Source organism: Microtetraspora niveoalba, from assembly GCF_001570405.1.
GTDB lineage: Bacteria > Actinomycetota > Actinomycetes > Streptosporangiales > Streptosporangiaceae > Microtetraspora > Microtetraspora niveoalba.
In genome coordinates this window covers 170,187-225,085 of record NZ_BBYM01000017.1, presented here as the reverse complement: position 1 = coordinate 225,085, position 54,899 = coordinate 170,187, and the positions used below count along the sequence as shown (strand labels likewise).

The following is a 54,899-nucleotide window of genomic DNA, read 5'->3' as shown; positions in this document are numbered from 1 at the left end:
TGGCACGCCTCCACAACCATGAGGACCACCTCAAATGCTCGTTCTGCCGTAAGGCCCAGCGGCAGGTAAAAAGACTCATAGCGGGCCCCGGGGTATACATATGTCAAGAGTGCATCGACATCTGTAACGAGATCATCGGGGAAGAAGCCGAGGCGTCCTCAGAAGTCCGGCCCGAGAGCCTGCCCAAGCCACACGAGATCTACGAGTTCCTCGACGCGCACGTCGTCGGCCAGGAGAAGGCCAAGAAGACGTTCGCGGTCACGGTCTACAACCACTACAAGCGAATCGTCTCCGGCAACATCGACTCAGGGGGCGACGACGTCGAGATCGCGAAGTCGAACATCCTGCTGATCGGGCCGTCCGGTTCAGGCAAGACGCTGCTGGCACAGACCCTCGCCAAGATGCTGGACCTGCCGTTCGCGATCGCCGACGCGACAGCGCTGACCGAGGCGGGCTACGTCGGTGAGGATGTTGAGAACATCCTGCTCAAGCTGATCCAGGCCGCCGACTACGATGTGCGCAAAGCTGAAACCGGCATCATCTACATCGATGAGATCGACAAGATCACCCGCAAGAGTGAAAATCCTTCCCTCACGAGGGACGTGTCAGGAGAAGGCGTCCAGCAGGCGCTGCTGAAGATCCTCGATGGCACCACGGCATCGGTGCCGCCGCAGGGCGGACGCAAGCACCCGCAGCAGGAATTCCTCCAGATCGACACCACCAACGTCCTGTTCATCTGCGGGGGCGCTTTCGCGGGCTTGGACAAGCTGGTCGAACAGCGCGTCGGGCACCGCAGGATGGGATTCAACTCGGTGCTGCGCCTGGCGGACGAGGCGGACGGCGAGGCCGACTCGTTGTCCGCACTCATGCCGGAAGACCTGGTCAAATATGGATTGATTCCTGAGTTCGTCGGGCGATTGCCGGTCATCACGACGGTGCACGACCTCGATCGCGAGGCTCTGATCCAGATTCTGACCGAACCGCGCAGCGCACTCGTCAAGCAGTATGCGCGGCTGTTCGAGCTGGATGGTGTCGACCTTCGGTTCACCCAGGACGCGCTGGACGCGATCGCGGATCTGGCCTTGCTGCAAGGCACCGGGGCACGCGGCCTGCGGGCCATCATGGAGGACGTGCTGCTGCCGCTGATGTACGAAATCCCCAGCCGCACCGACGTGCAACAACTGGTGATCAGTGAAGAGACGGTGCTGGAAAGCGTCAACCCGGCTTTGATCCCGCTCCGGCGCGCCGCCACAGCCAGGAAGCACGGCCCTCGCGAGCAGTCGGCGTAGTCGGCCCGCGACCGGCTGCCGGGCGACAGCTGACAGGAAGCTTCGAGCTACCAGATGACAGGGAGTCCTTCGAGGCCGCCCGACAGCTTGCTCGTCCTGATCCGAAGCTCGCCGGGCGGCACCGCCAACCGGAGCCCGGGCAGCGTGGTGATCAGCTCGGCGAGAGCGGCTCGCAGTTCGACCCGCGCCAGCGGGGCGCCGATGCAGTACCTCCTGCCGTGGCCGAACGCGACATGAACCCCGGTGCGCGGGCAGCCGATGTCGAACCGGTCGCCTCCGGGAAACTCCGCCGGGTCCCGGTTGGCGGCCACCAGACTCAGCAAGACCGCGTCGCCTTCCCGTATCCGTACCCCACCCAGCTCGATGTCGCTGCGTGCGTAGCGGACGAGACCACCGATCGAGACGATGGGCGCCGCGCGCACTATCTCCTCCACCGCGGCATCGATCAGTTCCGGCTCCGCGACCAGCCTGCTCCACTGGCCCTCGTGGCCGAGCAGCATCGTCACGCCCATGTCGATCCGGCCCGTGGTCGTCTCATGAGCCGCGAAGAGCAGCCCGGCGCAGCGCATCGCGACCGTGTCGTCGTCCTGCGTCCTGCACAGTTCCGACATCACGTCGTCGGCGGGCCGAGCCCGCTTCCGCTTGGCCAGATCAGCCATGTAAGCGATCAGCTCCATGAGCGCCGCCATCGAGGCGTCCCTGTCCCGGAGATCGGCGATCGTGTACGAGAGGGCACGGAATCGCTCACGGTCCTCGTAGGGCACGCCGAGCAACTCGCAGATCACCAGCACCGGAAACGGCCAGGAAAACTGGGTGTGCAAGTCCACCGGAGGAGTGGCCTTGACCATCTCTCGCACCAGTTCGGCGGCCAGCCGTTCGACCCTCGGCTGCAGCTTCCGAATCTGTTTCGCCGCGAAAAACGGCGAGAGCATCCGGCGCATCTCGGCATGCTTCGCGAACTCTTCGTCAAAGGTGTACTCGGGCGACGGGCCGCTGAAAAGACTCGAGTTCGAAATTCTGGCGGCACGTTCGGGATCGCGGTGTGACATTCCCAGCCGGTCGTCGTTGAGCAGTCGCTTCACATACTCATAACGGGATACCAGCCAGGCTTCGTCACCGGCCTGCGTGCGGACGCGAGCGACCGGTTCGTGTTCCGCCAGTTCGAGCAGTTGCGGGGGCGGCGCCATCGGATCGGGCTGGGGGAAGGGCAGGGCCGGCATACCGTCCTGGGCTGGCATGGACGTCCTCTCACATCGACGGTCGTTGCTCGCTGATGCTGTTATACAAGGGCGCCCGAACGATAGGAAGCATTCGGTTTTCGCCGGAATATTTTTATCGATTCCGACGGATTCCGGCGTATCTTGACAGGCCGTATGCGGTGGCTGAAGATGACAACCGGTATGCCTGGTCCAGTGGCACGTAAAAACCAAGAAAGGCGAGCCCATGACACAGCAGGCCACCGCCGGGACGACGGCCGCGTCCCGATTCAAGGCTATATACGAGCAGCAGGGATGGTGTCGGCTGAGTCATCGGCTGACCAATGATGAAATCGAAAAATTACGGGCCAGTGTCGAGCGCCACATAAGTGAACGCCCTCCCGGGGTGACATATGAGGAAGGCTCTGGAGCGGTACGGGGAATTCATGGCTGCCACCGTTTCGACCAGGTGTGCTCGGACCTGACCCGACTTCCCCAGCTGGTCGACGTGGCGGAAGAGGTTCTCGGCAGCCGAGCCTACGTCTATCAGTTCAAGGTGAACCTCAAGCAGGCGAAACAGGGCGCGGAATGGCCCTGGCACCAGGACTTCCCGTTCTGGCAGGTGGAGGACGGCATGCCGGCGCCGATCAGCACCAGGCTCAGCCCGAGCGCGGCGGTGCTGAACTGCCAGCCGCGCAGGAACATCGCGGCCACCAGAGCGAACGGGACCCCTCCGAGAAGGAACGTCGACAGTGGGCTGCGGCTGACTCCGAGCATGGCGACGTCGGTCGCTGCCCACCCCAGGGCCCACCCAACGGTTCCCCCGCCCATGACCAGCAGCGCCCAGAGCACTCGGCGACCGCCGGTCGCACCGAGAACCGACACTTTACGGGTGACCGCAATCACCACGATCAGGTAGACCAGGACGGCCAAGACCGCCAGGGCGATGACGCCCAACAGGCCCTTTCCACCGGCAAACGCCCCGATCAACAGGGCCTGCCATGTCATCGGCAGTGCGACCGCCCCCACCGCCCAGGCTGCGCCGAGTTGGGCCGCGACAATCACCGGCTTCGACGTGTTCAATTCGAGCACCCTGCAAGAATGCCAAGCCGACCGGGATCACACAGCTCGCCGCCTACCCAATCCCGGCTAGTGAGCAGGTAGGGCGCGCAAAATCATGCGGGTGTCGCTCAACCGACTCGTCATTTCCCAACTCGGCCGGCGGAGGAGCGAGTCACCGGCTATGGGATTGGATGGGCAGGGGACTCCGAGTTCGACGCGGGTCGACGGCGTAGTCCTCGATCGTTGACATGGCCACCAGGAATCGGTTCTTGCCGCGGATCTTGAGCCAGTCAGCGAGCCACGGCTTCCCCTCGACGACCCAGTGATAAGGGCCGTCGATGCCGGACTCGGGATCCATGATGATGGCGCCCGGCTTCAGTGTTTCCAGATCCCGCCGGGATGTCGCGGAGGTGACGAATTCAATCTCCACGGCGCTGCACTCCAAACCCGGCAGGTCGCCGGCGTCAAAGGTGCGTGCAGGGTCTACCGGGGCCGGTTTCCCGTGCATCCTTCGCCATTCGTCCCTGTTCATAGGGGTGGAGTCGCACTTGGGGAACCGGTCGAGGAAGCCGTTCACATCTCCATCCCAGACATACGCCCGTTGCTGGATGAGGCTGCAGATCGACAGGAAGTCCTCGGTGTTCTTCGCGTCGTCGTTGCCTCGCCTGCATCGGTCGATGGTGAGGCGGCTTATCTCCTTGGTCACGCCAGCGGTGCGTCTGGCTTGGTCGAGCCGGACCGTGACAGTACGCCGGACGGCATCCCTGCGCTTGGCCACGTCTCCATCGGACGGATCGACAGTGCGGGGCTGTAAGTAGCTGCAGGCCGCGAGTCCCCCGATGGCCAACGTTGCTGCCATGAGCACTATGACGAGACGCCTGTATCTTCGGGACAGGAGCCGGGCCATCGAGGTCCCTTCGGCCGGAGGTTTCGGATAGATCATTGAACAGCAACAACTGTGTTGTCCTTGCGCAGGAAAGACGACAGGGATCAACGCCGACGAGCTCGTTGACAACGAGCGTGAGGCAGGTAGAACGGCATTTCGCTCATCCCACTTGCCATGTTGTCGCCGGAGCCGGCGCATGATGGGTCCCCGAGCGTTGGCGGGACGGACAGGGCTCGCCAAGCCGTCGCCCGATCTCATCGAAGTCAGCGGCGAAGTCTTCGCGGAGCAGCCGGTCAGGCTGGCGTGTGGCGATGAAATTCGCCAGGAGGAGGACTTCTGTTACACCACGCGGGGGGACGTCACAGAAAGCCGTGATCACATTCCTTGTGATCGCGGCTCCGAGCTCACAGGCTCCCAGTCGGGACCGTCGGAGCCGGGCCCCTTCGCCCGGTACGCGCCGGAACCGACGGTGGGGTCACGGCAGCTGCCAGATTCCCGCGAGGGCGACGACCAGCACGGACACGACGCCCACCGCCGACCACAACAGTCGGCGGGATGAGTCGGCCAGGATCGCCAGCGCGCCGGCCCCCAGGCACAGGCCGAACAGGTAGACCGCGTGCCAGCCGGTCGAGCCGGGGTTGAACCCCGCGGCGGCCAGGGAGGGCGCGGGCCCCCAGACCGCGAAGTCGGCGTAGAAGCCCAGCAGGTAGAACGGGCCGACCCCGTGACCGTACCCGGCCCCCGTGGTGTTCACGATGAGGTTGAAGCTCACCAGCACGACCATCGCCAGCACCGGCGCTCCCGGCCAGGGCGTCCAGCGGGCCATCGCGATCCCGAGCAGGCATGCGCCGAGCAGGTTGAGCGGTCCGCACGCGAGTTCCGCGATCGTCGGGAACCGCTCCAACTGGTTTTCCGTGGCCACATAGAGAAAGGAGAGGAGGGCCTGCGCGCCGACGCCCACGAGGAACGGGCCGAACGCGGCCAGGCACAGCGCCCCCGTGCGCTCCGCCCGCCCGCGGGGCAGAACCCCCAGCATCTCTTCCGCACCGGCCCGGCGGGCGGCGGAGGCGACCAGGTTGGCCGCGAAGAAGACCGGGACCCCCCAGAACATCGTCATCGGCTCGGTCAGATCGCTGAACGCGGGCCGCGGACCGTCCCACGCGTTCTTGGCGATCGCCAGGCTCCACAGCGCCGCGCCCAGCAGATGGAGCGGATGGCGCAGCAGCCTCCACATCTCGTTGATCGCCATCGCCGGCAGGACATCGGAGCGCGACCCGCCGTGGACGACCCGCGCGACGCCGGTCATCCGGCCGCCGCCAGAGCGCCCTCACCGAGCAGCAGCAGGTAGGCGTCTTCGATGGTCGGCTCGACCAGCCGGGCGCCCTCGGGCGGGTCGCCGATACTCCTGAAGACCCCCTCGCCGGTACGCCAGGAGAGCAGACCCGCCTTCTTCTCCCAGAGCCACGTACGGCCCTTGGCGAGGGCTCGCAGCTCCTTCGGTGTTCCCTCGAACGCGCTTCTGCCGTCCTTGAGCACGACCACTCTGGCGCACAGCGCGGCGACGTCCTCGATCTGGTGGGTGGAGAGGATCACCGTGCGGTTCTCGCCGATTCGGGAGATCAGTTCCCGGAACCTCAGGCGCTCCTCGGGGTCGAGCCCGGCCGTCGGTTCGTCGAGGAGCACCAGCTCCGGCTCGCCGAGCAGCGCCTGTGCGATGCCCACCCGACGCCGCATACCTCCGGACAAGGCCCGGATCTTCTTGCCGCTCACGTCCGCGAGCCCGACCGCGTCGATCACCCTGCGTACCTCGTCGTGTCTGGCACGCCGGTCCGCCATCTCCTTCAGGATCGCCACGTAGTCGACGAACTCGAACACGGTGAAGCCACGGTGATAACCCGGCTCCTGCGGCAGGTAACCAAGCCTGCGGCGGATCGCCGACCGCTCGGTGGCCGGATCCCTGCCCAGCAACCGCATCGTTCCGCCGTCAGGCGTGAGCACGGTCGCCAGCAGGCGGATCAGCGTGGTCTTGCCCGCGCCGTTGGGGCCGAGCAGGCCGTTCACGCCGACCCCGGCGGTGAACGAGAGCCCGTCCAGGGCATGGCCGCGCCGGCCATAGGCCTTCGTCAGACCTTCGACGACCACGCTCATGAGAACTCCTTGCGGCGCGCTACCAGAAGCACGCCGGAAACGACCGTTATGGTCAGGTAGCCGAGCTGCCCGACGGTGCTGAACATCGCCAGGCTCGGCTCGCGCAGGTTCGTTCCGGCGATCCCGGCGAGCCAGAGTATCGACACCGCGAGCGCGCAATGCGCGGGCTCGAACCACCGGGACAGCACAAGGGACAGGGATGTGAGCGCCAGCGCGGGCAGCAGCCAAGCGGCGACGGTCCAGCTCTGACCGAGCAGGGCGAAGCCGATGACGAGCGCGGGCAGCGCCGAGGTGACCAGCACCGCGGCCGCGCGCATCAGCACCACCTTGAAGGCCGAGTACGGTGCGGCCAGTCCGATCTCGTATGCCGGGTCCGCCCCACGGCCGTAGGCCAAGCCCACTCCGGCGACCGGCACGATCGGCGCCAGGGCGAGGAAGCCGACCAGGCCCCATCCGGTCGTCTCCCTGGCGGCCAGCACCGCGAACAGCAGGGCGAGCGCGCCGGCCGAGATCCACGACAGGTGGAGCGAGTAGGCCGCGCCCAGCAGCCGCGCTGTGTGATCACGCACGCCGACCAGACGCAGCAGCCGCTCGAACGGCCCGGGAACGGGACTGTCCACGGCCTCGGCGATCTCATCCCACAGCCGGTCGAGCCGCGCTCGTGGCGCCTGGGGGGCCAGCAGCCCCCTGCACCGCGCACATGCCAGCAGATGGGCCTCCACCGAGGCGGCCAGTGTCGCGTCGAGATCCCCGTCGGCGTACCTGGTCGCCAGGCCGCCGTCCATGTGCCAGGTCATGCCAGCGCCTCCCTCAGCAGGGCCTTCGCACGCATCATCCGCGTCTTGACGGTCCCCGTGGGGATGCCCAGCAGCTTCCCCGCCTCCCGCGTGGTCAGCCCGTCAAGCACAGTCGCCTGGACGACCGCCCGTAGTTCCGGCGACAACCCGTCCAGCGCCCGGCCCAGATCGCCGTACTCGACTCCGAGCAGGACCTGCTCCTCGGCCGACACCATGATCTGCTCATAGGCCGGCGACACCACGAGGGGCCGCCTGCGCAGCAGATCCAGCAACCGGCGTATGCCGATCCCCCAGATCCACGCGGCCGCATCCCCCTTGCCGTTCCACTTGCCCGCGGTGCGCCACACCGCCACGAAGGTGTCCTGCACGGCCTCGTCCACGACCGCCTGGTCGGCGCACCGTCGGCTCAGCCGGAGCAGGAGCCACGGCGCGTGCCTCTCGTACACGACCTCCAGCGCACGCCGGTCCCCATCCGCGACCGCGCCCAGTAATCGAGCGTCGCTCCACTCCGCCTTATCGTTCATCGCCTCTGCCTGTCGGTCCGTGCCTCGATGGCTCCTCGGTCCTCTGTCGCACCGCGGCTTCCATACGGTTCACGACAGGCTCACCCAAGAGAAGACGGCCCCTCTGTCGCCGCGGAGGGTGTGACCGGTTCATCGAACCCAATTCGCCCTTTTTCCCGACAGGTCAGCGTGAGAACGTTCATCATCCTGCTCGCGGTCGCGCTGGCGGCGTGCTCGGCTCCCACCACGCTGCACCGGCCCCCCGGCGCGGGAAAGATCATCATTGACGAGGACCCCGGTGAGCTCAACGACGACGCTCTGGCCACGGCCATGCTGCTCGATTCCTCCCAGGTCGAGGTGCTCGGGATCACCACGGTCGGTGGCAACACCTGGCCGGAGGAGGGGGCCGCCTACGCCCTGCGGCTCCTGGAACTGCTGGGCCGCACCGACATACCGGTCATCCGGGGAGCCACCGCGGACCCACGGATCCGCCCCGATGGGAAGGACTACCGTTCCCTCCCCTACGCCGGCGCGCTGGCCCGCCCCCGCCCCCTCGGCTACCGGAACCTGAGCGAGACACCACGTCTCGGATACCCGACCACCGAACCGAGTGACGCCACGGCTTCGGAGTTCATCGCCGACCAGGTGAAGAGTCATCCACACCAGGTAACGATCCTGGCCCTGGGCCCGGCCACCAACCTGGCCCGCGCCATCGAGGACCATCCCGAGATCGTGGCCCTCGTCAAAGGCGTCGTGTTCATGGGCGGGGCGTTCGACGTACCGGGCAGCGTCACCAAGGACGCCGAGTTCAACTGGTGGTGGGACCCCCGAGCCGCCGAGATCGCGCTCGACGCGCCCTTCAGGGAAAAGACCGTCATCCCCCTCGACGCCTGCCAGGAGCTCCTGTACGACAAGCAGATCTACGAAAGGGTGGTCGCGGCCCCAGCGGCGCCCCTCTCCAAGCCGCTGCGGAACCTGCACGGCTCGATCTTCGCGGGCGATCCCGCCTACAACATGCCCGTCTGGGACACGGTCGCGGCGGCCGTCTTCCTCCGGCCCGACATCGTCACCGACACGAGCGATCGCCCCGTCTCCGCCGAGCCGGCGACGGGCAAGGCGGTCCGGGGCGCCTCCCCCGCCCACGTCGTCAGCCATGTCGATCCCAGCAGATTCTGGGACATCTATGTCGACCGCCTCGCCGGAGGACACACCTCATGAACGCATCCCGTCTCGCGTTGCCCGCACGCGCCCTCGCCCTCTGCTTCGCGATCGGAGCCGCCGTCTATCCGGGGTTCGGGACGGTGGACCTCGCGGTCCCCATCGCCGCACCGTCGCCCGAGTTCGTCCAAGCGTCGATGCTGGAGGGCGGCTGGGGGCTGGTGCTCTCCTTGTTGGTGGCCGTGCCGTTCCTGGTCGTCTTCCTCAATCCCGCGGCGCGGGCCGCGGCCTTGGGGGAGGTGGTCGTCGTCGGGACGGTGATCGGTCTCGTCGGCGTACTCGCCGGCCAGCCGGCATTTCTGGCCGTCACCGCGATTCTGGGACTCTGCGCGGGAGTGCTCGCCGCGATGCTCCGCGGCTGGACGACCGCGGGCGGACCGCGGACCTGGCATCTCGTTCTCGCCGTCGCCCCGTTCGCCGGCGCGGCCGCGGCCACGGTGCTCGGCGAGGCCGCATTGGCGGCGTGGCTGGGCGTCGTGGGCGCCGTGTGGGCGCTCGCCGTCGTCCTCAGCCGATGGGGCGCCGTCCCGGCCCCCCGATCCCGGTTGCCACTCGCGCTCGCGGCGGCGGCGGCACTCCCCTGGATCTTGTACGCCGCCGACATGATCCGGGCCGCCGAGGAAGGCCGTGAACCGATGGAGATCACGATGGGGCTCGACCATTGGCCGATCCAGGCGGCCCTGGGCATCGCGCTGGTCGCGTTGACCGCCTGGGGACACCCGATTCCTGCGGTCACGTCGGGTATCGCCTCGATGAGCTTCGGCGCCATTGCCATGGGCTACCCCGACCATGCGGCGAGCCCCGGCACGAGCTGGGGCGTCGCGGCCCTCATCTGGGGTCTGACCGTCCTGCCCTGGGGCCTCCTCCGCTGTGGAGCACCGTCTCTCGCGTGCGGCCGGGATGCCACCTGACCTGCTCGAATACTCCCGTCCTGCGCGGGCAGGGTCCCTGCATGAAATGGACGATCACCGGCACGATCGCCGCCGCGGCCGCGCTCGCGGGAGTCTGCGGCATCGTACCCGCGAAGGCCGAACAGCCCGCCGTGCGGACGTCTCCGTCCGTCGGCACGCCCACCGCCACCCCGTTCACGCCATCTCCGAGCCCGGCCGGCGCGGGCGACCTGCGCCAGGCCGCCGCGGCGGCGCTGCGCGCGGTGCCCGGCTCCACGCTCATCTCCATCGAGACGGAGGAGAACGGCCGGCTCTGGGAGGCGCAGGTCGTCGACCGGGACGGCACCGAGCACCAGATGGATGTGGAGTCGGGCAGGGTGGTCGTCGGCCCCACGATCAAGCCGGAGGACGCCCACGACAAGGCCAAGCACCGGGCACGGGTCGCGGCGGCCAAGCTCGACTACGCGGCGGCGGCCGACAAGATCCTGGCGACCGTGCCGGGCGGGCGTATCACGGAGCTGAACCTGGACACCGAGCGGGGCAGGACCGTCTGGGAGTCTGACGTGATCACACCCGACGGGGTCAAGCACGAGGTGACGGTGGACGCCGCCAGCGGAGCGGTGGTGCGCAAGAGGGGCTGACCGGGGCCGGATGCTCTTGTCACGCAGCCTCGATCGGTCACGAGGAGATCACCGCGTGGAGGCGGCGGGCCTCCTGGAGGACGAGGCTCGCCCCCTTGCGAGCCGCCGGCTCCGCCGGCCCGGGGATCTCGCCATGCGCCCGCGCCAGGACGGCCGCCCGGGCGGCGACACCCAGCAGCTCGCCCAGCCCGTTCCGCGTCCTTTCGCCCTGCCCCGTAGGCAGCAGGAGCGGGACGGCCACGGCGAGGGCCTGCCAGATCTCGGCGTGCGCCCCGGACGCGACCAGATCGGCCAGTGCCTCGATCATGCGCGTGCTAGGCGGGCCAGCGGCCGGCGGTTTTGGCGGCCTCGATCGCGGCGCGGCCTGCCGGGCGCATCCGGTCGGCGGCCGTCAGCGCCTCGGCCTTCGCGACGTTGATGCTGGACCAAGGGCTTCGGCGGGTACGCGGCGAGTAGCGCTGCAGGTAGTAGTCGCCGTCGAACGCCCTGCGGTGGCTGTCGATCCAGCCGTGGCACAGCGCCTCGTCCAAGGCCTCGTCGAGGGTGACGGTCGTCGCGTTGCCGCTCTTCTTGGCGATCATCAGCCAGACGTCGCGGGCGGTCTCGTGGTGCTCGGCGAGCCATGCCCTCCAGGCGGCTGCGTCGTCCAGGATCAGGGCGTCGTCGGTCATCGTGCTCAGCCCTTCCGGCCCGCGAGGACGTCCATGTAGTGGTGGTTGACCATGACGCCGAGGATGTTGCCGAACGGGTCGCGCACCGAGGCGGTGACGAACCCGGGGCCGCGCTCGGTCGGCTTCTCGAACGGGGTGGCCCCCATCTCCAGCAGCCGCTCCCAGGTCGCCTCCAGGTCGTCGACGGCCCAGTAGACGATCGCTCCGCCGTCCTCGGTGCTCCAGCCGTCCGGAGCGAACCGCGCGTCGATGATGCCGAGCTCGTGCTGGTAGTCGCCGACGCGGAACTCCACGTAGGCCGGGTCGCCCTGCTCGGGCCGCTGGAAGTAGGCCCGCACGCCGAGGAACTCGGCGTACCAGTCACGGGCGGCGACGACGTCATGGGCGTAGAAGCTGATGGTGGTGAGTCCGCGGAGCATGTCCTTCTGCCTTCCGTTCGGCGGCTTGTGAGATCGATGCTTCCAGGCAAAGTGCTCATCGAGTGAGTACTTTTCTGCATCGTCGAAGCGGGAGAGCGGATCCCCTGGTGGCCGTCCTGCTGCTGATGCAGTACCGAGTGACGATCCGGCGTCGGCCCGCGGATAGGGTCACTCCCAGGAGGGAGCCGCGGGGCGGTCCTCCAGGGTGACGCCGGTTACGGGACCGCGTTCATACCGTCGGCGCCATGGAAAAGAGCGGAACACGGATCATGGCCGTGGCTCTGGCGGCCGTCACGGTCATGACGGCGGCGCCCGCCGCGACGGCGGCCGCGAGCGCGCGGGACGCCGCCCTGGACGGCGTGTGGCAGACCGACGGCTACGGCACGATCATCACTGTCCATGGGGACAGGCTCCGGTACTTCGACACGACGGCGATCAGCTGCCTGCCGGGCGTCATGTCGGCCGAACAGCAGGGCGCCCCGAGGTCGTTCGTCGCCGACGACGGCTCCCGCCAGATGACGATCAGGCTCCAGGGCCGGCAGCGGGCGCGGCTCCGCTACGTGGGCGCCGTCGGGGAGATCGGCCTGCGCCGGCTGCCCGCCCTTCCCACCAGCTGCTCGGTGAAGGCCTCCGCCGCGGACCCGGTCAGGGTGTTCGACGTCTTCTGGACCACGTTCGCGGAGAACTACCCGTTCTTCGCGATCAAGGGGGTCAACTGGCAGGCGGTGCGCGACCGGTACCGTCCCCGGATCGGCCCGAAAACCACCGACGCCGAGCTGTTCGGCGTGCTGCGCGACATCCTGAAGGATCTCGGCGACGCCCACACCGCGCTGCGCGCCGGAAAGGACGAGTTCGTCCGGCCGCTGCGCCCGGGCACGAGGCCACTGGACGGCCTGCCGGCCTTCATGGCCCTGAACAAGCGGGTCCTCGATCTCGTGGAGAAGCACGACGGCAAGAAGCCGCTGACGACATGGGGCCGGGGCGTGATCGGGTACGCCGACCTGCCGGGCGGGTTCGGCTACCTGCGGTCGGCCGCCTTCGACGGGTACGCCGACGGCGGCTTCGCGGCCAACGCGAAGGAGCTGGACCGGGCGCTGGACGAGATCTTCACCCCCGACCGGACCTCGCGCCTGAAGGGCCTCGTCCTCGACGTCCGCCTCAACTTCGGCGGGTACGACGCCCTCGGCATCCGGCTCGCCTCCCACCTCACCGGCCGGCCGTACGCGGCCTACGCCAAGCAGGCGCGCAACGACCCCTCCGACCCCACCCGGTTCACGCGGGCGCTGCCGATCCGGGTGCGGCCGGCCGCGGGCTCTCGCTACACCGGGCCGATCGCCCTGCTGACCAGCCCGCTGACCATCAGCGCCGGAGAGACGTTCAGCCAGGCCATGACGGCCCGCACCCCCGCCCCTCGGCGGATCGGCGACACCACCCAGGGCGCGTTCTCCGACTTCCTCTGGCGCACGCTGCCCAACGGCTGGACCTTCGCCCTGCCCAACGAGCGGTTCCTCACCCGGCAGGGGACCAGCTTCGACATCACCGGAATCCCGCCGCAGGACAGGATCGCCGGAACGCTCAGTGACGAGGAGCTCGCGGCCGGCCGCGACGCCGCCTTCGATCGGGCGCTGGCCTACCTGCGCACGGCCGGGAGATCCGGCCGGTGACTCGCGTCGCGCACTGCTTGGTACGCCACTCGGCGGCGGGCGGCCTCCCGTCACAGGTGGGCGCGAAGGTCGCCCATGAGGACGATGCGACCCGCCCGGCACGTCCATAGGCTGGGGAAATGATCCATCAGGGGCCGATCGCGAAGCCGGTGCCGCTCCTGCGGGCCGTGGCGCGAGCGCTGCTGCGGGCGGTCGTCACCGGCACGGCCGACCCGCCGCCGCCCGCGCCCCGGCGTGGGCAGGTGCGGGTGCCGTGGCCGCGCGGCGGACGGGGCGCCACCTTGGATCTCGTCCGGCTCGGCGACGCGGCGCTGGCGTTCGTGGCGTTCGCGGGCGGGGTCGCGTACATGGAGGGCCCCGCGGCCACCGCACGGTGGCCGCACGACAAGGCGTACCTCGTGATCATGTCAGCGGCCTTCTCGCTGCCGCTGGTGCTGCGCCACCGGTGGCCGCTGGCGGCCTGGCGGTACGCGCTGCTGGCACTTCCGAGCGGCGCGGCGGTCGTCGGCGAGTTCCTCAGCCCGCCGTACCCGCCGGGCGCGGCGATCGCCTGCCTGCTCGTGGCCTACTCCGTCGCGGTCCGATCCGACGGCGCGATCGCGGCGGGTGTGTGGCTGGTCTCCTGCCTCGCGGCGGTGGCCGTCGACGTCGGCACGGCGGTCCCCGCGGTGACCGGGATCACCGTCGCCGTGCTGTTCGGCCACAACGTACAGGCGCGGCGGCTGGCGACCGGGAAGCTGGCCGAGGAGGAGCGGCGGGCGGAGGACGCCCTGGCCGAACGGGCGGCGCTGGCCGAGCGGGCCAGGATCGCCCGTGAGCTGCACGACCTGGTCGCCCACCACATGTCGGTGATCGCCATCCAGGCGGAGGCGGTCCCGCTGCGGGCGGGGGGCGACGCGGGCCTGCTGGCGCAGGGGCTCGCCGAGATCCGCGCGCTGTCGCTGACGACGCTGGCTGAGATGCGCCAGGTGGTCGGCGTGCTGCGCGGCGCGGAGGACGCGGACACCGCGCCCCAGCCCGGCCTCCACCGGCTCGACGAGCTGGTCGCGACCGCGTCCCGCGCCGGGATGTCGTTGCGGGTGTCCGGCTCGGGCGAGCTGGGCGACCTGCCGGGCACCGTGGGGCTGACGGCATACCGGATCGTGCAAGAGTCACTGAGCAACGCGATGCGGCACGGGTCGGGATCGGACGTCGCCGCGGAGCTGGTCCGCGACGGCGACGAGCTGCGGATCCGCGTGGTCAACGGCCTGCCCGCCGATCCCGGAGCCGCGCCGGAGGGCCTCCCCGAAAAGCGGTCGGGCCACGGGCTGGCCGGGATGCGGGAGCGGGTGGGGATGCTCGGCGGCACGTTCCGGGCGGGCCGGGTCGGCGCGGAGTTCGTGGTGACCGCGACCCTGCCGATCCGAGGGGACGCCGGATGACGATCAGGGTGCTCGTCGCCGACGACCAGGGCATGGTGCGGACCGGGTTCACCGCGTTCCTGAGCACGCAGCCGGACATCGACGTGGTGGGCGAGGCGGCCGACGGCGAGGAGGCCGTTCGCCGCGTCGCGGAACTCTCGCCCGACGTGGTGCTCATGGACGTCAGGATGCCGGTGCTGGACGGCCTCCAGGCCACCCGGCGGATCCTGTCCTCGGGCGGCCGTCCCCCGAAGGTGCTGATCCTGACTACGTTCGACCTGGACGACTACGTGTACGAGGCGCTCCGGGCGGGCGCCAGCGGCTTCCTGCTGAAGGACGCCTCCGCCGTACAGCTCGCCGAGGCGGTCCGGGTGGTCGCGGCCGGCGAGGCCCTGCTCGCGCCCTCCGTCACCCGGCGGCTGATCTCCGAGTTCGCCCGGCTCGGCCCGCGCCGTCCCCGCGCCACGCTGGACGGGGTCACCGAACGCGAGGCGGAGGTGCTCACCCTGGTCGCCCACGGCCTGTCCAACCAGGAGATCGCCGAACGGCTCGTCCTGTCCGAGCAGACGGTGAAGACCCACGTGGGCCGCATCCTGGCGAAACTCGGCCTCCGCGACCGGGCCCAGGCGATCGTCCACGCGTACGAGACGGGCCTGGTGCGCCCGGGTGAGTGAACCCGGCGGCGTCGCCCGATTTCCGGGCTCGTGAACGGCCGGAGGTAGGCGCCGGTCGCGTGAAGTGACGACGTGCCGTCCCCGTGCCCCGACGCCGTACGAGCCGCGCTTCGTGGCCTCCTTCGCGCCCGCGAAAACGGGAGCCGGGCCGGGAACGAATCCCGCATAATGCGGCATCATGAAGATCACGAAGCGGGTCGCCGCCGCCGCGGTGCCGTTACTGGGCCTGCTGGCTGCATGCTCCGAAGAGGCCGGAAACGCCCGCGTCTCCCCCGCGCCGGGAAGCACCGCTGCTTCCACACCGCCCCAGGCCGCGGGGCGGTGGGAGGCGATCGGGACCATGCCGCTCACCCCCGCCTCCGCCCTGCTGCGCGTGGTGGCGAGCGGCCCCGGCGAGGCATGGGCCATGGGCTACGAGGAGTACACGCCTGAGGAGGATCCGGGGTTCCCCGTCCTGCAGCGCTGGGACGGCACGCGGTGGAGCGAGGTCCCCCGCGGGGACCTCTACATGGAGCCGACCGACTTCGCCGCGGACGGGGCCGGCGGCATCTGGATGGTGGGGCGGTCTTCGAAGTCCGCCCTCTGGGACGGGCGCCGCTGGAGGGCGCGGGACGTGTATGGCGGATCCGAGACCCACGATCTGAGCGGCGTCGCCGTCCGCGAGGGGCGCGCGATCCTGATCGGTCACGAGTTCACGGACGCGGGGTGGTGGGCGCGTGTACGGCCGTTCGTCGCCGACTGGGACGGCCGGCGGTTCACCTATCACACCTACGGCAAGGGCTCCGGCAAGTTCAGCGCGGTCGCCACCGGCGACGGGCACACCTGGATCGCCGGAGCCAGGACCCTCCCCGGCTGCGCGGGCATCACCCCGCTGATCCGGCACAGGATGGCCGGCGCCAAGGGCTACGACGAGGTGCTCGTGCCCGACATCCCCGGAGGGGAGCTGAACCGGATCTGGCAGATCAGCCCCACGGACGTGTGGGCCGTGGGCACGATCTGGCCGGACGGGGGCGACGCCGCCGACGTGGACAGCGCGTGCGCGAAGGATGAATCCGTGACGGACAGGGCCTCGAGATATCTCAACGCCTCGCCGCTCGTGATGCGCTGGGACGGATCCGCATGGAAGCGGGTGGACCTGCCGGCGTGGAAGGGTGAGCTCCGCGATGTCACCGCCTTCGGCGAGGACGACGTGTGGGTGAGCGGCGTCCAATGGGACGGCGAGGAGGGGGACGCCGAGGCGCGACCGAAGAACAGCGTCTTCATCCACTACGACGGGAAGAGTTGGGCGCGTGAGCACGGCCCGGTCGGCGACAGCGCGTACACCGCGCTCGCCAGGATCCCCGGGACCGACCGCCTCTGGGCCGTCGGCTCGATGGGCATCCGTGACGACGAGAGGGCCGTCATCCTGCAACGTTCGAAAATGCCGGCGGCCTCCCCCGCGGCGAGCACGCCCTGACCCTGGCGATGCACTGAGCCGGATCGAGCCGGCCGTGCCATGGCTGCGGACCGGCTCATATTTCCCGGGCTTCCTGCCGGACAAGCGACGCCGGGCGGACCGCAAGCCGCGATGACGGACAGGCCGGCCGCCGCTGCCATGACAAGTCGCACGCGCGCCACGCCCGGCACCTCGACACACCGTCCGAGCGCCCTGGCATGACCTGGCCGTTGCCGCCGGGCGAGCTCTGCCAGGTCGTCAGCGCGAGCACGGCACACCCTGCCGGGCCCACACCTCCTCAAGTCACATCGTCGTGCAAGACACAGCCATACCATATGGACGATGATGTGTGTCGCACAGTATCGTGTCAGTGTGAAGGAGTCCGAATTGCTCGATGCGCACCGGCAAGAGTTGCGCCGCGGCTCGGTGGTCCTCGCCAGTCTCCTGGCGTTGCGGACGCCGGGATACGGCTACGGCCTGCTGGAGGCGCTCGATCGTGCGGGGGTGCCGGTCGCGGCCAACACCCTCTATCCGTTGCTGCGCCGCCTGGAGAGCCAAGGTCTGCTGACCAGTGAGTGGGACACCAGTGAGGCCCGTCCGCGCAAGTTCTACCGCACCAGCCAGGACGGCGTCCGCCTCGCCCGTGCACTGCTGCGCGAGTGGCAGGCGATCGACAAGGCCCTTACGCGCCTGGACGTCGAAGGATCAGAACTGTGACGATATCGCTGACGGACCGCTATGTCGCCGCCACTGTGCGGCACGTACCCGAGAAGCACCGCCGTGAGATCGAACGCGAACTGCGCGCCGCGATCGCCGACGACATCGACGCACGCACCGTCCACGGCGAGGCGCCGGCCGACGCCGAATACGCCGCGCTGCGCGAGCTCGGTGATCCGACGATGCTGGCCGCCCGCTACACCCGCCGCGCCGTGGCCCTCATCGGACCCGACACCTACCCCGCCTACATCCACGCACTGCGGGCGTCGTGCTGGTCGGTGTTACCGATCCTCTACGTCGTCCTGGTCCTCGTCCTGCGGGCCCACGGCGAAAACGCGTGGACAGCGATCTTCCGCCCGATCGGGATAACGCTGACCGTGGCGATGTATCTCGCCGTCGGCGTGACGGGCCTGTTCGCCATCGCCGATCGCCGGCGCGGCGACCATCCCGACGCCGCCGTACTCGCCGAGCCGTGGACGCCGGACCGGTTGACCGCGGTCGACGATCCGCGACCAGCGCGCTGGAGCGACCTGATCGCCGAGATCGTTCTGGCCGCGGTCCTGATCGTCGCACTGTTCGTGCAACGGGTGCTCTCGCCGGTGACCACCACGGGGGGCGCGGCTGTGCCGATCATCAATCCCGCGCTCTGGGCCTTCTGGGTTCCCTACTTCATCGCCGTGATCGTGCTGGCCCTCGTCGTCAAAGCCGTGGATCTGCGGCTGCGGGAGTGGAATCCAATCACGGCCGCGGCCACCACGGCACTCACGCTCGCCGGCACCGTTCCGCTCAGCTGGCTGTTCTGGCAGGCGCAGGTGCTCAACCACGCACTGACCCACGACACGGGCGCCCTTCCCGCATCGGGAAGCTGGATCGCCTGGCTGGCCATCCTCGTCCTCGCCCTCATCACCGTCGCTTCCCTCCTGCGGACCTGGCGGTCGCGCAACCGGAACAGGGCCGGCGACACCGACGTGGGTTCCCCCTATGCGAAGGCGGAGCGATGAACACACCTGCGACGACAGCGAAGGAAGACGGCAAACCAACCGACCCGCGACGCGAGGCCGTCATCAATCTCATCGTCAACGTGGCGGCGCCGCTCGCGGTGTTCTACGGCCTGCGCGCGGCCGGAGCCGACCAATGGCTGGCGTTGACCCTGGGGGTGCTGCCACCGGGGGTTCGGGCGATGTGGACCGTGGCCACGCGCAGGCGGATCGACGCACTCGCCCTGTTCACCGTGAGCATCCTGGTGCTCAGCGTCGCTGTGTCGTTCCTGGCCGGCAGCCCGCGGTTCCTCCTGGCCAAGGACGGCTGGATGACCGCCGTCGGCGGCCTGTGGATTCTCGCGACGCTGCCGCGGACACCGTTCTACTTCCAGGTCATTCGTTCCTTCACCGCCGGAGCCACCCGGGAACGCGCCGAGACCGCGTGGCGTGAGTCGACCGCCTTCCGGCACATGTTGCGGGTGGCCACCGCGATCTGGGGCGTCGGGCTGGTGCTTGACGCCGGGGTACGGGTGGTGCTGGCGTACTCGCTCCCCGTGGACAGGGTGCCGTTGATCAGCGGGCTGCAGTACGTGGCGGTGTTCGCCGCCCTCGAGGTGAGCAGCCAGATCTACCTGCGTCGCGCAGGCGCCCGGATCGACACCGAGACCAGATCGGAGGCGTCCTCATGACGACAGTGGTGCTGGTCACCGGCGGGGCCGGCGGCATCGGTGCCGCGGTGGCCAGGCGCTTCGCCCGAACCGGTGCCCGGGTGTTGATCGCGGACCTGGACGAGGCGGCGGGCGGGGCCCTCGCCGCCGAGATCGACGGCCTGTTCGTGCCGATGGACGTCACCCGCGAGCGGGACAACCAGGCCGCTGTCGAGGCTGCGCTGACCACCTTCGGCGGGCTCGACATCGTGCACCTCAACGCAGGGACCGGTGGCGCGGGCGACGGCTTCGACCTCGACTCCTACCGGCGCGTCATCGCGGTCAACATCGACGGCACCATGTTCGGCATCCGCGCGGCCCTGCCGGCGCTGGCATCGACAGGCGGCGGTGCGATCGTGGTGACCTCCAGCCTCGCCGGGATCGCGCCCAACCCGTTCGACCCCGTCTACTCGGCCAGCAAGCACGCGATCATCGGGCTGGTTCGGTCACTCGCGCATACCTTGTCCGAATCCGGCGTCACCATCAACGCGGTCTGCCCGGGTTTCGTCGATACCCCGATGCTCAGGAGTATCCGCGAGCACGTCCTCATGCACCGCCTCGCCATCGCCGACCCGGACGAAGTCGCCGAGGCCGTCCAGACCATCGTCCAGCACGGCACGACCGGCGAAGCCTGGGTCGTACAGGCAGGCCAACCGGCCACACCGGTGACGTTCCCGACAATCGAGCTCAGCCAAGGTGTGTGAGAGCAAACGGACACTCACGACCACGGCGGCCACTTCATCCCGTGGCAGATCCCCGGAGAATGGGGCGACGACCTGCGGCGTACCTTCCGCGGTCGGCGACAGCGCACGGGGTCGGATCGGCGGCGGGCTACCCCGCGCCGAACTGTCCGGCCTGGACCTGGACCAGTCGGAGGCCGCACGCGCGTCACCCCCTGAGCCGCTCCTTCAGGAAGGCGATGATCTCGTCACGGGCGCGCACCGTCGGGTGACCCTGCTCGTCCACGAGATGTGCCGTAGTGACGCTGTGAGCACACCCGACGACGTCGCGGAAGAAGGGTGGAGGGTTCGTGTTCGCCACGTCGGCGGGAAGCACACGGCCGTCGAACGCTTCTCCGAGTAGCTTTCGGTAGGCCGCGAACCGCCGGCCCGTGCACCACCTGTCGTCGTCGAAGCGGTAGGCCAGCACCTTCAACCCGTCTCGTTCGACACGTTCGGCCAGGGCGGCCGCGTCTTCGTCTCCGATCTCCAGCCCCCCGGGGTCGTCGAGCGGCAGCGAGGGATGGTTGACGACCGGGGCGATGACGGCCGGTTCGAGTGCCATGGTCAGCGCGAAGTTACCGGTGAAACACAGCCCGACCGCGCCGACCCCCGGCCCACCGCACTCCGCATGCGCGATGCGCGCGAGGCCGCGCAGCCACGCCGCGACCGGGCTGGTGCCGCCCCCGGCGAACGCGCGGAACTCGGCGCTGACGCATGCGCGCCGGACGACCGCCTCGCCTGCCTCGGTGGTCGGGTAGGCGCCGTCGACGCCGAAGAGAGAGGGCAGGTACACGGAGAAGCCGGCATCGCGTACCCAGCGTGCCAACCGTGCGACGTCGGGGCTGATGCCCGGCATCTCGGGCATCAGGACGACGCCGGGTCCTGTCCCGGCGACGTACACGGTCTTGCTGACGTCATCGACGCTGACGACTCTCCGGGAGAAGTCGTCCAAGGGGTCGTCGCGCCGCGTTCGCATCGTTGTCATGATCGAGAGTGTGCTGGGACACTGTCCCCACGAGAAGTGGCGATATCGCCATATGGAGCGGCGATACCGCCACCGCCGTGGGGAGTTGGAGGAGCCATGAAACCGCTGCGCCTGGGCGTGCTGGCGTATCCCGGCTGCTTCGCCTCAGAGGTGTTCGGGATCCCCGACCTGTTGTTCATGGCCGATCACATCGCGGCGGCGCAAGGGGCGGATCGACCGCCGCACGAGGTGTCCGTCGTCTCGCCCCGGCGGCGGGTGGTCGTGTCCGGCGGCCGGGCCATCGAGGCCACGGCCTTGCGCCCCGTCGACGTCCTGATCGTGCCGGGTTTCGAGCTTTCGCCCAAGCTCGATCTCGACGCGACGCTCGCGAACCTGAGGCCCGAAGTGGCGTCGATCCGGTCGCAGGCCGCCTCCGGCATCGCCGTCGTGTCGATCTGTGTCGGCGCCTTCCTCGTCGCCGAGGCCGGCCTGCTCGACGGGCGCGAGGCGACGACGTCCTGGCTGTTCGCGGACCAGCTCGCCCGTCGCTACCCCGACGTGAAGGTGCGCCCCGAGCACCTCGTGGTCACCGATCGCGGTGTGACGACGACCGCCGCCTTCAGCGCCATGTACGACTTCGCACTCCAGTTGATCCGTGAGCACGACGGCCCCCGCGTCGCCCGCAGCACCGCACGCATCGCGCTCGTCGACGACGCACGCTCCACCCAGGCTCCCTACGTCGACCTGGCGCTGATGCCCGCCGTCGGCCGTGAGTTCTCACTCGCGGTGAAGCGGTGGCTCGACCAGAATCTCGGGGCGCGCTACGACCTGTCCATCCTCGCCGAAGCGTTTCACGTGAGCACGCGAACCATGCTCCGCCGCTTCGGTGAGGAGGCCGGCCAGACCCCGCTGGCGTACCTGCAATCCGCTCGGGTCCGCAGGGCTCGTCATCTGCTGGAGACGACCGACCGGACCGTCGCGCGCATCGCCGCCGACCTCGGATACGCGGACACGAGCACCTTCAGCGCCATCTTCGCCCGGCACACGGGCCAGCGGCCGCGGGACTACCGCGCCACGTTCCGCCGGCCTGCTCATGTTCGCGAAGCGGGCCACGCCAAGGGATAAGAACGATCTTGCCCGCCGTACGGCGGTTCTCCAGGTCGGCGTGTGCGTCACCGGCCGAACGCGAGGGGCTGCTCATCGCCGCGGGGTCGCATTCTGCGTGACATCGACGTATCGACTCGCCGTCGGTCCCGCTTTGGAAAGCAGGAAACGCTTGAAACAGGGCGGCTTGCGCGGAGGAGATGCCGGGAGGATCCATCATCCCCCCGGCGTTGCCGACTCTGCTCACAGAAGCCGGCGCATGGCACTCTCATTTCACCACCTGGGATCGCGCCTGGGCATGGGCCAAGGCGCGTACGGTCTTCACCCAGCAGCGGCGGCCGGGCCTCGAACAGCGGCTGGGAAGCGAGCTCGAGGCCGCCACCGCAGGGGAGATGCGGCTGACCGCGGAGCTCGCCGCCGAGCAGGCATGGCAGGCTGCACGGAGTCGGATGAACGCCCGGCAGACCACGGCACTACGCGCCTACCAGGACCACATCGGCAAGCTGGGTAAGGGGACCGGACGCTACGCCGGAACAGCGCGCGGCCGACCTGGACCGGGAGCGCGAACTCAAGCGGGCAGACTGGCGGTTCTGGCGGATTCGCGAGAGCGAGTTCTACTTCGACCCGGATGCTGCGCTGGAGCCTTTGTGCGCTGAGTTCGACCGGCGGGGCATTCGGCCCGGCAAGGTCATGCCCGACGGGGAAGACGTCTCGGTTTCGACGTGGAGCGCTGTGGCCCTGTCTGCATAGGACGGCTGGGACGGACTCGAAGACGGTGATCTTCGTGAGAAGGGTCCACGGGTGAATGACGAGCTGTGGGTGCGGCGGATGTTGCCCCGAGGCCGGGTAGTCAAGGCGCTCGTGAAGCTGTCAAGAATGTGAGTTCCCCAGACACGGGATCGGAGATCCAGTAGACAGGTGATCTTCCACATCCATCCGTCGAAACTGGATCTCCGCCGATTGCCGAGTCTGCTGGGGTTGCTCACAAGTGTTGTGCAGGCAGTGGGCATCCGTTCGGTGGTCGCGAATCGCCTCCTCCGGTCCGGGAGAATGCAGGCATGGTTGAACAGAGCATCTGGATGCAGAAGGTTGCCGCCGACCCTGATCACTCCAGCTGGTTCATCGAGCGATTTCGTTCCATGGCGCGCGCCGGTGACGACCTCGCCGGGGAAGCCCGCCTTGTGGACGCCATGGTGGCGCGCCGCGCCCGCATCCTCGACGCCGGCTGCGGGTCCGGCCGGGTCGGTGGCGCGTTGGCCGAGGCCGGCCACGACGTCGTGGGCGTCGATGTCGACCCGGCTCTGATCGAGGCCGCCGAGCAGGACCACCCCGGGCCACGATGGCTGGTTGGCGACCTGGCCGAACTCGACCTTCCCGCACAGGGCATCACCACGCTGTTCGATGCCATCGTCTGCGCTGGGAACGTGATGACGTTCCTCGCGCCAAGCACGCGTCGTGAAGTGCTGAGACGGTTCCGTGCGCACCTCGCACCTGGGGGCCGGGCCATTGTCGGTTTCGGCGTCGGCCGCGGTTACGAGTTCAGCGAGTTCTTTGTGGACGCGGCGGCCTGCGCGCTCGAACCCGACCTGCTGCTGTCCACCTGGGACCTGCGTCCGTTCAGGGATGACTCGAGCTTCCTGGTTGCTCTCCTCCGCCCTGCCTGACACGGCGGCTGAGGATGGGCTGAGGAGCAATGATCGAAACCTGTGGATCGCCGGGAAGGGGTGTACCTTCCCGGATCACCCGATGATGGTTTCGAGATAAGGCCGACGTTGCCGCGTCGGTCGGGAAGGCACACCCGTGCCGCTCACCGTAGTCCCTGATCTCCCCTCCGACGACAGCCACCCGGCGACCGACTCAGCCGCGCTGATCGATCAGATCGTTCGCGAGGGCGCCCGCCGTATGCTGGCCGCCGCTTTGCAGGCCGAGGTGGACGCCTATATCGCCGCCTTCGCCGACGAGCGCGACGCAGGCGGCCGTCGCCTGGTGGTGCGCAACGGCTCCCACGCCCCGCGCGAGGTTCTGACCGCGGCCGGCGCGATCGAGGTTCGCGCGCCCCGGGTCAACGACAAGCGCACTGATCCGGTCACCGGCGAGCGCAAGCGGTTCGCCTCGTCCATCCTGCCGCCGTGGTGCCGCAAGACGCCTAAGGTCAGCGAGGTGCTGCCGCTGCTGTATCTGCACGGACTGTCGTCCGGCGACTTCACCGCCGCGCTCGGGCGGTTCCTCGGCTCGACGGCCGGCCTGTCGGCATCGGTGATCACGAGGCTGACCGAGCAGTGGACAGCCGAGCAGCGCGCATCCGCCGCCCGGGACCTGTCGGGCGTGGACTACGTCTACCTGTGGGCCGACGGCATCCATGTCAATGTCCGCCTGGACGAACAGCGCCTGTGCCTGCTGGTGATGATCGGGGTGCGCTCCGACGGCCGTAAGGAGCTCGTCGCGCTGGCCGACGGCTACCGCGAATCCACCGAGTCGTGGGCGGACCTGCTGCGCGATGCCAAACGCCGCGGCATGTGCGCTCCGGTGCCGGCGGTTGCGGATGGCGCGCTGGGGTTCTGGGGCGCGCTGGGTGAGGTGTTTCCGCAGACCAGAGGCCAGAGGTGCTGGTTTCATAAGATCGCAAACGTTCTCGGGGCCATGCCGAAGTCCGCGCACCCAGGAGCGAAGAAGGCGCTGGCGGAGATCTGGAACGCCGAGGACAAGGAGCACGCGCCGGTGGCGGCGTTCCGGGCGGCTTACGGCGCCAAGTACGGCAAGGCGGTGGCCAAGGTCGTCGATGACGTCGAGGAGTTGCTGGCGTTTACGACTTCCCGGCCGAGCACTGGATCCATCTGCGCACGACGAATCCGATCGAGTCGACGTTCGCAACCGTCCGGCACCGCACCAAGGTCACCAAGGGGCCGGGCTCGCGGGCGGCCGGGTTGGCCATGGCGTTCAAGCTGATCGAGTCGGCCCAGGCCCGTTGGCGCGCGGTCAACGCACCTCACCTGATGGCTCTCGTACGTGCCGGAGCCCGCTTCGAACGCGGCGTGCTCATCGAACGTGACGAGGTCAGCGCAGCATGACCGATCATGCCGAACGCCCGCTGCTCTTCCTCGACGTCGACGGACCGCTTCTCCCCTTCGGCGAGGATCCGCAACGCGCACCGCGGGGTACTACGCCGGACTCGCGCTTGGCGCGGCTCACCTCCGAGATGGGGAGTCGGCTGGCAGCGCTGCCCTGCCAACTCGTCTGGGCGACAACCTGGGAAGAGGAGGCGAATGGCGAGATAGCGCCCCGGATCGGGCTGCCGCGACTGCCTGTCGTGAGCTGGCCGGAGCCAACCGACCACCACAAACGTGAGGACCAATGGTTCGGGCTCTGCTGGAAGACACGGACCGTGGTGAACTGGGCGGCCGGACGCCCGTTCGCCTGGGTCGACGACGAGATCACCGACGCCGATAGGGAGTGGGTCTCCGCGCACCATAGCGGTCGGGCTCTCCTTCACCACGTGGAGTCATACAGGGGACTCGCCGACGAAGACTTCGTAGCCCTCGATCAATGGCTTCGATCCTTGTGAATCACCCGCGATCCACAGAATTTGACAATTACTCCGGCCCGTGCCATCGCCAGATCGTTCCCCGACCTGGCATCGCCGGACGAGGCGGGGCACGACCGGCTGGCCATCCATGTCGCCGTCCCCGATCCCCTGCGGCCCGGCCCGGTCGAGACCCGGCTGCTGGTGAACGGCCGACCGGTGATCGCGGAAGCGTTCCGCAAGGGCCTGCCGTACCAGCCGGAGGATCTGCTCGGCGCTCCGGAGGCCACCGACCGGCCTCACGAGGTACGGCTGGCCGAGGCGTACTGCACCGAGGGCTGCTGCGGAGCCCTCTACGTCACCATCGTGCGCGACGGCGACACCGTCGTCTGGCGCGACTGGCGCGATCCCGACGGAACGGTCACGCTGCCGCCGTTCCGCTTCCACGCGGAACAGTACGCAGCGACGATCGCCCGGGCCGGACGCGACCACGGATCGGAATGGCCCGCCCGCGGCCTGGCCCGCGAGTTCGACCGGCGCCTACGGGACGAGCCGGGACTGCTCTCGGCCTGGCACTGCGATTTCTGGGGCGTGTTCGCGCATAACGGGGAGCAGGACAGGATCAGAATGTTCTTCCGGTACCCGCGCCGCCCTTCATCGCCGGATGACCACGATCCGTGGCTCCAGTTCGAATGGGTCATCCCGATCGACGACAGCGACCTCGACGCCCAGGTCGCTCATCTGGCCGACCGCCTCCAGCGCACCGACCCTAAAACCTGGGCCAGGGTCGTCGGCGGTCACCCAGACTATGCCGACCGCCTCGGCTTCCCCTGGCCACACTGACCAGTCGATCCTCCCGCCCTGCAGGCCTCAGACTGCGGGTGCAGTGCCGTGGGCCGACTGTCGCCATTCCAACGCCTCGGGCACGTCGCGGTACTCCAGCAGGTGCTGGCCGGCGATCTTCTCCAGCAGGTCGCGGACCTCCGCTGGTGTGGCGTAGAAGAACTCACGGCGGGGGTTGACCTTGTTGACGCGCCGCTCGCGCAGTTCGTCGTGGAGCCGGCCTTCGAGGGAGACGGCGTCGTCGCTGAAGATCAGTGCGTGGGTGTCGAACTTGAACGGCACCGAGGCGTCCCCCAGCTCGCGCACCCGGTCTTCGGGCTCCAGCCGCCGGGTCATGCCGATCTTCACGACGTTCTCGCCGAACGCGCCGATGTTGGAGATCACATACACATAGCCCGCCCGGATGTTGGCCTCGCGCGCCTCCACATCGGCGACCGCGGCGCCGATCTCCTCCAGCTTCGCCTTCAACTCCTCCGCGCCCGCCGTGTCGCCGTTCGCCAGCAGCTTGGCCAGCGCGGTGCGGTAGTGGGACTCCTCCTTGCGCAGGCGGGCCTTCTCGCGTTCGAACTCCCGGCGCGCGGCCTCCTCCTCCCGCTGCCGCTCCCGCTGGGCGCGGACCTGTTCCTTTTCCTCCTCGACTTTGGCCAGGTAGTCGGCGGTCAGCTGCAGCTCGTACACCCGTAAGCGGTGGTAGTCGTCGCTGACGTGGATGTGCATCGTCTTGCCGAGCTTGACGATGGCCTCGCCGGCCTTGCTCAGCCGGTCGATCGCCGACTGCAGCTTGTACGGCCGCATCGTGCGTACGCAGTTGTCGGCCTCGGCGTTGTAGGCGCGGAGCATCAGCTTGGAGAAGTCCCGCACCATCCGCCGCCCCTCGGCAGCGGAACCGTTGACCGTCCAGTTCGTCGCGCCCAGCACAGCCTGCCCGGCGCGGGCCATGCTCTTGATCTTGTCCTTGACCTCGGCCAGCTTCGCCTTGTACGCGACTGCGTCGCTGAGGGGATGCTGGTACTCATAGACGCCGGCCTCCTGCAGCAGGGCGACGTCCTCGGTCTGCACGACCTGCGCCTCGATCTTCCTCAGCCGGTGATCGGCGTCCTGGATCGCCGCCTGCAATCGGGCCTGCTCCCCGCGCAGTTGCTCGGTCGCGGCGGTGATCTGCATCGCGTCCAGGCCACCGAGCCGCTCGACCCACTCCCGCAGTTGGGCGTTCTCCGCCTCCAGCCGCTTCTTGCCGCCGAACAGCCCGCCGCCGGAACGTTCCGACACGGGAACTACGGGAGCCTCACGGACCGGCATGGCGTGACGGCCGGTCGGCCCAGCAGGAGCAGGAGCAGGCGGCGGAACGGGGGCGTGAGCGGGTGGGGCGTCGGCCACCCAGAACTGCCAGCCCGCCGGGGGCGGTGGCCAGGACGGGTCCGGCTGCCACCCAGGAGGAGGCCGCCACCCAGGAGGCGGGGCCGGCCACCCCGGCGGCGAGTTGAACCGGTACTCCGTCATCAGCACCCTCCCTCGCGTCAACCCGGCTGGTCACACCGGTCGAGAAGGAGGACGGCCGCCGGCTGATAGAGGTGCACGCACATCCGGCGGCCACAGGCAAATGTGATCGAACCGTGAGCACCGCACGCGTCCGGCACAAGCGGCACGACGCACGCCTGGGCTGCCAGGGGCTTGGCTGACAGGCAGCACGGCGGAACTGGTTGAGCGTGGCAATACGCCCGCGGTACTTCATGATCTGGGCCTGACCGTTCATCGTCAGAGCTCCGGCCAGGCGGTCGCCTTCTCGATAGAGAGCGACGAAGCGGTCCCCGCCCAGGTCTCCGTCGATCCCACGGATCTCGCCCGCGGCCGGGATTCCGACGAACTGGATTCGCGAGCCGTACCAGTCCGACCAGAAGTACGGCACGGTGGAGTAGGGCTTGGCGTTGCAGGGGTCGAGCGCACCGCGACCGCCCCCTGCTCGACCGCGCTCGTCCAGTGCTCCAACCGCATGAGCCGGTCGAACATCGGGTTGTGCCAACGTGCCACGTCCCCGGCGGCGTACACGCCGGGGACTCCGGTGAACAGGTTCTGGCCGCAGGCGACGCCATTGTCCAGGGGCAGCCCGGACCCGGCGAGCCAGTCGGTGGCGGGCACCGCTCCGATCCCGGGCACCACCAGGTCGGCCGACAGCACAGTCCCGTCGGTGAGCCGGACGTCGACGGCTTCAGAATCAACAACGGGGCCATCGTGCTGGAACTCGGCGGCATCACCGAGCAGACCTTCGCCGAGGTCGGCGCCCCGTACGACATCCGCATGCCCAAGCCCCCCATCCTCTACCGAATCGGCGGCAAGGGTGGCGCCGGCGCGAAACGCTGGTCGTCCAAGAGCTTCATGTCAAGGGGCTCCGCCCACCCGGAAGCGCGGCCGTCGACGCCGCGCCGCGGTGACCTGCCGCGTCAACCGTCGGCGCCCTGAAGCCCGAGTTGGTCCGCGAGGACGCGCCGCGCCTCGGTCAGGGAGGGCCCGTACCAGGTGAGATGGCGGCCGCTGACCAGCGCGGCGTCGACGCCCGGAAAGCTCTCCGGCCCGTCGTCCGCCGTGAAGCGGTACGGCTCGTCGGGCAACACGGCCAGTTCGGGCCGAGCGGCCAGGATCTCGGCGATCGGGATCTTCGGATACCGCTCCCCGTGGCGGCCGAAGACGTTGTCGACGCCCAGCCGCGCCAGCACGTCCCCGGTGAAGGTGTCCCGGCCGACGACCATCCAGGGGCGCCGCCACACGGGGATGACGGCCCGGCGCCGCGCCTGCGTCACGGGTACGGCCCACGCCCGTTCGGCCTCGTCCAGCCACGCGGGGCGGGGAAGCCGGCATGCGAGGGTGAGCATCCGGTCCAGCGAGGTCAGGGCCTCGCCCACGCTGCGGACGACCGTCGTCCAGACCGCGATGCCCGCGGCGCGCAGCGCGCCGAGGTCGGATTCGCGGTTCTCCTCGAAGTTGGCCAGGACGACGTCCGGCCGAAGCCGGCGGATCGTGTCGAGGTCCGGGTTCTTCGTCCCCCGGACCCGGGTGACCGCCAGGTCGGCGGGATGGGAGCACCACTCCGTGGCCCCGACGAGGACGTCCCGCCGGGTGGCGGCGACGGCCTCGGTCAGCGAGGGGACGAGGGAGACGACGCGGCGCACCCGCGCGGGAACGGCGACGAGGTGGCCGCGGTCGTCACGCTCCATCCGGCTGTCCGTCATGCCCGGTAATCCTAGAAGCCACGCCACGCCCCCGCCCGCCGGGAAACCGCGCGGCGGGGTGTGCGCGTGCCCGGTTCCGGGGCCGTGTCCGTGCGCGACGCCCGATGGCGGGCCACCGGCCGATCGCCCGGCAGCCGTGCGGGCGCGGCTCGCGTGGCGGTTTGTCGGAGGCGATCTCTACCGTCTGCCGCATGACGACTGCCTCGCAGGCGTGCTCCAACGTCTGTCCCCCCATATCCGGCGGCTCTCGCCTGGCGCCGTTCGCGTCCGGCGGCCGCGTGCCGCCCGGCCCCCACGACCGCCCGCACCACGTCGGCGACCGTACGACCACCGTCCCGGCCGGCGCCCCCATCGGCGTGGAGGCGAGCGCATGAGCGCCTGGGAGAGAGTACGCAAGATCATCGCCGACGGTGACGCCTCCCTGATGGCGGACGAGGTGCTGAGCCTCGACGAGGCCGGCCGCCGGGAGGTGGCCCGCGAGTTGCCCGGCCACATCGGCTCCGCCGGCCAGGACGCCCTGGAGCGGTACGAACGCCGCCGGGCCGAGGCCACCCTGGCCGGGGAACGGGACAGGAAGAAGTTCGTCCGCGCCGAGATGGCGCGCGGCGCCTCCAGCGACGAGGCCCATCACACTTGGTGGTTGAGAGAGCATCAGCGGCGCGAATACTGGGTCGACTGGAGCGAGCGCGAGCGCTGGGTCGAGCCCATGCGGGTCGCCGGCGCGGGCACGATCGGCGGCGCGGCGGCCGTCGCCACCTGGCTCTACCGGCGAGACTTCGCCCGCGGCCGGACGTCGCGCGACCTCCGCCCGCTGCTCCAGGTCATCGCCGCCCGCCCGTCCGAGTGGCAGGCCGATCTCGCCGTACGGCTGGCCCTGCGCCTGCGCGGCAGCCGGGCGCAGGCCAGGGACGACAGCGCCGAACTGGCGCTGGAGCTGCTGCGCCGCACCGGGGCCGTCCCGCCCGCCCACGACCCGCTCGTGGTCGCCTGGGTGTCCGCCCCGCCCGCTCTGGAACACGATCCGCTCACCGAGCACCTGCTGCCCCGGATCTTCGAGGCCGAGGGCGTGGGCCGGGCACTGCGTGAGGACCGTGCCGACCCGCCCGAATGGGCCCCGGACCAGCCCTCCTGGCTGCGTTCGCTCCGCGACCTGGCCGACGCCGGCCGCGTCGGCCGCGACGTTCTGATCGACGGCTGCGTCCGGCGGTTCCTGCTCGGCGGCAACGCCCCCGACCTGCGCTTCTTCGTCCGGCTGCACGACCTGCTCGACCCCGAGCCCCGCCAGGAGCGCTCCCGCGACTACCTGCGGCTGCTGCCTGCCGCGCCGGGGCCGGTGGCCGAGCTGGCCCTGAGGCAGCTGCGCCGTGCCGGCGGCCTGAGCGGTGACGAGGTCAACGAGGCGCTGTCGGCGCTGCTGTTCCGCGCCGAGGGAAAACTGGTGCGCGCCGGGCTGACCTGGCTCGACCGGGCCGCGCGCGACGCCGGCGACGATCTCGACCATCTCGCGCCCGCGCTCGCCTCCGCGTTCCTGTCCGAGTCGTTCGAGGTCCAGGAACGATCCGTACGGCTGGCCGTCAAACACGCGTCGCGCTTCTCGCCCGTCGGCGCCGAGGCCGTACGCGAGGCGGCGGCCGTGCTGCCCGCGGATCTGGCGGCGCGTCTGTCCGAGGCGTACGGCGAGGTGGACAGTCTCCTGGCGGAGGCCGACGATTTCCGGGCCGTCCCGCTCCCGTCGTTCGAGGCGCCCGTCCGGAAGCCGTTCCCGCCCGCGCTCGGCGACCTGGCCGGCACGTACGCCGAGCTGGACGACGTCGTCACCGTCGAGCGCTGGCTCGACGGGTTCGTGCGCGAGCCGGCGGCCAGGAAGGCGCCGCGCCCCAAGGACCCAGAGCACGGCGGGGATGGGTTGTCCGGTCGCCACTGGTCCCGGCCGGAGGAGTGGGTGGAGGCGCTGCTGCGCGAGGCCGCGGCCCCCGGCCAGGAACCGCCCGCCCCCGAGCCCGCCCGCCCCCACGCCGCCGGTGGGTCCGTCGAGGCCGACGTCGACCGGTTGCTCGGCCCGAACACCGTCTCACTGCCGCACCGGGCCATGCTCCTGCGCTGCGCCGAGATCCACGCCGCGCTGAAGGCCGGGACGCTCCCGCCGTACCTGCTGGCCACCCCGACCCTCACCTCGGGCCACATCGAGCCCGCCGAGCTGGTCGCCCGCCTGGAGGGCTACGAACGGGCGGGCGTACGGGCGCTCCCCGCCGACCTGCAGCAGGCGCTGCTGCGGCTGCCGCGCGAGGTGGATCCCGGCGTGGCGGACCGCGCGGCGAGGCTGACCTCCGAGGCGGGCGCGACGCTGGCGCGCTGGCTGAAAGAACGGCCCGAGCCCGCGATGAGGGTGGACTGGTTCCACGCCGGAGGTGACTACGCCGACGACCGCGAGCCGGCCAACCTCAACCCCAGGCTGCGCCCCCGGATCCGGCTGGAGCCGACAGGGCTCGCACTCGTCGACGCGCTCCTGGCCGACCCGCCCTCCTCCCGGTGGCACGGCCACGGTGCCTACATGGCGTACTGGCGGCTCATGCTGCCCTCCGACCGGGAGGCGGTGGCCATGCATCTCCTGCCGTTCCTGCTCGACGGCTGGGGCAGGCCCGACTATTTCCACCAGTACGTGGGCGAGCTGTTCCACCAGGACGGACCGATGGGCGAGGGGGTGGCCGTGCTGGTCGCCGTCCTGCTGGCCGAGCGCGGCTGGTACGGGTCGGTTGAGCGCGGACAGGAGCTGCTGCTGCGGGCGGCCGCCGCAGGCCACCTGCCCGCGACGGAGTGCGGCAGGCAACTCGGCCTCGTCCTCCGGAGGATGTCGGTCAGGCCGAGCGACGTGATGTCGTCGTTGGAGGACTGCGCGAGGAAGGGCGCGCACCGCGAGGTCTGGGACATCATGGCCGGACTGCTGCCCGTCTACCTGCCCGGGCCGGGCGAGCGGCCGCACTCCGGTCACACCCAGGCGCTCACCTTCGCCGTCGAGGCCGCGCGCTGGGCCGACGCGCGTGACACGCTCCCGGCCGTCGCCGAGATCGCCGGGCGCAAGGGTACGAGCGGATTCGTCCGCGCCGCCCAGCTCCTGCACCGGCGGCTCGGCGCGACCCACGAACTGGAGGCGCCGTAAGGCCGGTCTCACGGAGGCGGCCCGGCCGCCCCTCCCGCGGCGGCCGGGCGGTCGCCAGCGCGTGGCGCGGTGTGCCGCGAAGCCTGGTCGCCCGTCGGCTCGGCGAAGCGCGTGACGTGCCCGACTGGTACGGTGCCGGCCGGCGGCGCGATCATGGCCGCCGGGAACTGCCGGTAACCGCCGGGGCATCGAGGACGGCGAGGCGGCCTCCTGGTGGCGCCCGCGGGAGCCCGCGTCCGTCGCCGACGCCGGGCGACCGGGACGCGGCGTACCGGAGGCATGACGAGAACCGGAAAAGGTGGACCGCTGAATATGAGCATCGATCGTTCGCCGGTGTCCGGAAGCGCCGACGGCGGCCGGGGAATGAGATTCATGCCGGTGGTCAAGGCCGTTGTGTGCAGCGTCTCCTGGCTGCTGGCGCTCGTCTCGATGTTCTTCGGCCACCTCTTCGAGCCCGATCCGCATTCGAACGACACGGACGTGCTCGCCGCCGTACAGGTCCTGGTGTTCTTCGGCATGGTCCTGGCGGTGATCGCGACGCTGGTCTTCCCCAGGGTGAGAGCCGCCTGGATCCCCTGTCTCGTCTTCCTTCTGGCCGGAGTGTCCCGGCTGGTGTCCCTGGCCTGACCGTTCATCCGATCGAGCGCTTCTTCCTCTTCACCATTGCCGTCACCGCCCTCGGTGTCTCCTTCATGCTCGTCCATCCGGGCCTGCCGGCAAGCAGCCTGCGAACGTCACAGGACATGCCGAGCGTAGTCAGCATCAGCGGGCTCGTGGAGACGTCCCATCGAAGCCATCCGCAGCGGCCAGAGCGCCGTACAACCGTGAAGAGGACGCCTGTGACGAACTTGCCCACCGATACCCGGACCCGGCATGAGGCCGACACTGCGCAGGCGCGCCGAGCGAGGTTGTGGTCCACTCCCTGCTCGCCGCCGAGGCGAGCCGCGACGTTCACGCCATGGCGGCTCTGCCGACTGAGGACGTCTAACCCAGTCATAACGGGCAGGAGACACCGGATATGCAGGTCAGCAGGCTACCTTCCAAGCCAAGGAAGGTTACGAGTGACCACGCGGCCTCGGTATGCGGCCTCAGTGTTCGTCCCGGTCGTAGGCGAACTGCAGGCCGGCGGTGCCGCCCGTCTCGATGAACAGCCGGGTGAAGTCGCCGACGGTCTCCTTGCGGGCCCAGTCACGCTGCAGCTCACACAGCAGTTGCACCCAGGTGATCGGTCGCGCTCCGGCCTGCTCGACGCGGCGCAACGCGGTCTCATGCGCAGCCAGCGAGGTGCCGCCCACTGCATCGGTGACCGGATAGACCTGATAGCCCTCACGCAGCGCGTCGAGCGTAGGGAAGGTCAGGCATGCCTCCGTCCACAACGCCGCCATCACCAGCTTCCTGCGGCCGGTGGCCTTGACCGCCTCGACGAACTCACGATCTTCCCACGCGTTGATCGACGTGCGGTCGTAGGTGGGCAGGCCGTCCAGGGCTTGGCGCAACTGCGGGATCGGTGGTTTGTTTATCTTTCGCCTGCCGTACTCGGGCAAGGCAGTGCCCCGCGTCTCGCTGTCGTGCGGGCAGGAAGCCTTCCTGGAAGGGCACGTGCACGCCTTCAGCGTGCTTGGTGGAGTGCCGACCGGCAGGGTCCGCTACGACAACTTGAAGGCCGCGGTCGCCCAGGTCCTGGGGTTCTCCCGAGTCAGGTGGAAAACGAGCGCTGGACGGTCTTTCGTTCCCACTACGGCCTCGAGGCGTTCTACTGCCGACCCGGCATAGAGGGCGCGCACGAGAAGGGCGGAGTGGAGGGAGAGGTCGGCCGGTTCCGCCGTAACCGGCTGGTTCCCGTCCCGCAGGTCGACCCGATCGCCGAACTCAACGAGCGCATCGAGCGCATCGAGCGAGCTTGGACCAAGACGTTCACCGAGCCGCGGCTCTGCGCCGCGATCGTTGACCCCCTTACGTTCAACGCCGCCATCATCGACACCGGCACTCGCTCCTACCGGCTCCCTCAGACTGAAGCCCAGCACTCCATTCCCGGCTGAGAACGGTCACCTCCTTGTTCGGTGCGTGAGCATCGCCTGCCTTGTACAGCCCTGCTGCGCGATACTCGTGCCCTGCACCGCGCCAGCCCAGCGGCTGGCCGCCGTTCCGCGTGGTACTGCTCAGCGTGGCCTTCTACGGGCCGTCTGGTCGACGCCGAGGTGGTGAACGGGCCGTGGAAGCGCTTGGTGTTCGGCCCCCGTGCGCGAGGACGGGTCGGTGAACCGGCGCGCCTACGCCTTCTGCATGCTGGAGCGGTTCTGGCGCGGCCTCAAGCGCCGTGAGATCTACGCCGATGCCTCCACCAAGTGGCGCAGGCCCGCGCAGCGCAGGCCTTGCCCGCCTCGCTGCGCCAAAGGTGTCTCGTGCACCGCGCCAGAAATGTGCTGGCGAAGGTCGGCACCAGCGACCAGGCCGAGGTGCAGGCCGCCTACTGGAAGATCGCCGCCTCGCCCGGGGACGGGACAGTCTCCCGGGCGGCGGGCTCCAGCCGTCGTTTGCCACGCCTACCCCGCCGCGGACGCTGCGGGTATCCGTGCACGTTGGACAACCCCGGAGCAAACACCGACAATGGGGATTAATGGATCTATTTGTGTGACTGTGTTTCTGTCGGGGGCAGGCGGCAACGGCTTGGCTCTGGCCGCGAAGAACTCCGTGCGGTCATGAGGGCCGGTGATCGGTCACTGACGGTAGTGCGCTTCGGTGAGTGGCGAGCAAAGGCTCGCTCCGGCGCGGGATGCTGTCGGTTAGCCTTCCCCGCAGCTTGTTGATCATTCGCACCCCGACCGGCGAGCGGCCCACGACGGTGAGCGGTCCGCAGCCGGAAGTCGGAGACGAGTTGAGCCCGCAAAGGGAGGGAGTTGCATCCGGCCCAGCCGGTTCCGGAGCGAGGTACGCATACGGAGGTCTCCATGCAGGTTCACGCCGCTGTAGCGGAGAGCAAGGGTGCGCCGCTGGTCATCCAGGACCTGGAACTCGACGACGAGCTCAGGGAGAGGGAAATCCTGGTGCGCGTTGTTGCGTGTGCGGTGTGCCGGGCCGACATTCTGGCGCGTGATCAGGCGATTCCGTTCCCGCTGCCGGGTGTTCTCGGCCATGAGGGGACGGGGGTCGTCGAACGTGTCGGGCCTCTGGTGGCCAGGGTGAGATCCGGGGACCACGTCATCATGTCCTTTCCCAGTGACGGGACCTGTCGCAACTGTCTTCAGGGGCGGCCGCGTTGGTGCGAGTCGGGTGAGCGGCTGATGTGGTCAGGCCGCCGACTGGACGGTTCCGGGTCGGCGCTGCGGCGCGACGGTACGGAGGTGGGCGGCCACCTGTTCCAGCAGTCCGCCTTCGCCAGCCATGTCATCGCTACCGAGATGAACGTGGTCGTGGTGCCCCAACATCTTCCGTTGGACAGGTTCGTCCTGGGCTGCGGCATCATGACCGGCGCGGGTGGAGTGCTGAACGCCCTGCGTCCGGGCGCCGGCGACTCGACAGTGATCTTCGGCGCCGGCGGGGTCGGAACCTCCGCGATCATGGCCGCGAAACTGGCGAACTGCCTGCACCTCATCACCGTCGAGCCGCACCCGAGCCGACGTGAGATCGCTCGGTCACTCGGCGCGACGCACACGCTCGACCCACAGAAGGACGATGTGCCGGAACGCGTTCATCAGATCACCGGCCACGGCGCAGAATTCTCCCTCATCTGCACCAGCGACAAAGCTGTCCTCCCGACGGCGCTCGCGGTGCTGGGGGCCGGCGGAACGTGCGGGGTGATCGGCGACCCGGGCGCCGACGTCGACGTCAGTTTCGAAATAGCTTCGATCATCGGATCGGGCAAGACCATCCACGGCATCAATGGCGGAGAGGCGGTTGCCCAGACGTTTCTGCCATGGCTGATCGAGGCACACGAACGCGGGGTCTTCCCCTTCGAGAAGATCATCGCGCGCTACGACTTCAGCGACATCAACACCGCGCTGCGCGACTCTGACGCCGGAACCACCATCAAACCGGTGCTGATCATGCCCGGATGACGGAGTCCATAAATGAGTCCGGTCTCCAGCTCTGGGCGGTCGTTCCACCAGGTCCCCGAATGGTGGGCGGCAAGGAACCGGCCTCGCGTCAAGTTCCTTGGCAGGAAGGGAGGGTGAGGCAGCGACCGCATCACGAGCTCAAACCTGCTTCCGTCGCATTGTGGGAGCTTGGAGGGAAGAAGGATGGCAGGGAACCGGGATCACGTGTGGGTGCGTGAAGCGCCGTCAACGGTCGACGCGGAGTACGTGCAGGAGTCGGCCACCGTCCCGCTGAAGCCGGGCCAGAAGATCGCGCACCTGTTCAACCTCAATGAAAGCCAGGAGTACGTGCTCCAGCGAGTGACCGAGCGAACCTACTGGTTCCAGCGGGACCACTACGCCTGCACTTTCTACGTGGGCGAGGATGGTGTTCTGCTGTTCGACCCACTCCATGAACGCGGACAGTACATTCTCGAAGCGATCAAAAGGGTGACCGACCGTCCGGTCACGACGATCGTGCTCTCCCACGACCACTACGACCACATCGGCGATGCGGACGTGGTGCTACAGGCGATGGCCGAGATCGGCGTCCACCCGCGGGTCATCGCTTCCGAGGCGACGGCGCAGAAGCAGCTGTTCCGGAGGAGTTCCCAACCTCCTGCGACCGAGGTGGTGGCCTGGCCGCACAGCCGGTTCCAGTTCGAGGACCTGCACGTGGAGTTCCACGGGTTCGCCCGGGCGGCACACACCGACGACCACTCCGCGCAGCTTCTGGTCGAGGAGAAAGTGCTGCATGCGGCCGATCACACCAACCCGGACGAGCCTCCGTTCTGGAAGTTCTCCGCCAATGAGAACTTCCTCTACTTCGAACCCAACCTCAGGGAGACCGAGGAACTGGACTGGGTGTTCGAGAACGGGGGGCATGGCAACGTCGGCTCTCACGCGGACCGCGACTTCTACCACCAGTACATCGCCGACATGGTCGAAGCCGTGCGCCGCGCCATGGACACCATCGACTTCCGCGACGGCGCGAAGGGCATTGAAGGCCTCAACTCGCACACGGCGTATCACACGACCTGGACCGACCTGGTCGCACGAACGGCGGTGGACGCGCTACGGCCCAAGTACGGCCAGTACTACGGCTTCGAGTACGGGACCTGGAGCAACGCGGAGCAGGTGGTGTGGGCGCAGTTCGCCTACGCCAAGTGAAACGAGCGGGCCGGGCCCGTGGTGGCCCCAGGGGCACTACGGCGAATCCCGAGTGTGCGGCCGGAGCACCGCACGAAGCCCGTACGCGCTCGAGGGAGACGAGCGAGGGAGCTGATCATGCGAGCAGCGGTACTGCACGCACCGGGCGAGACCCCCGTGGTCGAGGAGTTCGCCGATCCTGAGGCGGCTCTGGGCCGCCCGGTCGCACGGGTACTGGCGGCGAGCTTGAACCCGGTCGACCTCGCGATCGCGGGTGGGCAGATGCCATTCCGGAGGGTGACGTTTCCGGCGGTCGCCGGCTATGAGGGGGTGGGAGAGACGGACGACGGCCGCCGATGGTACATCGCCGGTCCGGCGCTGCCCTTCGGGACCTTCGCAGAGCTGATGCCCGTCCCCATCGCGGAAGCGCTGCCTGTTCCCGAGGGGGTGGACCCTGCGCTCGCCGCGTCTCTCGGAGTCGCGGGCATGGCGGCCTGGCTGGCCCTCGAGTACCGGGCACGCCTGACCACGGGCGAGACGGTGCTCGTGCTGGGCGCTGGCGGCACCGTCGGCCAGATCGCCGTGCAGGCGGCTCTCGCGCTGGGGGCCGGTCGCGTGGTGGGCGCCGCACGTGGTGAACCGTCACTGGAACGTATTCGGTCCATCGGCGCCCACGCGGTGGCCCGCCTGCAGGAAGACGCGGCGGCGTCCCTACGGGAACTGCGCGACGCAGCCCCCGACGGCTACGACGTGATCATCGATCTCCTGTGGGGCGAGCCGGTGACGCACGCCATCGAGGCGGCAGGGCGCGGTGCCCGACTGATCCAGGTGGGAAACTCGGCAGGCCCCACCGCCTCCCTGCCGGCCCCGAACTTTCGAAACAAATTGGTGACCATTATCGGGCACACCAACTTCCTTACCCCGTTTGAAGCACGGCGCAGCGCCTACCAGCACCTGATGGAGCATGCCGCAGCGAGGCGGATCCACCTCGAACTCGAGCAGATACTCCTCACCGATGCGGCCCAGGCATGGGAACAGTTGAAAGAGGGACACGCTGGAAAGCTCGTGATCGTCCTTTGACCGCCGCAGCCATCGGGAGCGCGCCAGTGGCCCCGAAGGGGCGGATGCAGTCGCAGAACGAGCCTTTGACGTGCTGACCGGGGGCACCGGCCGGCACATCCTCGGCCGACAGCGGCGGGGTCACCAACCCGCTCGATGACGAGCATCGCTGGATAACCACTCGCCAACTGCTCCGAAACACCGGATATGCAGGTCAGCAGGCTACCTTCCAAGCCAAGGAAGGTTACGAGTGACCACGCGGCCTCGGTATGCGGCCTCAGTGTTCGTCCCGGTCGTAGGCGAACTGCAGGCCGGCGGTGCCGCCCGTCTCGATGAACAGCCGGGTGAAGTCGCCGACGGTCTCCTTGCGGGCCCAGTCACGCTGCAGCTCACACAGCAGTTGCACCCAGGTGATCGGTCGCGCTCCGGCCTGCTCGACGCGGCGCAACGCGGTCTCATGCGCAGCCAGCGAGGTGCCGCCCACTGCATCGGTGACCGGATAGACCTGATAGCCCTCACGCAGCGCGTCGAGCGTAGGGAAGGTCAGGCATGCCTCCGTCCACAACGCCGCCATCACCAGCTTCCTGCGGCCGGTGGCCTTGACCGCCTCGACGAACTCACGATCTTCCCACGCGTTGATCGACGTGCGGTCGTAGGTGGGCAGGCCGTCCAGGGCTTGGCGCAACTGCGGGATCGGTGGTTTGTTGAGTCCGGTCTGAACGTTGACCGTCGAGTGGACGATCGGCACCTCGTAGGCGCGCGCGATCTTCGCCACGCCGACGATGTTGTCGACCAGCAACTGGCGGTCCATCGAGGCGATGGAGTTCACCTGGACCGGCTGGTAGTCGATGATGACGACCGCCGCGTTTCTTGGCGTCAGCAAGTCGTCGGTCTCGGGGTCGCGGATCTGCTCGCTGGTCATCACAGCCCCCGTATATCCGTTCTGTCTTCCGTCACTCCGCACCAGCCCGCTACCCTCGCCGCCCCGGAGTAACCGCCTGGGACGAGCCGCTGCGGACCTGGGACCACCGGCGGGCCCGACATTGGCCGACGCCGCCACTCTCCACTCCTACCGCCAGGACAACCTCGACCGGTCCGGTGCCGCGATGCCACACATAATGAAGCCCAGGCGCGTGGCGCCGGTCTTGTTCCCAACCAGCGGGGCCTTGGCCTCGACCAGCGTCCAGCACTTGAGAACAAGGGATCCTGCCATCAGGGTTGCAATCGGTGCGGTCAATCCCTGACCGACACGTAGTGATCACAACCGACGACCCGGCTCATCACCGACTGCGCCTGGTCCTCGACCATGGCCGCGCTCGGCCGCGCCGAAGCCGAGGAAACCCACGTCGTCTCCCGCCGTACGTGGCCGAGCCCGACGCGCGCGTCGCCATAGAATAGTTCATTGACCGAAGTAATGCCCGGGGATGTGGGGATCATGGCAGAGATACGGATCGAATGGCCGGATCCGGAGGGCCAGGAGATCGTGGAGCGGCTGTTCGCCGCGGATGCGGCTCTGCGGGCGCACTTTGAGCAGGTCGCCGCTGCTGTCGGGCTCACTGTGCCCCAGGCTCACACGGTGATTCAGTTGCAGGAGCCTCAGCGCATGGGGACGATGGCCGGTCACCTGCATTGTGAGCCTTCGCACGTCACCGCGATCGCCGACTCGCTCGAAGAGAGCGGCTTCCTGCGCAGGGAACCGGATCCAGACGACCGCAGGGCCAAGCGGCTCGTCCTCACGGAGGCCGGGCAGAAGCTCAGGGGGCGCCTCCTGAAGCGTCTGTTCGACGGGGCGCCGATCATCTCGGCGCTTGACGCCGACCAGCGAGCCGGTCTGCTCTCGATGCTCCGTATGGCCCAATCGAGCGACCGGCACCAGGCCTGGCGTCGGCTTCCGGCTGCGGCTGGCGACGGCTCCTGCCCTCCGGTTCCGTCATAGGCCGGGGCATCCGTGTGCCAGGCACGGCCGTGCAGTCGCAGATCGGCGATCACGACTAAGCGGGGGCGCTCAGGCGGTTGTGGCCTTCCCATTCCCGACCTGCCGTCCGGACCGGCGGCATGGCCACCTCCACCGTGACCACCGCCCCGAGAACTCGAGCCCCACAACGCCCTGATCATGGACGACCTGTGTGGACCTCTTCCTTCCTGCCCGGCAGTCACGGTGCGGGGGCCTGGTCGTAAGCGGCCGAAGATTGGCGCTTAGCGGCGTTCCGGCAGGTCAGCAGGTTCCGAGGATGAGCTGTTCTCGGAAGTCGCAGGCGCGGGCGGCCGAGCGCTAGCCGCCCCGGTGACGTTCCCATGGTCGGCGCCTCTCACGCGCACGTCGTTCTCGCTGCCGGCGCGGACAACGTCTGTGCGCTCAGGGTCCACTCTCCCGCCCCCGCGATCTCCTCGCACCGCGTCGGCCACCTTCGCGGGTCTCCGTTTTGCGTCCCGAAATAATTTCAGCTACAACATAGTTCAGTCACTGAAGCAATTGCGAGAGGTCCCGCCCATGTTCGTCGCCACCGCGGTCCTGTCCGTGCTCCTGGCACTCGCCTTCGCCGGAGCGTCCTTCCCGAAGCTCTCCGGCAAGGACGCCATGGCAGCCCAGCTCCACAACCTCGGGGTATCGGCCGGGTTCATGCGCATCATCGGCGCGCTCGAAGCGCTCGGAGCCGCCGGCCTGATCGTCGGGCTGTGGATCGGAGCCCTCGGGGTCGCCGCGGCGACCGGCCTGGCGCTCCTGATGGCAGGCGCCGTCGCCACCCACGTCAAGGCCCGCGACACCGCCAAGAACACCGCTGGATCGCTGGTTCTGCTGGTGCTCAGCGCGGTCACGGCCGCTCTCGCTCTGGCGGCCCTCTGAGAAGGCGGCAACAGAGCCGGACGGCCACCCCCCGCCACATACACGCGACACCGATCAAGGACTTGTGATGACCTCAACCGCCAGGACCGAAACCGGCCTCGACATCGACACCCACTTCGAACAGCCCGCGAGCGAGACGCGGCTCCAGCGGACCGCGGCGGCCCTGCGCGAGAAGGGCCACGCCGTCGAGGTCGTCGACACCGCGGCCGAGGCCCGCGCCGTCGTCAACCGGCTGCTGCCCGCAGACAAGAGCATCTTCACCGTCTCCAGCGAGACGCTGCGCCTGTCAGGGCTGGACGATGACATCAACGCATCCGGCAGGTTCGACACCCTACGTCCCACGCTCATGCGCCTACGCGAGGAAGGACGATTCGACGAGATGCGCGTCCTCGGCTCCGCCCCCGATGTCGTCGTCGGGAGCGTGCACGCGGTGACCGAGGACGGGCGGCTGCTGACCGCCTCAGGCAGCGGAAGCCAGCTCGGCCCCTACAGCTTCGGCGCGGGCCAGGCCATCTGGGTCGTCGGCGCCCAGAAGATCGTGCCCGACCTCGACACGGCGCTGCGGCGTATCGAGACCTACGCCTACCCGCGCGAGGACGCCCGGGCCCGGGAAGCCTACGGCACCCCCGCCCTGCTCTCCAAGATCCTCATCATCGACAAGGAGATGTTTCCCGGCCGCGGCACCGTCGTCCTCATCCGCGAGCCCATCGGGTTCTGATCACCCCTGCCCCCGGGTGAGGACTTCCTGACTGGCTTCACCCCGAACAACGTGCTCACCACCGACGTCCACCTGGCCCCGACGGCTGACGGCAGACCCTCGGTCGGCGGGCAGACAGGAGCCACACCATGCTGAGACGGGTGCCCTACAAGTGGCTGGTCGCCACCGCGTTCGTGTTCGGCCTGTTCATGGAGATCCTCGACATGACGGTGCTGAACACTGCGCTGCCCGCGCTCGGCCGGCACTTCGGCGCCGGGACCGAGACACTGCAGTGGTTGGTCACCGGGTACCTGGTCAGCATGGCGGTGTTCATCCCCGCCTCGGGATGGGTCGCCGACCGGTTCGGCACCAAGCGCACGTTCCTGTTCGCGCTCGCGGTCTTCACCGCCGCCTCGGCCTGGGGCGGCCTTGCCGGCTCCCTCGGCGAGCTGATCGTGGCCAGGATCGTCCAAGGCGTCGGCGGCGGCCTGCTCACTCCGGTCGGCACCGCGATGCTGTTTCGGGCCTTCCCACCGGCCGAACGGGCCAAGGCATCGGCGGTGCTGTCCATACCGACCACCCTCGCCCCGGCCCTCGGCCCGGTGCTCGGCGGGTGGATGGTCGACAACATCAGCTGGCGGTGGATCTTCTTCATCAAGGTGCCGATCGGCGTGCTCGGTCTCCTGTTCGCGATGGCGGCCCTTCGCGAGGAACGCGCCGACCACCCCGGCCGCTTCGACGTCGCCGGGTTCCTGTCCGGCGGCGCAGCGCTCGCGCTGCTGCTGCTCGGGCTCGACGGTGGCGCCCGAGAGGGGTGGGGAGGCGCCGCCGTGCTGGTGCCGCTGGGGGCCGGCCTCGCACTGGCGGCCGCGTTCACCGCGATCGAGCTGACCCGCGCCGAGCCGATGATCGATCTGCGCCTGCTGAAGGACCGCCTGTTCCGGACCGGCAACCTGCTGATGCTCCCGGCATCGGGGGCGCTGATGGGCGCGTTGTTCATCGTGCCGCTGCTTCTGCAGTATCAGATGGGCGTCGATGCGACGGGCTCCGGCCTGGTCACGATGTTCCAGGCGCTGGGCATGATGGCGGCCCTCCCGCTGGCGGGACGCCTGTACCCACGGCTTGGCCCCCGCCGCTTGCTTGCGACCGGCTTCGCCGTCATCGCCATTGCCCTAGCGTCGCTGATCATGGTCGGCCCTAGCACGACTCTGTGGGCGGTCCGGCTGCCGCTGCTGGCCATGGGGGCGGGTATGGCACTCACCGTCATCTCCCTGCAGGCCGCCACCTTCGCCACGATCACCCCCGAGGCGACGGCGCGAGCATCGTCGGTGTTCTCCACCACACGTCAGGTCGCCAGCGCCGCCGGTGTCGCCGTGGCCGCCACGTTGCTCACCACGCGAACCGAATCCAGGCTCGCCGACCTCGGCTCCCGCGCCGCCGATCTCGCAGGCACGCAGGAAGCGCTCTTCGCCGCCTACCACGACATCTTCCTCATCACCGCCGCACTCGCACTGCTCGGCTTTCTCATCTCCCTGCGCGTGCGCGACAGCGACGCCATCGCCAGCATGCGGCCAGCCCCAGCAGCGAACGCCGCCGACCAGGCGCCGACATCCGACAGCAAGCCCCCCGCGTAGTCCCCTCCGGGCGGCCTGCCCCCTCGGTGTGCCGCGGCCGCACGACGCCCGGCATACCTTCGCCTGCCAGCTTTCGCAGGCCTCCGGGCACAACCGGGCCGAGCTCGAACGCCGCCTGGGCCAGGCCAACGACCGCTACCTGCGCCTGTACACCAACCCGCCCGATGACATCGCGGCCGGCTACATCGAGGACCTGTGAACCGGTGCTGATTCCCGGCGCATTACGCCCGGGGCGGGTCGTCTGCGGTAGGGCTGGCGTCGCAGCGCTCGGGGGCGCGGCTACCGGGGAGGATCGGGTGCCAGGCTTCCGTCGGGGGCGATGTGATCGAAGATCTGCCGGATCAGCGTGATCACATGCGGGTCCTCCACCGCGTACAAGGTCCGGCGGCCGTCCCGGCTTGCGCTGATCAGGCCGGCCAGGCGGAGCTTGGCCAGGTGCTGGGAGACCGTGGCGATGCTGATGCCCGCGTGTGTGGCCAGTGTGCTGACGTCGTAGGAACCGTGGGTGATCAGCCACACCAGGTGCAGCCGTACCGGGCTGGCCAGCAGGGCGAACGTCTCGGCCGCCGCCCTCATCTGCGCCGGGGTCGGCGGTGGGTGCTCGGCGCCGGGTGAACCCGGAGCGGGGGAGGTCGACATCGTCTGTCCATTGTCTCGCGTCGACGGCCTGCCGCTCACCCTACGTTTCGACACTTGCGCGATTTCCGAAATATATGGAAGATAGGGGCACTCCGAAGGGGAGTAGTCCGCAACGCCCGCACGTCGACACGCTGAGAACCTCGCGTTCTCCGGCGGCGGGGACCGGTCACCGGCCGGTGGACGAGACCTTCGGCCACGCAGTCATGCCTGGCCGAGTCCTCCCCGTGGGTGCCCGGCCGGGTTGTCCACCGCCCGGGAAGGACTTCTCCACGTGGTTCCCACCAAGCCGCTGCGCCCGCTGCTGACCTGCGCGCTGCTCACCCTGCCTGCGCTCAGCGCCCGCGTGGCGGGCGTCCATCTGCCGCCGCCGGCACCAGGTGCCCAGCCTCGCCGCGCCGTTCCGCCGCCCGGGCACTGAGAGCAGCGCCGCTCAGCCCGCGCCCCGGTAGACGCCCGGGGCACCGACACCGTGACTTCTGCCGGGCCACGCGCCTGCCGGGCCTTGCCCTACCGCGCCACGCCCGGCCCATCATCACCACCACCAGCAGCGGCGTCACGGCGCCGCCAGAAGGGACACCACAGCACCATGAACACCTCCACGTTGCGGCTGCTGGCCGACGCCCGCTCCGCCAAGGCGGGCGGCGAGCAGGCGATGGCCGCCCGGCAACGGGCCCGCCTGACCGAGCTCGTGGCCTGGGCGCGCACCCGCTCCCCCTACTACCAGCACCTGTACCGCGACCTGCCGGCCGGAGTGGCCGACCTGGCCCCGCTGCCGCCCACCAGCAAGCGCGAGCTGATGACCGCCTTCGACGACTGGGTCACCGATGCGGCCGTCACCCTGGCGCAGGCACGAGCCTTCGCCGACGACCCGGCGCGCATCGGCCAGCCGTTCGCCGGCCGCTACACGCTGTCCACCACCTCCGGCACCACCGGCACACACGGCATCTTCCTGCAAGACGCCCGCGCGACGGCGGTGACCTCCGTGATGATGGCCCGGATGCTGACCGGCTGGCTGGGCGTGCGCGACGTGGCCCGCATCGCGCGCGGCGGCGCCCGGATGGCGCTGGTGATACCCGAGGGCGGGCATTTCGCCTCCACCGTGGCCGCCGCCCGGCTGCGCGGCCGCTCCCGCGTCGCCGCCTTCAGCGTGCACCAGCCGCTGCAGGACCTGGTGGCCGAACTCAACGCCTTCCGCCCGGCGGTGCTGGCCCCCTACGCCAGCATCGGCGCGCTGCTGGCCGGCGAGGCCGAAGCCGGACGGCTGCACATCAACCCCGCCCTGGTGATGCTCACCGCCGAAGGCCTGCCCACCGGCGAGTACGCACGCATCGCGGCCGCGCTGGGGGCGAAGGTGCGCACCAGCTACGCCTGCAACGAGTGCCCGTTCCTGTCCTACGGCTGCTCCGAGGGCTGGATGCACCTCAACGCCGACTGGGCCATCCTCGAACCCGTCGACCAGCAGTACCGGCCGGTGGCGCCGGGCGAGCCATCGCACACCGTGCTGCTGACCAACCTGGCCAACCACGTGCAGCCGATCCTGCGCTACGACCTCGGCGACAGCGTCCTGCTCCGGCCCGATCCGTGCCCATGCGGCCACCCCGGCCCGGCCGTCCGCGTCCAGGGCCGCGCCGCCGACCTGCTCACCTTCCCCCGCCCCGGCCCCGCGGGGGAACAGGCGCCGATCACCCTCGCCCCGCTGCCGCTGGCCACGCTGCTGGAAGCGGTGCCCGGCCTGGAGCTGTTCCAGATCGTCCAAACCGCGCCGGCCACGCTGCGCATCCGGTTGCACCCCGCCCCCGGCAGCGACCCCGAAACCCTCTGGCGCCAGATCGAGGCCCGCATGCGCGACCTGCTGGCCCGCCACGGCCTCGGTCATGTGCGCCTCGAACGCGCCACCGAGCCGATTCAGCACAGCACAGGCGGCAAGGTACGCGCCGTCATCCCGCTGCCCGCCACCGGCAGGGACCCGGCCGGCTCCGCACGCCCCTGACCACCACACGCCACACCACCGGCACCGTGGCCGCCCATCACTGTCGTTCCCCCATGGCCCACATCGAAGGGCGGGCCGATCGCCCCGCCCCCTCCGCCGGACGGAGACGGCTTCGTGCTGCCCGACCTCCTGGCCTATGCTCAAGCAGCTGCGCGAGGAGCGGATCCACTCGTAGAAGCCGAGCTCTGAGGCGGGCACCTGGACCTGCTTGGCCACGTGCTCGACCACGTCGTCCGGCAGTTCTGAACGTCCGCGCGGGAACCGGCCGTGCTGCGTGTAGAACTTCAGCAGTCGCGTGGCGCGCACAGCATCGCCCCTATCGGGAGGGCGGGCCGTCACTGCAGCGTCAGCTCCCGCCCTCCCCCGACGGGCTCTACAGGACCTTCAGCAGGCCGCCGTCGATCACGTAGTCGCTGCCGGTGACATAGCCCGCAGCCGGGGAGCCGAGGAAGACGATCACGTTGGCGACCTCCTGCGGGGTGCCCCAGCGACCCAGAGTGACGTTGATCTGCCCGGGCAGATCACTCATGAGCTGCTCGAAGTCCTTCCCGCGAGCCTGGCTGACGCGAGGTCCGTACTCGTCCCACAAGGGGGTGCGGATGAGGGCGGGTGAGACGGTGTTGACCCGGACGCCACGTGGGCCCAGCTCATCGGCGAGTCCCTTGCTGAAGGCGCTGAGTGCGGCTTTCGAGGCCCCGTACCAGTGCGGGCCGGACGACGGCCAGTGCGCCACGCTGGTGGAGACGTTGACCACCGCCTCCCGCAGAAGGGGCAGCAGGGCCCGCGTGACGCGCACGCCGGCAAAGAAGTTCAGCTCGAAGGCCCGCTGCCACGTCTCGTCAGTGAGGTCGGGCAGGGTGCCGAGGTCCAGGCCCGCCAACCCGCCGACGCCGTTGACGAGCAGGTCGACGCCGCCGAGCTCGCTCTCGGCGGCCCGCCGCAGCTCCTCGACTCCGTCGCTGGTGAGCAGGTCTGCCTCGACGGTGACAGCGCTGGTCCGCTTGAGCTGGTCGGAGACTGTACGGTCGGCGCCGAGCACTCTGGCCCCTTCGGCGATCAGGGCGCGCACGACCGCTCCACCGATGCCGCCACTGGCCGCCGTGACGACAGCGGTCTTGCCGGCAAGCTGCAGGTCCATGAGGTCTCCTCGTGTCAGGCGAACGCCCGCAGCGCGAGGTCGGCGGATGTGAACGCCGCCTCGCCCGCGTTGAGCGAGTCGTAGATGAAATGGGCTGATGCGTGCGTGATGCCGCAGAATTCGGAGATGCCCTCCCGCAGCAGGCGGGCGACCGGCTCGTCCCAGCCGCGCTCTGCGAACTGCTCCTGCGTGTAGCTCACCAGGCCGAGCCAGAGCATCCGCTTGCCATGCAGCCGCGATTCGGCACGGCCGTAGGCCAGGCCGTAGTTCCACACCCGGTCGACCCAGCCTTTGAGGACGGCCGGCAGACCGAACCACCAGACAGGGAAGACCACGACGATCATCCCCGCGCTGTCCAGGCGCCGGAAGTGCGCCTGGACCTCTGGGGAGTACACCTTGTCGCGATCAGCCCAGTCCGGCTCGTCCACCGGCTGCATCCGCGGATCGAAGCCCTCGGCGTGCAGGTCCAGAACGTCGACGCTGAACCCGGCCTGCCCGAGCCGATCACGAACGTGGTGGGCCAGCTGCGCGGTCAGGGAATCCGGCCGGGGATGGGCCAAGACGATCAGGGCGTGCTCACCGGCCGTCACCCTTCCTCCAGCCGGACGAGCATCTTGCCGATGTTGGCGCCGCGCAGGACGCCGAGGAGTGCGGCCGGGGCCTGTTCCAGCCCTGACACGACGGTCTGTTCCTCGCGCAGCGAGCCGTCGGCGAGCCAGCCCGCCGCCTGCTCGATCCATTCGGGAAACAGCGGGAAGTAGGAGTTGACCAGCAGCCCGCGCAGCGTCAGCTCCTTGCTGTAGGCGGTGTAGAGGTTGCGCGGGCCGTGGACCGGCTCGGTGGCGTTGTACTGGCTGATCGCGCCCACCAATGCGAACCGGCCGCCGATGCGGGCCGCGTCGATGGCCGCCTCCAGATGGTCGCCGCCGACGTTGTCAAGGTAGACGTCGATTCCTCCCGGTGCGGCCTGGGCGAGTTGCGGGCCGATGGGGCCTTTGCGCCGGTCGAGTCCGACGTCGAAGCCGAAGTCCGTCACCAGCCGGGCGGCCTTGTCCGGGCCGCCCGCCGAGCCGATCACCTTGACCGCGCCGAGCCGACGCGCGAGCTGCCCGGCCACGATGCCGACCGCGCCGGCCGCGGCCGAGACGAACACCGTGTCGCCGCGCCGTACGGGAGCCACCCGGGTCAGCGCGGCGTAGGCGGTCAGGCCCGTGGTGCCGAGCGCCCCCAAATAGGCCGCGGGTGGGGCGAGCGTGGTGTCGACGACGGTGACGTCAGGGGCGTTCAGGACGGCGTAGTCGCGCCAGCCCAGGAAGTGTGAGACCGTCGCCCCGGCCGGGATCGCGGGGTCGCGGGAGGCGATCACCTCACCGACCGCGCCGCCCTCCAGAGCGGCTCCCAGGCGGAAGGGCGGGATGTAGGACGGGGCGTCGTCCATCCGGCCGCGCATGTACGGATCGACCGACATCCACAGGTTGCGCACCAGGACCTGGCCGTCGCCGGGTTCGGGCACCTCGGTGTGGACCAGGGCGAACTGGTCCAGGCGCGGCTCGCCGTGCGGGCGCTCGACGAGCCGCACCTCACGTCCGGTCAATCTCGTCGTGGTGGTCATGCGAGGTCCTCCAGAGTCGGGTAGTCGGTGTAGCCACGGTGGTCGCCGCCGTAGAAGGTGCCGGGGTCGGCCTCGTTGTACGGGCCGCCCGCGCGGATCCTGGCCGGCAGGTCGGGGTTGGCCAGCCACATCGTGGCCAGCGCGATCGCGTCGGCCGCTCCCTCGCGCAGCGCGGCCGCCCCAGTGGCGGGCGTGGCGGGGAAGGAGTCGGCCGTGGGGTGCGGGCACAGCAGCAGGGCGCCGGGCCACTCCTGGCGGATGAGCCAGGTCACGTCGCGGGTGATGGTCTCGGACACGTGCAGGTACGCCAGCGGCGTCGGCGCCAGCGCACGCACCAGCGCACGGTAGAGGTCGGCGGTGTCGCTCTCGGCGATCCCGTTGTAGGTGATCCCCGGGGAGAGCCGCAGCCCTACCCGCTCCGGGCCGACGGCGGCGGCCACCGCCTCGACCACCTCCAGGGTGAAGCGGATGCGCCCGGCGATCGAGCCGCCGTAGCCGTCGGTGCGCCGGTTGGAGCCGTCGGCCAGGAACTGGTGGAGCAGGAAGCCGTTCGCGCCGTGCAGTTCGACCCCGTCGAAGCCGGCCTGGACGGCGTTCCTGGCCGCGTCGGCGAAGTCGGCGATGGTGCGGGCGATGTCGTCACCGGTCATCTCACGGGGCACCGGATGTTCCAGCAGCCCATCAGGGGTGAAGAGCACCTCGCCTGACCCAACAGGCGAGGGTGCCACCGGCACGGCTCCGCCGGCGTACAGGACCGGATGGCCGATCCGTCCGCAGTGCACGAGTTGGGCCACGATCGCGCCGCCGGCGGCGTGCACGGCGTCGGTGACCTTCCGCCACGCCTGGATCTGCTCGTCGCTGTGCAGGCCGGGCGTCTGGATGTAGCCCTGGCCGATCTCGCTCACCTGGGTCGCCTCGGTGATGATCAGACCCGCCTGCGCGCGCTGGGCGTAGTACTGCGCGGTCAGGTCGTCAACCAGCCCGCCGTACGCCCTGCTCCGCGTCATCGGCGCCATCACCAGCCGGTTCGGCAGCTCCAGCTTGCCCAGCGTGAGGGGTTGGAAGAACTCCTCGAAGAGGTCCACTACGTCGTCCCTTTCTCGACGATCGGAATACGAGCCAGATTGGGCAACGGCGCGACGCGTACCAAGGCCCCCGCTCTGACTACTCAGCCGATGACCAGCCAGGACAGGACCAGCGCCGGAAATAGACCACTTTCGACGGGTCAGGTACTGTCCCTGCCGTGGATGTGGAGAGCGAACTCAGCCAGTTCCTCAAATCTCGGCGTGCACGGTTGCGGCCGGAGCAGGTCGGACTGCCCAGCTACGGCAGGCAGCGGCGCGTGCCGGGGCTGCGCCGGGAGGAACTGGCCCAGCTCGCGGGGGTCAGCGTCACTCACTACACCCGTCTCGAACAGGGCCAGCGCCGCAACGTATCAGCCGAGATCCTGGACGCGATCGCCACCGCACTACACCTCACGGCCGACGAGCGGGCGCACCTGCACCGCCTGGCCAGGCCCGGCTCGCTCGACGAGTCCGGGACGAACGAAAGCTCCTCCGTCAGCCCGAGCCTGCTCGGCCTGCTGAACTCCATGGTGCTGACCGGGGCGGCGCTGATGGGACGCCGCACCGAGCTGCTGGCCTGGAACCCGCTGCTCGACGAGCTCATGGGCGGGCTGGACGCCCCGCCGAGCCGGCGGACCGTGTCGCACTGGCTGTTCTTCAACGAGGCCGCCCGGCAGCGGTGGGGCGACTCATGGGAGCGGCTTTCCCGGGCGAACGTGGCATACCTGCGTACAGGTCTGGCCCGCTATCCCCACGACGAACGTCTGCGCGGGCACATCGCGGCGATGCGCGTGCAAAGCCCGGACTTCGAGCGCATGTGGCAGGCCTATGAGGTGGAGGAGTGGTCCAGCGGCGGCGAGAACCTCGTCCTGCACCATCCGCTGGTAGGGCCTGTGGAACTCGACTACCGGCGCGTGCTCCTTCCCGACGACCCTCACGTACGCGGCCTGCTCCTCTACTCGGCCCGGCCGGGGACCACCTCCCACGAACGGATGCGCCACCTCGCCTCGCTCTCCACGCCCGGCCTGCGCTTCACCTGAAAACGCCGCAGTCCGTCGCGACGGCAGTCGAAACCCAAGCCGTGATCAACTCATCCCCAGCGGGCGCGAGGGACACCCTCCGGGATGACTCCCGGCACCCGGCCACACCCACATCGGCGGGGAACGGCAACTACGGAGTGTTCTGGGATGCCGAGCGAGGGGAGCACGGCTGGCCAAGCAGAAGCCCTGGCGTCCAGGCAGCCCATGCTAGATCCTGGGCCCTGACCTGCGGTGCGCCCGTTGTGCCCGCAGCGGGCACCGCTCGTGCGACAACGAGACAACCGGTTGGGCAGCCTTCGAGCCCCCGGGTCATGTCATGTCGCGCCGATCGCGCAGGATTTCGACGCCGTCACCGTCAAGATCATCGCAGTAGACCGAGCGTCCGGTCGTGGCCATCACCAGTGCCAGGGTGGTGCCGGACACCAGCGGGCCGGAACCTGTGGTGAAAGGGCCGTCAGTGGCGACGAGTCGTAGGCCGACGATCCGTCTCTTGGCAGCGACGACCAGGTCCGAGCCCCGGTAGTACTCGGCTACTCGGGTGAGCGTCTCGATCGGGTAGTCGTGGCGAATGCCCAGCGGTCGCCTGATGTCCTCGGCGTGCACGATCGTCTCCCCCAGCATCGCGATGACCGGGAGAGGTGGTTTGGTGGTGCTCGTGATGACGTGGCGGAACCTGTTATGCGTCTCGGCCGCGCTCGCGCCCAGCTGCTCGGCCAGCCGCATGGCGACCTGCTTGTCGAAGTCGAACCGGCAGCGGATTACCCCCGCCAGCCACCGCACACCGTTCAGGCTCGCCCCTGCGGTGAGGTGGGCCAGCACCTCGCGCACTGTCAACCCCGTGCACAACGACGGCGTCGCCCACCGCTCGTCGGTCAGATCCGTCAGGTCGGCCGATAGGGCCGCTCGCTCGGCATGCACCAGCGGCCACATGCTGGCTGCGCGAGTGCCCCTTCCCTTTGGTTCTGGATCGGTCATGCCGGACGGCCTCTTGTCGAAGATCACGGGAGTCCTCGGGTCTGGATGGTTTGGATGGTCGGAGGTGAAGACTTGCGTCAGGAGGCGAACTCGTCGCTCATGAGCGGCAATTCCGGGACATTCTGCTCACCTGACACAGTCCCCCGACATTCCGCCTTGCCCGCGCAGCGTTGATGCGGCTCCCCCGACGGCCCTCAGGCAGCCTACTTGCCTTACGCGACTGAACGACCTTCATGAGGTTGACCAGCTAGTTCGCAGGCGGTGATCTTCTTGAGGTCGATCAGGTGGTCCGCAGGCCTGCGGCCGGAGCCGGTCGTTGGCGCTGACGCACACCCAGCTCTGGTGCTCACGTCCCGGACGCGGACGTATGCGCCTGTGGATGCACTGGTACCGAAGCCGACCGGTGACGCTGCTGTCGCAGGAGGGCGCGGATGCGGGCGGCGGTGACCATGATCCCGTTTGCTGCGGTCAGGCTGACCGCGGCGAGTGCTGCAACGCTGCTTGGTCGATATCTTCCCGGCATTGAGGGTGGTGGCGACAGCGCGTCCGCCGAGTGCCAGGGCCTGGGCGTGGAGCCCATCGACTCACTCCCGGTGCGGCAGGTTCCACAGGTGGATGGTGGTCTGGTCCTTGGAGACCGTGTACCAGGCGGCCTGCCCCGCTGATCGAGGAGATCCCGAGACAGAGAAGGGGTAGGCAATCCGGCCGCGCACCACCATCGTGCGTGGGTCGACAAGCCAGTGGCGGGGGTCCTCCGCGTAGTCCTCGGTGCCGACCACGGCGGTGTCGTCGTAGGGGAACGCCGCCGCCTCGTAGTCCCAACGAACGCGGTCGTCGTCCGAGCTTGAGGGAAGGGGCACGGCTTCGTCGGCGTCCAGATGCCGCAGTTCGATGCCATCCTTCGCCCGGTGCAGGTAGAGGGTCCACTGCCCCAGGTCCGTGGTTAGGAAGTGCTCCCCGGACGGGCTCACGGCGAGGAGGACCTCCTCGACGAACCGCTGGACGGTGAGGTTCGCGCCGTCCCAGTGTCCCCACAGCACGGGCGAGTTCTCCTCGCCCTCGCCGACCGTCAGCCCCATGTACGCCGGGTTCGGATGGGGGAAGTGGTAGGAGCCCGATCCCACGGTCATCGTCTCGGCCCGGGTCAGCACCGTGCCGTCGGTGGGGTCGAGGATGAGCCATTCCTCGTTGGTGTCGCTCCCGGCGTGGTTGCGGATGTGGGCCCAGAGGAGCTTTCCGTCCGAGGAGAATGCCGCCGAGCCGCTGTCCGCGTGGCTGTGGTGGTAGTCGTCGGCGTACTCCGAGAACGAGGCATGGGCCTCGGTGCACACGGCGGCGGACCAGCAACCGTGCCGGTTCTCCCACCGCACGGCGCCGGTCGAATCCACGGCTCGTAACGCGTGCACGCCGGCGAACACGGCGAGATCACCCGTGGGAGAGACCGCCACCGAGCCGTACCGGCGGGGCCAAGGCGCGGGGAAGCGGACCTCCGTCCCCTCCCCGTCCAGGTCGCGGACAGCCAACTCGGTGTCCCCGCGCTGCACCAGCAGCCTGCGCCCTGGCCAGTGCGATACCTGTGGACCGTCCGCCGACGCGGGGTCCAGCGGAGCGGCGGCGGTGGCCATGAGACGGGCGACGAACTGGTTGGAACTCCCGTGCACAGCGTCGTTTGGCACAGTTCGCATGTTTTCACACGCCTCGGATGGTGCATGTGGCCTGTGCGCCGGGACTACCGAACGAGCGGCGGGGCGTTGTTGCACGTGTCAGGGTGACTGGCCGAAAGCGAAATTCCATCATCGAAGAGGCCCGCCGGAGACAGATCATCGACGCCGCCATCGAAACGGTGGTGAGCGTCGGTTACGCGCAAGCATCGCTGTCGCGGATCGCGCAGCACGCTCAGATCAGCAAGAGCGTGATCACTTACCACTTCACCGGGAAGGATGAGTTGCTGGAACAGGTGGTCAAGCAGATCTACGACGACCGTCGACGTCCTCAGGCGTCCGGATGCATTGTCACTCAGTTTGTCACTCAACGAGCAGCCCCCAAGGCAAGATCTGCGTTGGCACCCGGTTCGAATCCCCGGCGAGGGACCCAGCTGAAGGGAAACGGCAGACACCCTGGCGGACCAGGCCGTTTGCGCTCGGCAGTTCACA

At 69.4% G+C, this 54,899-nt stretch carries 56 protein-coding genes and 3 pseudogenes (1 of these 59 only partly in view); 36 read left to right on the top strand and 23 right to left on the bottom strand.

Features of this window, described 5'->3' with window-relative positions; genetic code table 11:
• A protein-coding gene (gene clpX, locus AWQ70_RS17630) for an ATP-dependent Clp protease ATP-binding subunit ClpX (protein ID WP_067177297.1) crosses the window boundary here: on the top strand, nt 1-1,289 show its 3' portion. The gene continues 1 nt to the left of window position 1, outside the view; only the last 1,289 of its 1,290 coding nucleotides appear in the window; the start codon is cut by the window's left edge — 2 of its three bases fall inside, at nt 1-2; it ends in the stop codon at nt 1,287-1,289.
• Between the two features lie 47 nt (nt 1,290-1,336).
• On the opposite strand, the gene AWQ70_RS17625 is transcribed toward clpX, so the two are convergent.
• The gene (locus AWQ70_RS17625; protein WP_067177296.1) at nt 1,337-2,527 is read right to left on the bottom strand and encodes a cytochrome P450; all 1,191 of its coding nucleotides are present in this window, start codon (nt 2,525-2,527) and stop codon (nt 1,337-1,339) included.
• A 205-nt stretch (nt 2,528-2,732) separates the two neighbouring features.
• On the opposite strand from AWQ70_RS17625, the gene AWQ70_RS42395 reads away from it, so the two are divergent.
• A complete protein-coding gene (locus tag AWQ70_RS42395) occupies nt 2,733-3,404 on the top strand; it encodes a phytanoyl-CoA dioxygenase family protein (RefSeq protein ID WP_084517266.1) in 672 nt (223 codons plus the stop codon).
• A 315-nt stretch (nt 3,405-3,719) separates the two neighbouring features.
• Here the strand turns inward: AWQ70_RS42395 and AWQ70_RS17615 are convergent, their stop codons facing one another.
• The 5 genes from AWQ70_RS17615 to AWQ70_RS17595 all read right to left on the bottom strand — a co-directional run bounded on the left by AWQ70_RS17615 (nt 3,720) and on the right by AWQ70_RS17595 (nt 7,902).
• Complete coding sequence (locus AWQ70_RS17615) at nt 3,720-4,325, bottom strand: hypothetical protein (RefSeq protein ID WP_157530127.1); 606 nt, start codon at nt 4,323-4,325, stop codon at nt 3,720-3,722.
• Between the two features lie 583 nt (nt 4,326-4,908).
• Nucleotides 4,909-5,739: a hypothetical protein gene (locus tag AWQ70_RS17610; RefSeq protein ID WP_067177290.1), complete on the bottom strand. Its 831-nt coding sequence runs from the start codon at nt 5,737-5,739 to the stop codon at nt 4,909-4,911.
• Nucleotides 5,736-6,581: an ABC transporter ATP-binding protein gene (locus AWQ70_RS17605; protein ID WP_067177288.1), complete on the bottom strand. Its 846-nt coding sequence runs from the start codon at nt 6,579-6,581 to the stop codon at nt 5,736-5,738. The genes AWQ70_RS17610 and AWQ70_RS17605 overlap by 4 nt, the downstream gene beginning before the upstream one ends.
• Nucleotides 6,578-7,378 (bottom strand): zf-HC2 domain-containing protein, encoded by an 801-nt coding sequence (locus AWQ70_RS17600; RefSeq protein WP_067177286.1) that lies wholly within the window; start codon nt 7,376-7,378, stop codon nt 6,578-6,580. Before AWQ70_RS17600 ends, AWQ70_RS17605 begins: the two co-directional genes overlap by 4 nt.
• Entirely contained in the window at nt 7,375-7,902 is a 528-nt protein-coding gene (locus tag AWQ70_RS17595) for an RNA polymerase sigma factor (protein ID WP_067177285.1), read from the bottom strand. The genes AWQ70_RS17600 and AWQ70_RS17595 overlap by 4 nt, the downstream gene beginning before the upstream one ends.
• A gap of 168 nt (nt 7,903-8,070) precedes the next feature.
• On the opposite strand from AWQ70_RS17595, the gene AWQ70_RS17590 reads away from it, so the two are divergent.
• From AWQ70_RS17590 to AWQ70_RS17580, 3 genes are read left to right on the top strand one after another with little or no spacing between them, the layout of a single operon-like run.
• Entirely contained in the window at nt 8,071-9,099 is a 1,029-nt protein-coding gene (locus tag AWQ70_RS17590) for a nucleoside hydrolase (RefSeq protein ID WP_067177283.1), read from the top strand.
• Nucleotides 9,096-10,010, top strand: a complete 915-nt coding sequence (locus AWQ70_RS17585; RefSeq protein WP_067177281.1) for a hypothetical protein — start codon at nt 9,096-9,098, stop codon at nt 10,008-10,010. Before AWQ70_RS17590 ends, AWQ70_RS17585 begins: the two co-directional genes overlap by 4 nt.
• A 41-nt stretch (nt 10,011-10,051) precedes the next feature.
• On the top strand, nt 10,052-10,630 hold the full coding sequence (locus tag AWQ70_RS17580) for a PepSY domain-containing protein (protein WP_067177280.1): 579 nt from the start codon (nt 10,052-10,054) through the stop codon (nt 10,628-10,630).
• 37 nt (nt 10,631-10,667) lie between these two features.
• Here the strand turns inward: AWQ70_RS17580 and AWQ70_RS17575 are convergent, their stop codons facing one another.
• From AWQ70_RS17575 to AWQ70_RS17565, 3 genes are read right to left on the bottom strand one after another with little or no spacing between them, the layout of a single operon-like run.
• Nucleotides 10,668-10,937 (bottom strand): hypothetical protein, encoded by a 270-nt coding sequence (locus AWQ70_RS17575; RefSeq protein ID WP_067177278.1) that lies wholly within the window; start codon nt 10,935-10,937, stop codon nt 10,668-10,670.
• Between the two features lie 7 nt (nt 10,938-10,944).
• Nucleotides 10,945-11,301, bottom strand: coding sequence for a YdeI/OmpD-associated family protein (locus tag AWQ70_RS17570; RefSeq protein ID WP_067177275.1), 357 nt, complete (start codon nt 11,299-11,301; stop codon nt 10,945-10,947).
• A 5-nt stretch (nt 11,302-11,306) separates the two neighbouring features.
• Complete coding sequence (locus AWQ70_RS17565; protein WP_067177273.1) at nt 11,307-11,720, bottom strand: VOC family protein; 414 nt, start codon at nt 11,718-11,720, stop codon at nt 11,307-11,309.
• A 245-nt stretch (nt 11,721-11,965) separates the two neighbouring features.
• Here AWQ70_RS17565 and AWQ70_RS17560 point away from each other — a divergent pair, with 245 nt between their 5' ends.
• The 8 genes from AWQ70_RS17560 (at nt 11,966) to AWQ70_RS17525 (ending at nt 20,001) form a co-directional block, all read left to right on the top strand.
• Nucleotides 11,966-13,384 (top strand): S41 family peptidase, encoded by a 1,419-nt coding sequence (locus AWQ70_RS17560; RefSeq protein WP_067177272.1) that lies wholly within the window; start codon nt 11,966-11,968, stop codon nt 13,382-13,384.
• A gap of 119 nt (nt 13,385-13,503) precedes the next feature.
• Nucleotides 13,504-14,805 (top strand): sensor histidine kinase, encoded by a 1,302-nt coding sequence (locus AWQ70_RS17555; protein WP_067177270.1) that lies wholly within the window; start codon nt 13,504-13,506, stop codon nt 14,803-14,805.
• Nucleotides 14,802-15,458, top strand: a complete 657-nt coding sequence (locus AWQ70_RS17550; RefSeq protein WP_067177268.1) for a response regulator — start codon at nt 14,802-14,804, stop codon at nt 15,456-15,458. Before AWQ70_RS17555 ends, AWQ70_RS17550 begins: the two co-directional genes overlap by 4 nt.
• A gap of 178 nt (nt 15,459-15,636) precedes the next feature.
• On the top strand, nt 15,637-16,914 hold the full coding sequence (locus AWQ70_RS17545) for a hypothetical protein (RefSeq protein WP_067177266.1): 1,278 nt from the start codon (nt 15,637-15,639) through the stop codon (nt 16,912-16,914).
• Nucleotides 16,915-17,265: 351 nt separating this feature from the next.
• On the top strand, nt 17,266-17,610 hold the full coding sequence (locus AWQ70_RS17540) for a PadR family transcriptional regulator (protein WP_245647012.1): 345 nt from the start codon (nt 17,266-17,268) through the stop codon (nt 17,608-17,610).
• The gene (locus tag AWQ70_RS17535) at nt 17,553-18,611 is read left to right on the top strand and encodes a permease prefix domain 1-containing protein (protein WP_169808691.1); all 1,059 of its coding nucleotides are present in this window, start codon (nt 17,553-17,555) and stop codon (nt 18,609-18,611) included. The genes AWQ70_RS17540 and AWQ70_RS17535 overlap by 58 nt, the downstream gene beginning before the upstream one ends.
• Nucleotides 18,608-19,279 (top strand): VC0807 family protein, encoded by a 672-nt coding sequence (locus AWQ70_RS17530; protein WP_067177260.1) that lies wholly within the window; start codon nt 18,608-18,610, stop codon nt 19,277-19,279. The genes AWQ70_RS17535 and AWQ70_RS17530 overlap by 4 nt, the downstream gene beginning before the upstream one ends.
• Nucleotides 19,276-20,001 (top strand): SDR family NAD(P)-dependent oxidoreductase, encoded by a 726-nt coding sequence (locus AWQ70_RS17525; protein ID WP_067177256.1) that lies wholly within the window; start codon nt 19,276-19,278, stop codon nt 19,999-20,001. The genes AWQ70_RS17530 and AWQ70_RS17525 overlap by 4 nt, the downstream gene beginning before the upstream one ends.
• 184 nt (nt 20,002-20,185) lie before the next feature.
• Here AWQ70_RS17525 and AWQ70_RS17520 read toward each other — a convergent pair whose 3' ends face one another.
• Entirely contained in the window at nt 20,186-21,004 is an 819-nt protein-coding gene (locus AWQ70_RS17520) for a dienelactone hydrolase family protein (RefSeq protein ID WP_245647011.1), read from the bottom strand.
• Nucleotides 21,005-21,100: 96 nt separating this feature from the next.
• On the opposite strand from AWQ70_RS17520, the gene AWQ70_RS17515 reads away from it, so the two are divergent.
• The 6 genes and pseudogenes from AWQ70_RS17515 to AWQ70_RS17495 all read left to right on the top strand — a co-directional run bounded on the left by AWQ70_RS17515 (nt 21,101) and on the right by AWQ70_RS17495 (nt 26,450).
• Nucleotides 21,101-22,108, top strand: a complete 1,008-nt coding sequence (locus AWQ70_RS17515; RefSeq protein ID WP_067177252.1) for a GlxA family transcriptional regulator — start codon at nt 21,101-21,103, stop codon at nt 22,106-22,108.
• A 516-nt stretch (nt 22,109-22,624) separates the two neighbouring features.
• Nucleotides 22,625-22,837 (top strand): annotated as a pseudogene (locus tag AWQ70_RS42390) (putative endonuclease domain-containing protein); the annotation flags it as partial.
• 308 nt (nt 22,838-23,145) lie between these two features.
• Nucleotides 23,146-23,751, top strand: coding sequence for a class I SAM-dependent methyltransferase (locus AWQ70_RS17510; protein WP_067177250.1), 606 nt, complete (start codon nt 23,146-23,148; stop codon nt 23,749-23,751).
• Between the two features lie 202 nt (nt 23,752-23,953).
• Nucleotides 23,954-25,155: pseudogene (locus tag AWQ70_RS17505) on the top strand (IS256 family transposase).
• On the top strand, nt 25,152-25,649 hold the full coding sequence (locus AWQ70_RS17500; protein WP_067177249.1) for an HAD domain-containing protein: 498 nt from the start codon (nt 25,152-25,154) through the stop codon (nt 25,647-25,649). The pseudogene AWQ70_RS17505 and the gene AWQ70_RS17500 overlap by 4 nt, the downstream one beginning before the upstream one ends.
• A gap of 21 nt (nt 25,650-25,670) precedes the next feature.
• Nucleotides 25,671-26,450 carry a hypothetical protein gene (locus tag AWQ70_RS17495; RefSeq protein WP_084517260.1) on the top strand — a complete coding sequence of 260 codons (780 nt, stop codon included), beginning with the start codon at nt 25,671-25,673 and terminating at the stop codon, nt 26,448-26,450.
• 27 nt (nt 26,451-26,477) lie between these two features.
• Here AWQ70_RS17495 and AWQ70_RS17490 read toward each other — a convergent pair whose 3' ends face one another.
• Genes AWQ70_RS17490 through AWQ70_RS37735 form a run of 3 tightly spaced genes read right to left on the bottom strand, consistent with a single transcriptional unit; the run spans nt 26,478 to nt 28,604 of the window.
• On the bottom strand, nt 26,478-27,719 hold the full coding sequence (locus AWQ70_RS17490; RefSeq protein ID WP_245647010.1) for an SNIPE associated domain-containing protein: 1,242 nt from the start codon (nt 27,717-27,719) through the stop codon (nt 26,478-26,480).
• A gap of 16 nt (nt 27,720-27,735) precedes the next feature.
• Nucleotides 27,736-28,305 carry a hypothetical protein gene (locus AWQ70_RS41265; RefSeq protein WP_245647024.1) on the bottom strand — a complete coding sequence of 190 codons (570 nt, stop codon included), beginning with the start codon at nt 28,303-28,305 and terminating at the stop codon, nt 27,736-27,738.
• Nucleotides 28,206-28,604, bottom strand: a complete 399-nt coding sequence (locus tag AWQ70_RS37735; protein WP_245647023.1) for an FAD-dependent oxidoreductase — start codon at nt 28,602-28,604, stop codon at nt 28,206-28,208. Before AWQ70_RS37735 ends, AWQ70_RS41265 begins: the two co-directional genes overlap by 100 nt.
• 75 nt (nt 28,605-28,679) lie before the next feature.
• Here AWQ70_RS37735 and AWQ70_RS41260 point away from each other — a divergent pair, with 75 nt between their 5' ends.
• The gene (locus AWQ70_RS41260; RefSeq protein ID WP_245647009.1) at nt 28,680-28,907 is read left to right on the top strand and encodes a hypothetical protein; all 228 of its coding nucleotides are present in this window, start codon (nt 28,680-28,682) and stop codon (nt 28,905-28,907) included.
• Here AWQ70_RS41260 and AWQ70_RS17480 read toward each other — a convergent pair.
• Nucleotides 28,889-29,674 (bottom strand): helical backbone metal receptor, encoded by a 786-nt coding sequence (locus AWQ70_RS17480; RefSeq protein WP_084517256.1) that lies wholly within the window; start codon nt 29,672-29,674, stop codon nt 28,889-28,891. The genes AWQ70_RS41260 and AWQ70_RS17480 overlap by 19 nt on opposite strands.
• 191 nt (nt 29,675-29,865) lie before the next feature.
• On the opposite strand from AWQ70_RS17480, the gene AWQ70_RS38990 reads away from it, so the two are divergent.
• From AWQ70_RS38990 to AWQ70_RS17470, 3 genes are all read left to right on the top strand, one after another.
• Nucleotides 29,866-30,048: a hypothetical protein gene (locus tag AWQ70_RS38990; RefSeq protein WP_157530126.1), complete on the top strand. Its 183-nt coding sequence runs from the start codon at nt 29,866-29,868 to the stop codon at nt 30,046-30,048.
• Nucleotides 30,045-32,831, top strand: a complete 2,787-nt coding sequence (locus tag AWQ70_RS17475; protein ID WP_067177244.1) for a DUF7824 domain-containing protein — start codon at nt 30,045-30,047, stop codon at nt 32,829-32,831. The genes AWQ70_RS38990 and AWQ70_RS17475 overlap by 4 nt, the downstream gene beginning before the upstream one ends.
• A gap of 312 nt (nt 32,832-33,143) precedes the next feature.
• The gene (locus AWQ70_RS17470; protein WP_067177242.1) at nt 33,144-33,458 is read left to right on the top strand and encodes a hypothetical protein; all 315 of its coding nucleotides are present in this window, start codon (nt 33,144-33,146) and stop codon (nt 33,456-33,458) included.
• A 461-nt stretch (nt 33,459-33,919) separates the two neighbouring features.
• Here the strand turns inward: AWQ70_RS17470 and AWQ70_RS17465 are convergent, their stop codons facing one another.
• Complete coding sequence (locus tag AWQ70_RS17465) at nt 33,920-34,327, bottom strand: isochorismatase family protein (protein WP_218004559.1); 408 nt, start codon at nt 34,325-34,327, stop codon at nt 33,920-33,922.
• Nucleotides 34,328-34,531: 204 nt separating this feature from the next.
• Between AWQ70_RS17465 and AWQ70_RS42385 the strand changes: the two genes are divergently transcribed.
• The 4 genes from AWQ70_RS42385 to AWQ70_RS17445 all read left to right on the top strand — a co-directional run bounded on the left by AWQ70_RS42385 (nt 34,532) and on the right by AWQ70_RS17445 (nt 39,133).
• Nucleotides 34,532-34,870 (top strand): hypothetical protein, encoded by a 339-nt coding sequence (locus AWQ70_RS42385; protein WP_373282338.1) that lies wholly within the window; start codon nt 34,532-34,534, stop codon nt 34,868-34,870.
• Nucleotides 34,871-35,779: 909 nt separating this feature from the next.
• Nucleotides 35,780-36,886, top strand: a complete 1,107-nt coding sequence (locus AWQ70_RS17455) for an NAD(P)-dependent alcohol dehydrogenase (protein ID WP_067177238.1) — start codon at nt 35,780-35,782, stop codon at nt 36,884-36,886.
• Between the two features lie 183 nt (nt 36,887-37,069).
• Nucleotides 37,070-38,074, top strand: coding sequence for an MBL fold metallo-hydrolase (locus AWQ70_RS17450; RefSeq protein ID WP_084517253.1), 1,005 nt, complete (start codon nt 37,070-37,072; stop codon nt 38,072-38,074).
• A 117-nt stretch (nt 38,075-38,191) separates the two neighbouring features.
• Nucleotides 38,192-39,133, top strand: a complete 942-nt coding sequence (locus tag AWQ70_RS17445) for a quinone oxidoreductase family protein (protein ID WP_067177236.1) — start codon at nt 38,192-38,194, stop codon at nt 39,131-39,133.
• A 256-nt stretch (nt 39,134-39,389) separates the two neighbouring features.
• On the opposite strand, the gene AWQ70_RS17440 is transcribed toward AWQ70_RS17445, so the two are convergent.
• Nucleotides 39,390-40,034 carry a hydrolase gene (locus tag AWQ70_RS17440; RefSeq protein WP_067177533.1) on the bottom strand — a complete coding sequence of 215 codons (645 nt, stop codon included), beginning with the start codon at nt 40,032-40,034 and terminating at the stop codon, nt 39,390-39,392.
• 480 nt (nt 40,035-40,514) lie between these two features.
• Between AWQ70_RS17440 and AWQ70_RS17430 the strand changes: the two genes are divergently transcribed.
• The 5 genes from AWQ70_RS17430 to AWQ70_RS38980 all read left to right on the top strand — a co-directional run bounded on the left by AWQ70_RS17430 (nt 40,515) and on the right by AWQ70_RS38980 (nt 44,487).
• A complete protein-coding gene (locus AWQ70_RS17430) occupies nt 40,515-41,048 on the top strand; it encodes a MarR family winged helix-turn-helix transcriptional regulator (protein WP_157530125.1) in 534 nt (177 codons plus the stop codon).
• A 555-nt stretch (nt 41,049-41,603) separates the two neighbouring features.
• Nucleotides 41,604-41,957 carry a DoxX family protein gene (locus tag AWQ70_RS17425; protein ID WP_067177232.1) on the top strand — a complete coding sequence of 118 codons (354 nt, stop codon included), beginning with the start codon at nt 41,604-41,606 and terminating at the stop codon, nt 41,955-41,957.
• Nucleotides 41,958-42,024: 67 nt separating this feature from the next.
• On the top strand, nt 42,025-42,675 hold the full coding sequence (locus tag AWQ70_RS17420; RefSeq protein WP_067177230.1) for an LUD domain-containing protein: 651 nt from the start codon (nt 42,025-42,027) through the stop codon (nt 42,673-42,675).
• A 128-nt stretch (nt 42,676-42,803) separates the two neighbouring features.
• Nucleotides 42,804-44,288 (top strand): MDR family MFS transporter, encoded by a 1,485-nt coding sequence (locus tag AWQ70_RS17415; protein WP_218004558.1) that lies wholly within the window; start codon nt 42,804-42,806, stop codon nt 44,286-44,288.
• A gap of 28 nt (nt 44,289-44,316) precedes the next feature.
• Nucleotides 44,317-44,487 carry a site-specific integrase gene (locus tag AWQ70_RS38980; protein WP_157530124.1) on the top strand — a complete coding sequence of 57 codons (171 nt, stop codon included), beginning with the start codon at nt 44,317-44,319 and terminating at the stop codon, nt 44,485-44,487.
• Between the two features lie 80 nt (nt 44,488-44,567).
• Here the strand turns inward: AWQ70_RS38980 and AWQ70_RS17410 are convergent, their stop codons facing one another.
• Complete coding sequence (locus AWQ70_RS17410; protein WP_067177225.1) at nt 44,568-44,927, bottom strand: ArsR/SmtB family transcription factor; 360 nt, start codon at nt 44,925-44,927, stop codon at nt 44,568-44,570.
• A 271-nt stretch (nt 44,928-45,198) separates the two neighbouring features.
• On the opposite strand from AWQ70_RS17410, the gene AWQ70_RS38975 reads away from it, so the two are divergent.
• Both AWQ70_RS38975 and AWQ70_RS17405 read left to right on the top strand, forming a co-directional pair.
• A complete protein-coding gene (locus AWQ70_RS38975; RefSeq protein WP_157530123.1) occupies nt 45,199-45,345 on the top strand; it encodes a hypothetical protein in 147 nt (48 codons plus the stop codon).
• A 168-nt stretch (nt 45,346-45,513) separates the two neighbouring features.
• The gene (locus tag AWQ70_RS17405; RefSeq protein WP_067177223.1) at nt 45,514-46,917 is read left to right on the top strand and encodes a phenylacetate--CoA ligase family protein; all 1,404 of its coding nucleotides are present in this window, start codon (nt 45,514-45,516) and stop codon (nt 46,915-46,917) included.
• Between the two features lie 373 nt (nt 46,918-47,290).
• On the opposite strand, the gene AWQ70_RS17400 is transcribed toward AWQ70_RS17405, so the two are convergent.
• From AWQ70_RS17400 to AWQ70_RS17385, 4 genes are read right to left on the bottom strand one after another with little or no spacing between them, the layout of a single operon-like run.
• The gene (locus tag AWQ70_RS17400; protein WP_067177222.1) at nt 47,291-48,055 is read right to left on the bottom strand and encodes an SDR family NAD(P)-dependent oxidoreductase; all 765 of its coding nucleotides are present in this window, start codon (nt 48,053-48,055) and stop codon (nt 47,291-47,293) included.
• Nucleotides 48,056-48,069: 14 nt separating this feature from the next.
• Nucleotides 48,070-48,645 carry an NAD(P)H oxidoreductase gene (locus AWQ70_RS17395; protein ID WP_067177221.1) on the bottom strand — a complete coding sequence of 192 codons (576 nt, stop codon included), beginning with the start codon at nt 48,643-48,645 and terminating at the stop codon, nt 48,070-48,072.
• Nucleotides 48,642-49,667 (bottom strand): NADP-dependent oxidoreductase, encoded by a 1,026-nt coding sequence (locus AWQ70_RS17390; RefSeq protein WP_067177219.1) that lies wholly within the window; start codon nt 49,665-49,667, stop codon nt 48,642-48,644. Before AWQ70_RS17390 ends, AWQ70_RS17395 begins: the two co-directional genes overlap by 4 nt.
• The gene (locus tag AWQ70_RS17385) at nt 49,664-50,752 is read right to left on the bottom strand and encodes an alkene reductase (protein ID WP_067177218.1); all 1,089 of its coding nucleotides are present in this window, start codon (nt 50,750-50,752) and stop codon (nt 49,664-49,666) included. Before AWQ70_RS17385 ends, AWQ70_RS17390 begins: the two co-directional genes overlap by 4 nt.
• A 158-nt stretch (nt 50,753-50,910) precedes the next feature.
• Here AWQ70_RS17385 and AWQ70_RS17380 point away from each other — a divergent pair, with 158 nt between their 5' ends.
• Complete coding sequence (locus AWQ70_RS17380; protein ID WP_067177216.1) at nt 50,911-51,771, top strand: helix-turn-helix domain-containing protein; 861 nt, start codon at nt 50,911-50,913, stop codon at nt 51,769-51,771.
• Between the two features lie 309 nt (nt 51,772-52,080).
• Here the strand turns inward: AWQ70_RS17380 and AWQ70_RS17375 are convergent, their stop codons facing one another.
• Both AWQ70_RS17375 and AWQ70_RS17370 read right to left on the bottom strand, forming a co-directional pair.
• Nucleotides 52,081-52,746, bottom strand: coding sequence for a maleylpyruvate isomerase family mycothiol-dependent enzyme (locus tag AWQ70_RS17375; RefSeq protein ID WP_067177529.1), 666 nt, complete (start codon nt 52,744-52,746; stop codon nt 52,081-52,083).
• A gap of 584 nt (nt 52,747-53,330) precedes the next feature.
• On the bottom strand, nt 53,331-54,422 hold the full coding sequence (locus tag AWQ70_RS17370; RefSeq protein WP_218004557.1) for a hypothetical protein: 1,092 nt from the start codon (nt 54,420-54,422) through the stop codon (nt 53,331-53,333).
• A gap of 92 nt (nt 54,423-54,514) precedes the next feature.
• Here AWQ70_RS17370 and AWQ70_RS37725 point away from each other — a divergent pair.
• Nucleotides 54,515-54,727 (top strand): annotated as a pseudogene (locus tag AWQ70_RS37725) (TetR/AcrR family transcriptional regulator); the annotation flags it as partial.
• Nucleotides 54,728-54,899 lie beyond the last annotated feature (172 nt).

What these genes read in the sequence shown, in the direction of transcription:
- AWQ70_RS17595 (WP_067177285.1), bottom strand. Translation starts at nt 7,902, where the DNA reads ATGAACGATAAGGCGGAGTGGAGCGACGCTCGATTACTGGGCGCGGTC.
- AWQ70_RS17415 (WP_218004558.1), top strand. Translation starts at nt 42,804, where the DNA reads ATGCTGAGACGGGTGCCCTACAAGTGGCTGGTCGCCACCGCGTTCGTG.
- AWQ70_RS17525 (WP_067177256.1), top strand. Translation starts at nt 19,276, where the DNA reads ATGACGACAGTGGTGCTGGTCACCGGCGGGGCCGGCGGCATCGGTGCC.
- AWQ70_RS17600 (WP_067177286.1), bottom strand. Translation starts at nt 7,378, where the DNA reads ATGACCTGGCACATGGACGGCGGCCTGGCGACCAGGTACGCCGACGGG.
- AWQ70_RS17580 (WP_067177280.1), top strand. Translation starts at nt 10,052, where the DNA reads ATGAAATGGACGATCACCGGCACGATCGCCGCCGCGGCCGCGCTCGCG.
- AWQ70_RS17520 (WP_245647011.1), bottom strand. Translation starts at nt 21,004, where the DNA reads ATGACAACGATGCGAACGCGGCGCGACGACCCCTTGGACGACTTCTCC.
- AWQ70_RS17565 (WP_067177273.1), bottom strand. Translation starts at nt 11,720, where the DNA reads ATGCTCCGCGGACTCACCACCATCAGCTTCTACGCCCATGACGTCGTC.
- AWQ70_RS17440 (WP_067177533.1), bottom strand. Translation starts at nt 40,034, where the DNA reads ATGACCAGCGAGCAGATCCGCGACCCCGAGACCGACGACTTGCTGACG.
- AWQ70_RS17570 (WP_067177275.1), bottom strand. Translation starts at nt 11,301, where the DNA reads ATGACCGACGACGCCCTGATCCTGGACGACGCAGCCGCCTGGAGGGCA.
- AWQ70_RS17625 (WP_067177296.1), bottom strand. Translation starts at nt 2,527, where the DNA reads ATGCCAGCCCAGGACGGTATGCCGGCCCTGCCCTTCCCCCAGCCCGAT.
- AWQ70_RS17410 (WP_067177225.1), bottom strand. Translation starts at nt 44,927, where the DNA reads ATGTCGACCTCCCCCGCTCCGGGTTCACCCGGCGCCGAGCACCCACCG.
- AWQ70_RS17530 (WP_067177260.1), top strand. Translation starts at nt 18,608, where the DNA reads ATGAACACACCTGCGACGACAGCGAAGGAAGACGGCAAACCAACCGAC.
- AWQ70_RS17375 (WP_067177529.1), bottom strand. Translation starts at nt 52,746, where the DNA reads ATGACCGATCCAGAACCAAAGGGAAGGGGCACTCGCGCAGCCAGCATG.
- AWQ70_RS17610 (WP_067177290.1), bottom strand. Translation starts at nt 5,739, where the DNA reads ATGACCGGCGTCGCGCGGGTCGTCCACGGCGGGTCGCGCTCCGATGTC.
- AWQ70_RS17450 (WP_084517253.1), top strand. Translation starts at nt 37,070, where the DNA reads ATGGCAGGGAACCGGGATCACGTGTGGGTGCGTGAAGCGCCGTCAACG.
- AWQ70_RS17515 (WP_067177252.1), top strand. Translation starts at nt 21,101, where the DNA reads ATGAAACCGCTGCGCCTGGGCGTGCTGGCGTATCCCGGCTGCTTCGCC.
- AWQ70_RS17425 (WP_067177232.1), top strand. Translation starts at nt 41,604, where the DNA reads ATGTTCGTCGCCACCGCGGTCCTGTCCGTGCTCCTGGCACTCGCCTTC.
- AWQ70_RS17455 (WP_067177238.1), top strand. Translation starts at nt 35,780, where the DNA reads ATGCAGGTTCACGCCGCTGTAGCGGAGAGCAAGGGTGCGCCGCTGGTC.
- AWQ70_RS17575 (WP_067177278.1), bottom strand. Translation starts at nt 10,937, where the DNA reads ATGATCGAGGCACTGGCCGATCTGGTCGCGTCCGGGGCGCACGCCGAG.
- AWQ70_RS17475 (WP_067177244.1), top strand. Translation starts at nt 30,045, where the DNA reads ATGAGCGCCTGGGAGAGAGTACGCAAGATCATCGCCGACGGTGACGCC.
- AWQ70_RS17500 (WP_067177249.1), top strand. Translation starts at nt 25,152, where the DNA reads ATGACCGATCATGCCGAACGCCCGCTGCTCTTCCTCGACGTCGACGGA.
- AWQ70_RS17405 (WP_067177223.1), top strand. Translation starts at nt 45,514, where the DNA reads ATGAACACCTCCACGTTGCGGCTGCTGGCCGACGCCCGCTCCGCCAAG.
- AWQ70_RS17585 (WP_067177281.1), top strand. Translation starts at nt 9,096, where the DNA reads ATGAACGCATCCCGTCTCGCGTTGCCCGCACGCGCCCTCGCCCTCTGC.
- AWQ70_RS17555 (WP_067177270.1), top strand. Translation starts at nt 13,504, where the DNA reads ATGATCCATCAGGGGCCGATCGCGAAGCCGGTGCCGCTCCTGCGGGCC.
- AWQ70_RS42395 (WP_084517266.1), top strand. Translation starts at nt 2,733, where the DNA reads ATGACACAGCAGGCCACCGCCGGGACGACGGCCGCGTCCCGATTCAAG.
- AWQ70_RS17550 (WP_067177268.1), top strand. Translation starts at nt 14,802, where the DNA reads ATGACGATCAGGGTGCTCGTCGCCGACGACCAGGGCATGGTGCGGACC.
- AWQ70_RS17605 (WP_067177288.1), bottom strand. Translation starts at nt 6,581, where the DNA reads ATGAGCGTGGTCGTCGAAGGTCTGACGAAGGCCTATGGCCGGCGCGGC.
- AWQ70_RS17390 (WP_067177219.1), bottom strand. Translation starts at nt 49,667, where the DNA reads ATGACCACCACGACGAGATTGACCGGACGTGAGGTGCGGCTCGTCGAG.
- AWQ70_RS17480 (WP_084517256.1), bottom strand. Translation starts at nt 29,674, where the DNA reads ATGACGGACAGCCGGATGGAGCGTGACGACCGCGGCCACCTCGTCGCC.
- AWQ70_RS17445 (WP_067177236.1), top strand. Translation starts at nt 38,192, where the DNA reads ATGCGAGCAGCGGTACTGCACGCACCGGGCGAGACCCCCGTGGTCGAG.
- AWQ70_RS17470 (WP_067177242.1), top strand. Translation starts at nt 33,144, where the DNA reads ATGAGCATCGATCGTTCGCCGGTGTCCGGAAGCGCCGACGGCGGCCGG.
- AWQ70_RS17560 (WP_067177272.1), top strand. Translation starts at nt 11,966, where the DNA reads ATGGAAAAGAGCGGAACACGGATCATGGCCGTGGCTCTGGCGGCCGTC.
- AWQ70_RS17545 (WP_067177266.1), top strand. Translation starts at nt 15,637, where the DNA reads ATGAAGATCACGAAGCGGGTCGCCGCCGCCGCGGTGCCGTTACTGGGC.
- AWQ70_RS38990 (WP_157530126.1), top strand. Translation starts at nt 29,866, where the DNA reads ATGACGACTGCCTCGCAGGCGTGCTCCAACGTCTGTCCCCCCATATCC.
- AWQ70_RS17420 (WP_067177230.1), top strand. Translation starts at nt 42,025, where the DNA reads ATGACCTCAACCGCCAGGACCGAAACCGGCCTCGACATCGACACCCAC.
- AWQ70_RS17400 (WP_067177222.1), bottom strand. Translation starts at nt 48,055, where the DNA reads ATGGACCTGCAGCTTGCCGGCAAGACCGCTGTCGTCACGGCGGCCAGT.
- AWQ70_RS17510 (WP_067177250.1), top strand. Translation starts at nt 23,146, where the DNA reads ATGGTTGAACAGAGCATCTGGATGCAGAAGGTTGCCGCCGACCCTGAT.